General features: G+C 59.0%; 62 protein-coding genes (2 of these 62 running past the window's edge). 25 read left to right on the top strand and 37 right to left on the bottom strand.

Annotated elements, in window-relative coordinates; genetic code table 11:
* Together greA and FN806_RS06795 are read left to right on the top strand one after the other, a co-directional pair.
* A protein-coding gene (greA, locus tag FN806_RS06800; protein ID WP_142635396.1) for a transcription elongation factor GreA crosses the window boundary here: on the top strand, positions 1–60 show its final stretch. 411 nt of this gene lie to the left of the window's left edge; the window shows 60 of its 471 coding nt (coding positions 412–471); the start codon falls outside the window, past its left edge; the stop codon is at positions 58–60.
* 17 nt (positions 61–77) lie between these two features.
* On the top strand, positions 78–1,070 hold the full coding sequence (locus tag FN806_RS06795) for a hypothetical protein (protein WP_142635394.1): 993 nt from the start codon (positions 78–80) through the stop codon (positions 1,068–1,070).
* On the opposite strand, the gene FN806_RS06790 is transcribed toward FN806_RS06795, so the two are convergent.
* From FN806_RS06790 to FN806_RS06770, 5 genes are read right to left on the bottom strand one after another with little or no spacing between them, the layout of a single operon-like run.
* Positions 1,067–2,332, bottom strand: a complete 1,266-nt coding sequence (locus FN806_RS06790) for a molybdenum cofactor synthesis domain-containing protein (protein WP_142635392.1) — start codon at positions 2,330–2,332, stop codon at positions 1,067–1,069. The two genes, FN806_RS06795 and FN806_RS06790, sit on opposite strands and share 4 nt — an antisense overlap.
* A complete protein-coding gene (gene mobB / locus FN806_RS06785; protein ID WP_142635390.1) occupies positions 2,329–2,820 on the bottom strand; it encodes a molybdopterin-guanine dinucleotide biosynthesis protein B in 492 nt (163 codons plus the stop codon). The genes FN806_RS06790 and mobB overlap by 4 nt, the downstream gene beginning before the upstream one ends.
* Positions 2,817–3,461 carry a molybdenum cofactor guanylyltransferase MobA gene (mobA, locus tag FN806_RS06780; protein ID WP_142635388.1) on the bottom strand — a complete coding sequence of 215 codons (645 nt, stop codon included), beginning with the start codon at positions 3,459–3,461 and terminating at the stop codon, positions 2,817–2,819. Before mobA ends, mobB begins: the two co-directional genes overlap by 4 nt.
* The gene (locus tag FN806_RS06775) at positions 3,458–3,994 is read right to left on the bottom strand and encodes a hypothetical protein (protein ID WP_142635386.1); all 537 of its coding nucleotides are present in this window, start codon (positions 3,992–3,994) and stop codon (positions 3,458–3,460) included. Before FN806_RS06775 ends, mobA begins: the two co-directional genes overlap by 4 nt.
* On the bottom strand, positions 3,991–4,878 hold the full coding sequence (locus FN806_RS06770; RefSeq protein WP_142635949.1) for a formate dehydrogenase accessory sulfurtransferase FdhD: 888 nt from the start codon (positions 4,876–4,878) through the stop codon (positions 3,991–3,993). Before FN806_RS06770 ends, FN806_RS06775 begins: the two co-directional genes overlap by 4 nt.
* A 49-nt stretch (positions 4,879–4,927) precedes the next feature.
* Here FN806_RS06770 and FN806_RS06765 point away from each other — a divergent pair, with 49 nt between their 5' ends.
* Both FN806_RS06765 and FN806_RS06760 read left to right on the top strand, forming a co-directional pair.
* Entirely contained in the window at positions 4,928–5,638 is a 711-nt protein-coding gene (locus FN806_RS06765; RefSeq protein WP_142635384.1) for an AzlC family ABC transporter permease, read from the top strand.
* Entirely contained in the window at positions 5,635–5,967 is a 333-nt protein-coding gene (locus FN806_RS06760) for an AzlD domain-containing protein (protein WP_142635382.1), read from the top strand. Before FN806_RS06765 ends, FN806_RS06760 begins: the two co-directional genes overlap by 4 nt.
* Here FN806_RS06760 and FN806_RS06755 read toward each other — a convergent pair.
* From FN806_RS06755 to FN806_RS06725, 7 genes are all read right to left on the bottom strand, one after another.
* On the bottom strand, positions 5,956–6,588 hold the full coding sequence (locus FN806_RS06755; protein ID WP_142635380.1) for a hypothetical protein: 633 nt from the start codon (positions 6,586–6,588) through the stop codon (positions 5,956–5,958). The two genes, FN806_RS06760 and FN806_RS06755, sit on opposite strands and share 12 nt — an antisense overlap.
* A gap of 21 nt (positions 6,589–6,609) precedes the next feature.
* The gene (locus tag FN806_RS06750; RefSeq protein ID WP_142635378.1) at positions 6,610–6,744 is read right to left on the bottom strand and encodes an aa3-type cytochrome c oxidase subunit IV; all 135 of its coding nucleotides are present in this window, start codon (positions 6,742–6,744) and stop codon (positions 6,610–6,612) included.
* Between the two features lie 68 nt (positions 6,745–6,812).
* Positions 6,813–7,373 carry a hypothetical protein gene (locus tag FN806_RS06745; RefSeq protein WP_142635376.1) on the bottom strand — a complete coding sequence of 187 codons (561 nt, stop codon included), beginning with the start codon at positions 7,371–7,373 and terminating at the stop codon, positions 6,813–6,815.
* A complete protein-coding gene (locus FN806_RS06740; RefSeq protein ID WP_246097180.1) occupies positions 7,360–9,225 on the bottom strand; it encodes a glycerophosphodiester phosphodiesterase family protein in 1,866 nt (621 codons plus the stop codon). The genes FN806_RS06745 and FN806_RS06740 overlap by 14 nt, the downstream gene beginning before the upstream one ends.
* Positions 9,226–9,261: 36 nt before the next feature.
* Positions 9,262–9,711: a DUF6173 family protein gene (locus tag FN806_RS06735; protein ID WP_142635374.1), complete on the bottom strand. Its 450-nt coding sequence runs from the start codon at positions 9,709–9,711 to the stop codon at positions 9,262–9,264.
* 5 nt (positions 9,712–9,716) lie between these two features.
* Complete coding sequence (locus FN806_RS06730) at positions 9,717–10,763, bottom strand: MBL fold metallo-hydrolase (RefSeq protein WP_142635372.1); 1,047 nt, start codon at positions 10,761–10,763, stop codon at positions 9,717–9,719.
* Complete coding sequence (locus FN806_RS06725) at positions 10,763–12,469, bottom strand: acyl-CoA dehydrogenase (RefSeq protein ID WP_142635371.1); 1,707 nt, start codon at positions 12,467–12,469, stop codon at positions 10,763–10,765. Before FN806_RS06725 ends, FN806_RS06730 begins: the two co-directional genes overlap by 1 nt.
* A 138-nt stretch (positions 12,470–12,607) precedes the next feature.
* Between FN806_RS06725 and FN806_RS06720 the strand changes: the two genes are divergently transcribed.
* Positions 12,608–13,558 carry an L-threonylcarbamoyladenylate synthase gene (locus FN806_RS06720; protein WP_142635369.1) on the top strand — a complete coding sequence of 317 codons (951 nt, stop codon included), beginning with the start codon at positions 12,608–12,610 and terminating at the stop codon, positions 13,556–13,558.
* Here FN806_RS06720 and FN806_RS06715 read toward each other — a convergent pair whose 3' ends face one another.
* On the bottom strand, positions 13,559–14,113 hold the full coding sequence (locus tag FN806_RS06715; RefSeq protein WP_142635367.1) for a YqgE/AlgH family protein: 555 nt from the start codon (positions 14,111–14,113) through the stop codon (positions 13,559–13,561). It lies immediately after the preceding gene.
* Between the two features lie 145 nt (positions 14,114–14,258).
* Here FN806_RS06715 and FN806_RS06710 point away from each other — a divergent pair, with 145 nt between their 5' ends.
* Both FN806_RS06710 and FN806_RS06705 read left to right on the top strand, forming a co-directional pair.
* Positions 14,259–15,071 (top strand): protein-disulfide reductase DsbD domain-containing protein, encoded by an 813-nt coding sequence (locus FN806_RS06710; protein ID WP_142635366.1) that lies wholly within the window; start codon positions 14,259–14,261, stop codon positions 15,069–15,071.
* A gap of 7 nt (positions 15,072–15,078) precedes the next feature.
* The gene (locus FN806_RS06705) at positions 15,079–15,495 is read left to right on the top strand and encodes an NUDIX hydrolase (protein ID WP_342781995.1); all 417 of its coding nucleotides are present in this window, start codon (positions 15,079–15,081) and stop codon (positions 15,493–15,495) included.
* On the opposite strand, the gene FN806_RS06700 is transcribed toward FN806_RS06705, so the two are convergent.
* The 6 genes from FN806_RS06700 to FN806_RS06675 form a co-directional block, all read right to left on the bottom strand.
* Complete coding sequence (locus tag FN806_RS06700) at positions 15,492–18,890, bottom strand: efflux RND transporter permease subunit (protein ID WP_142635364.1); 3,399 nt, start codon at positions 18,888–18,890, stop codon at positions 15,492–15,494. The genes FN806_RS06705 and FN806_RS06700 overlap by 4 nt on opposite strands.
* A 5-nt stretch (positions 18,891–18,895) precedes the next feature.
* The gene (locus tag FN806_RS06695; protein WP_142635362.1) at positions 18,896–20,350 is read right to left on the bottom strand and encodes an efflux RND transporter periplasmic adaptor subunit; all 1,455 of its coding nucleotides are present in this window, start codon (positions 20,348–20,350) and stop codon (positions 18,896–18,898) included.
* Between the two features lie 104 nt (positions 20,351–20,454).
* The gene (gene moaB, locus FN806_RS06690) at positions 20,455–20,997 is read right to left on the bottom strand and encodes a molybdenum cofactor biosynthesis protein B (protein WP_142635360.1); all 543 of its coding nucleotides are present in this window, start codon (positions 20,995–20,997) and stop codon (positions 20,455–20,457) included.
* Between the two features lie 6 nt (positions 20,998–21,003).
* Positions 21,004–21,624 (bottom strand): LysE family translocator, encoded by a 621-nt coding sequence (locus FN806_RS06685; protein ID WP_142635358.1) that lies wholly within the window; start codon positions 21,622–21,624, stop codon positions 21,004–21,006.
* Positions 21,624–22,220 carry a metallophosphoesterase family protein gene (locus tag FN806_RS06680; protein WP_142635356.1) on the bottom strand — a complete coding sequence of 199 codons (597 nt, stop codon included), beginning with the start codon at positions 22,218–22,220 and terminating at the stop codon, positions 21,624–21,626. The genes FN806_RS06685 and FN806_RS06680 overlap by 1 nt, the downstream gene beginning before the upstream one ends.
* Complete coding sequence (locus FN806_RS06675; protein ID WP_142635941.1) at positions 22,220–22,984, bottom strand: uracil-DNA glycosylase; 765 nt, start codon at positions 22,982–22,984, stop codon at positions 22,220–22,222. Before FN806_RS06675 ends, FN806_RS06680 begins: the two co-directional genes overlap by 1 nt.
* Before the next feature lie 40 nt (positions 22,985–23,024).
* On the opposite strand from FN806_RS06675, the gene FN806_RS06670 reads away from it, so the two are divergent.
* The 10 genes from FN806_RS06670 to FN806_RS06625 all read left to right on the top strand — a co-directional run bounded on the left by FN806_RS06670 (position 23,025) and on the right by FN806_RS06625 (position 30,479).
* A complete protein-coding gene (locus FN806_RS06670) occupies positions 23,025–23,684 on the top strand; it encodes a scavenger receptor class F, member 2 (protein WP_246097178.1) in 660 nt (219 codons plus the stop codon).
* Between the two features lie 74 nt (positions 23,685–23,758).
* Positions 23,759–24,694, top strand: a complete 936-nt coding sequence (locus tag FN806_RS06665) for an aspartate carbamoyltransferase catalytic subunit (RefSeq protein WP_142635354.1) — start codon at positions 23,759–23,761, stop codon at positions 24,692–24,694.
* Positions 24,691–25,209, top strand: coding sequence for a hypothetical protein (locus tag FN806_RS06660; RefSeq protein ID WP_142635352.1), 519 nt, complete (start codon positions 24,691–24,693; stop codon positions 25,207–25,209). Before FN806_RS06665 ends, FN806_RS06660 begins: the two co-directional genes overlap by 4 nt.
* Positions 25,194–25,580, top strand: a complete 387-nt coding sequence (locus FN806_RS06655; protein ID WP_142635350.1) for a hypothetical protein — start codon at positions 25,194–25,196, stop codon at positions 25,578–25,580. Before FN806_RS06660 ends, FN806_RS06655 begins: the two co-directional genes overlap by 16 nt.
* Complete coding sequence (pyrC, locus tag FN806_RS06650) at positions 25,577–26,857, top strand: dihydroorotase (RefSeq protein ID WP_142635348.1); 1,281 nt, start codon at positions 25,577–25,579, stop codon at positions 26,855–26,857. The genes FN806_RS06655 and pyrC overlap by 4 nt, the downstream gene beginning before the upstream one ends.
* Positions 26,857–27,465 carry a glycerol-3-phosphate 1-O-acyltransferase PlsY gene (gene plsY / locus FN806_RS06645; RefSeq protein WP_142635346.1) on the top strand — a complete coding sequence of 203 codons (609 nt, stop codon included), beginning with the start codon at positions 26,857–26,859 and terminating at the stop codon, positions 27,463–27,465. Before pyrC ends, plsY begins: the two co-directional genes overlap by 1 nt.
* A gap of 81 nt (positions 27,466–27,546) precedes the next feature.
* Entirely contained in the window at positions 27,547–28,089 is a 543-nt protein-coding gene (locus FN806_RS06640; RefSeq protein ID WP_142635344.1) for a GbsR/MarR family transcriptional regulator, read from the top strand.
* Between the two features lie 65 nt (positions 28,090–28,154).
* Complete coding sequence (locus FN806_RS06635; protein WP_142635342.1) at positions 28,155–28,991, top strand: fatty acid desaturase; 837 nt, start codon at positions 28,155–28,157, stop codon at positions 28,989–28,991.
* Between the two features lie 216 nt (positions 28,992–29,207).
* Positions 29,208–29,684: a YHS domain-containing (seleno)protein gene (locus tag FN806_RS06630; protein ID WP_142635340.1), complete on the top strand. Its 477-nt coding sequence runs from the start codon at positions 29,208–29,210 to the stop codon at positions 29,682–29,684.
* A gap of 261 nt (positions 29,685–29,945) precedes the next feature.
* Complete coding sequence (locus tag FN806_RS06625; RefSeq protein ID WP_142635338.1) at positions 29,946–30,479, top strand: outer membrane protein; 534 nt, start codon at positions 29,946–29,948, stop codon at positions 30,477–30,479.
* Between the two features lie 44 nt (positions 30,480–30,523).
* On the opposite strand, the gene FN806_RS06620 is transcribed toward FN806_RS06625, so the two are convergent.
* On the bottom strand, positions 30,524–31,507 hold the full coding sequence (locus tag FN806_RS06620) for a quinone oxidoreductase family protein (protein WP_142635336.1): 984 nt from the start codon (positions 31,505–31,507) through the stop codon (positions 30,524–30,526).
* A 195-nt stretch (positions 31,508–31,702) separates the two neighbouring features.
* Between FN806_RS06620 and FN806_RS06615 the strand changes: the two genes are divergently transcribed.
* On the top strand, positions 31,703–32,560 hold the full coding sequence (locus FN806_RS06615; protein ID WP_142635334.1) for a DUF2189 domain-containing protein: 858 nt from the start codon (positions 31,703–31,705) through the stop codon (positions 32,558–32,560).
* A gap of 9 nt (positions 32,561–32,569) precedes the next feature.
* Here the strand turns inward: FN806_RS06615 and FN806_RS06610 are convergent, their stop codons facing one another.
* Together FN806_RS06610 and FN806_RS06605 are read right to left on the bottom strand one after the other, a co-directional pair.
* Complete coding sequence (locus FN806_RS06610; RefSeq protein ID WP_142635332.1) at positions 32,570–33,556, bottom strand: NAD(P)H-quinone oxidoreductase; 987 nt, start codon at positions 33,554–33,556, stop codon at positions 32,570–32,572.
* Positions 33,557–33,618: 62 nt separating this feature from the next.
* Entirely contained in the window at positions 33,619–34,311 is a 693-nt protein-coding gene (locus tag FN806_RS06605) for a COQ9 family protein (protein ID WP_142635330.1), read from the bottom strand.
* Positions 34,312–34,422: 111 nt separating this feature from the next.
* Here FN806_RS06605 and rpsU point away from each other — a divergent pair, with 111 nt between their 5' ends.
* Together rpsU and FN806_RS06595 are read left to right on the top strand one after the other, a co-directional pair.
* Positions 34,423–34,629 carry a 30S ribosomal protein S21 gene (gene rpsU, locus FN806_RS06600; protein WP_005614280.1) on the top strand — a complete coding sequence of 69 codons (207 nt, stop codon included), beginning with the start codon at positions 34,423–34,425 and terminating at the stop codon, positions 34,627–34,629.
* Positions 34,630–34,896: 267 nt separating this feature from the next.
* On the top strand, positions 34,897–36,024 hold the full coding sequence (locus tag FN806_RS06595; RefSeq protein WP_142635328.1) for a CAP domain-containing protein: 1,128 nt from the start codon (positions 34,897–34,899) through the stop codon (positions 36,022–36,024).
* Positions 36,025–36,082: 58 nt separating this feature from the next.
* Here FN806_RS06595 and ppk2 read toward each other — a convergent pair whose 3' ends face one another.
* Positions 36,083–37,000 carry a polyphosphate kinase 2 gene (gene ppk2 / locus FN806_RS06590; protein WP_142635326.1) on the bottom strand — a complete coding sequence of 306 codons (918 nt, stop codon included), beginning with the start codon at positions 36,998–37,000 and terminating at the stop codon, positions 36,083–36,085.
* Positions 37,001–37,276: 276 nt separating this feature from the next.
* On the opposite strand from ppk2, the gene FN806_RS06585 reads away from it, so the two are divergent.
* Entirely contained in the window at positions 37,277–38,116 is an 840-nt protein-coding gene (locus tag FN806_RS06585; RefSeq protein ID WP_142635324.1) for a CPBP family intramembrane glutamic endopeptidase, read from the top strand.
* A gap of 1 nt (position 38,117) precedes the next feature.
* On the opposite strand, the gene FN806_RS06580 is transcribed toward FN806_RS06585, so the two are convergent.
* Positions 38,118–38,576: an Lrp/AsnC family transcriptional regulator gene (locus FN806_RS06580; RefSeq protein WP_142635322.1), complete on the bottom strand. Its 459-nt coding sequence runs from the start codon at positions 38,574–38,576 to the stop codon at positions 38,118–38,120.
* A gap of 136 nt (positions 38,577–38,712) precedes the next feature.
* Here FN806_RS06580 and ald point away from each other — a divergent pair, with 136 nt between their 5' ends.
* Positions 38,713–39,831, top strand: coding sequence for an alanine dehydrogenase (gene ald, locus FN806_RS06575; RefSeq protein WP_142635320.1), 1,119 nt, complete (start codon positions 38,713–38,715; stop codon positions 39,829–39,831).
* 169 nt (positions 39,832–40,000) lie between these two features.
* Here the strand turns inward: ald and FN806_RS06570 are convergent, their stop codons facing one another.
* Both FN806_RS06570 and mscL read right to left on the bottom strand, forming a co-directional pair.
* Entirely contained in the window at positions 40,001–40,810 is an 810-nt protein-coding gene (locus FN806_RS06570; protein ID WP_246097177.1) for a mechanosensitive ion channel family protein, read from the bottom strand.
* Between the two features lie 98 nt (positions 40,811–40,908).
* A complete protein-coding gene (gene mscL, locus FN806_RS06565) occupies positions 40,909–41,337 on the bottom strand; it encodes a large conductance mechanosensitive channel protein MscL (RefSeq protein ID WP_142635318.1) in 429 nt (142 codons plus the stop codon).
* Positions 41,338–41,471: 134 nt separating this feature from the next.
* Between mscL and FN806_RS06560 the strand changes: the two genes are divergently transcribed.
* Positions 41,472–42,170: a glutathione S-transferase family protein gene (locus FN806_RS06560; protein ID WP_142635316.1), complete on the top strand. Its 699-nt coding sequence runs from the start codon at positions 41,472–41,474 to the stop codon at positions 42,168–42,170.
* A gap of 36 nt (positions 42,171–42,206) precedes the next feature.
* On the opposite strand, the gene FN806_RS06555 is transcribed toward FN806_RS06560, so the two are convergent.
* The 11 genes from FN806_RS06555 to FN806_RS06505 form a co-directional block, all read right to left on the bottom strand.
* On the bottom strand, positions 42,207–42,656 hold the full coding sequence (locus tag FN806_RS06555) for a YtoQ family protein (RefSeq protein ID WP_142635314.1): 450 nt from the start codon (positions 42,654–42,656) through the stop codon (positions 42,207–42,209).
* 62 nt (positions 42,657–42,718) lie between these two features.
* A complete protein-coding gene (locus FN806_RS06550) occupies positions 42,719–43,678 on the bottom strand; it encodes a hypothetical protein (protein ID WP_142635312.1) in 960 nt (319 codons plus the stop codon).
* Between the two features lie 263 nt (positions 43,679–43,941).
* Positions 43,942–46,338, bottom strand: a complete 2,397-nt coding sequence (gene pheT / locus FN806_RS06545; RefSeq protein WP_142635310.1) for a phenylalanine--tRNA ligase subunit beta — start codon at positions 46,336–46,338, stop codon at positions 43,942–43,944.
* Between the two features lie 85 nt (positions 46,339–46,423).
* Positions 46,424–46,831, bottom strand: coding sequence for a cupin domain-containing protein (locus FN806_RS06540; RefSeq protein WP_142635308.1), 408 nt, complete (start codon positions 46,829–46,831; stop codon positions 46,424–46,426).
* 66 nt (positions 46,832–46,897) lie between these two features.
* The gene (locus FN806_RS06535) at positions 46,898–47,689 is read right to left on the bottom strand and encodes a CE1 family esterase (protein ID WP_142635306.1); all 792 of its coding nucleotides are present in this window, start codon (positions 47,687–47,689) and stop codon (positions 46,898–46,900) included.
* Between the two features lie 261 nt (positions 47,690–47,950).
* Entirely contained in the window at positions 47,951–48,256 is a 306-nt protein-coding gene (locus FN806_RS06530) for a hypothetical protein (RefSeq protein ID WP_142635304.1), read from the bottom strand.
* Positions 48,257–49,330, bottom strand: coding sequence for a phenylalanine--tRNA ligase subunit alpha (gene pheS, locus FN806_RS06525; protein WP_142635302.1), 1,074 nt, complete (start codon positions 49,328–49,330; stop codon positions 48,257–48,259).
* A gap of 70 nt (positions 49,331–49,400) precedes the next feature.
* Positions 49,401–50,771, bottom strand: a complete 1,371-nt coding sequence (locus tag FN806_RS06520) for a glutamate--cysteine ligase (RefSeq protein ID WP_142635300.1) — start codon at positions 50,769–50,771, stop codon at positions 49,401–49,403.
* A 65-nt stretch (positions 50,772–50,836) separates the two neighbouring features.
* Complete coding sequence (locus tag FN806_RS06515; RefSeq protein ID WP_142635298.1) at positions 50,837–51,364, bottom strand: hypothetical protein; 528 nt, start codon at positions 51,362–51,364, stop codon at positions 50,837–50,839.
* Positions 51,361–52,209 carry a GNAT family N-acetyltransferase gene (locus FN806_RS06510; protein WP_142635296.1) on the bottom strand — a complete coding sequence of 283 codons (849 nt, stop codon included), beginning with the start codon at positions 52,207–52,209 and terminating at the stop codon, positions 51,361–51,363. The genes FN806_RS06515 and FN806_RS06510 overlap by 4 nt, the downstream gene beginning before the upstream one ends.
* Positions 52,206–52,931, bottom strand: coding sequence for a 16S rRNA (uracil(1498)-N(3))-methyltransferase (locus FN806_RS06505; RefSeq protein ID WP_142635294.1), 726 nt, complete (start codon positions 52,929–52,931; stop codon positions 52,206–52,208). The genes FN806_RS06510 and FN806_RS06505 overlap by 4 nt, the downstream gene beginning before the upstream one ends.
* Before the next feature lie 12 nt (positions 52,932–52,943).
* Between FN806_RS06505 and ubiA the strand changes: the two genes are divergently transcribed.
* Both ubiA and FN806_RS06495 read left to right on the top strand, forming a co-directional pair.
* Positions 52,944–53,906, top strand: a complete 963-nt coding sequence (gene ubiA / locus FN806_RS06500) for a 4-hydroxybenzoate octaprenyltransferase (protein ID WP_142635293.1) — start codon at positions 52,944–52,946, stop codon at positions 53,904–53,906.
* A 65-nt stretch (positions 53,907–53,971) separates the two neighbouring features.
* Positions 53,972–55,316: the 5' portion of an OmpA family protein gene (locus FN806_RS06495; RefSeq protein ID WP_142635292.1), read on the top strand. 554 nt of this gene lie beyond the right edge of the window; the window shows 1,345 of its 1,899 coding nt (coding positions 1–1,345); it begins with the start codon at positions 53,972–53,974; the stop codon falls past the right edge of the window.

Below are 55,316 nucleotides of genomic sequence, written 5' to 3'. Positions count from 1 at the left end.
GAAGTACGCACACCTGGCGGTGTACGTTCTTATGAAGTCCTGAGTATCACTTACGCCTGAGCCCCGGAGCGTTCCCAATGTCCGAGCCCACGCCAGAGCAGGAAGCCAATCGGCCAACCTCACTGGGCATATATGATAGGCCAACCAAGCCTTCGATAACCGAGATCGAAATTGCAGCCGTCGCCCTCAGCGTGATCTGGCTGATCGTCTCGGTTGTTTTTCTGGTGCTGCCCGACGAGGTCGACGGCGGAGGCTTTGTCGTGACCTTGCTGGCGGTCTTCATGCCGGTAGCGATGATCTGGGTCGCAGCAATGGCCATGCGCGCCAGCCGGATCATGCGCGAGGAAAGCGCACGACTACAAACCTCGATTGACGCCATCCGAAACGCATATATCGCTCAGCAACAGCGATCTTCCAGCACCTATGAGCCAGCCGTATCCAAAAAGCTGGATCAGATCGCGGAAACGGCCAAGAAAGCCGAAAGCGCGCTGGCCACGTTTTCAACCAAGCGCAGGGAACCCGCACAGCAACCGACAGCCGTGGGGAACGGCGATCAGACTTCGCTGGAACTGGGTACACAAGCTGGGGATATCGTGCCCCCGCTTGGCACCGACATCTTTATCCGTGCGCTGAATTTTCCGGAAACACAGGAAGATACCGAAGGCTTTGATGCCCTACGGCTGGCGCTCAAGGACCGCAAGACAGCCAAGCTTGTACAGGCCTCTCAGGACGTGCTGACCCTGCTCAGCCAAGAGGGCATCTATATGGATGACCTGCGCCCTGACATGGCCCGCCCCGAGATCTGGCGGCAATTTGCGCAGGGTGGGCGCGGACGGGCTGTCGCGGCCTTGGGCGGCATTCGCGACCGCTCCTCGCTGGCGCTGACTTCGGCCCGGATGAAGCAGGATCCCATTTTCCGGGACGCCGCCCATCACTTTCTACGCAGGTTCGATCACATGATCATCGAGTTTGAACCCCGTGCCAGCGATGCAGAGCTGACCGCTTTGGGTGATACAAGAACCGCGCGGGCCTTCATGTTGCTGGGGCGTGTGGCCGGAACCTTCGACTAGATTCCGAAACTTCCATAGGGGATGAATCGGACAAGATCACCCGGTTGGATGTGGCGCGCTCCGTCTTCGATCTCGACCAGCCCTTCGGCCCAGCTTAGCCCGCTGATCCGCCCGGACCCTTCCGAAGTGAAAACTTCGGCTTTTCCGTCTCGGATGCGGGCCCGCAGATATTCCCGCCGCCCGGGTTTCTTGCGCTTATCAAAGGCGGCTGGCAGATCGAACCCCTGCGGGTCCCGCCAGCCCTCGCCAGCCATCAGGCCCAGCGCCGGGCGGGCAAAGATTAGGGTGCAGACCAATGCCGCTACTGGATTGCCGGGCAGTCCGAAAACCGGCACTCCGTCCCAAATCCCCAAAGCCAGAGGTCGCCCCGGTTTCAGGGCAATACGCCATTCCTGCATCGCTCCGGCCTGCCGCAACAGCGCGGAGACATGGTCTTCGTCCCCTGCCGACGCGCCGCCGCTAGTCAGAACAACATCCGCCTCTTTCGCAGCTTCGTTCAGCCGCTCGCGCAGGGTTTCACGATCATCGGCAACGCGGCCCATATCCAGTGGCTGGAATCCCATCCGCTGGATCAGAGCCAGCAACATTGGGCGATTGGCATCGTAGATTTGCCCTGGCTCAGCAACCTCGCCGGCCTCGACTAGCTCATCCCCCGTTGACAGGACGGCTACCCGCAGAGCTTTGCGAACCAGCAGATCACCAGCACCCGTCGCGGAGAGAAGGGCCAGATCGGCAGGTGTCAACCGGCGTCCAGCGGGCAAAGCCAGATCACCTCCAACCACATCTTCGCCCGCATTGCGGGTATTGGCACCCTGTTTCAGGGGGCCGCGAAAGGCGATATGCCCGTCCTGAACTGTCACGTCCTCTTCCAGAATAACGGTGTCCACCCCATCGGGCAGGGCCGCACCAGTCAGAATCCGTATGGCGTGGCCGGGCGCAAGCTGACCATCAAAGGGAACACCAGCCGCAGCACGCCCGTCTTGCAGCGGCATCACATGCGGCCCATCCGGAACCGGACCGGCAAAGCCATAGCCATCTACCGCCGTATTTGCCTGCGGCGGGTTCGAACGTTGGGCATATACATCGGCGGCCAAAATCCGACCTGCGGCTTGTGCCAACGGAACGGTTTCAGCCCCCATCACGACCGAAAGGCGGTCGCGCAGCAGGGCCAACGCTTTGTCAACCGGCGTCCAGCTCACGCCCGCAGGCAAGGCAAAACAATCGTTGCGCAAGGGCGGTGGGGCAATGTCCGGTTTGCTCATAATCCTACCTCTTGCAGAATGAACCCTGCGATGGCTGCGGTGTCGTCCAGATCAAAAACCGGACGGTCGAAGTTCAGCTCTGTGTCACTGGCAACCGCGCGCACAGTTTCGTTCTCGGCCGCAATCAACGGATTTCCAGCGGCCACCCGATACGCCTCGACCTTGGGGTGGGCTTCGCGTTTGAACCCCTCGATCAGCACAAGATCAACCGGAGCCAAGCGTGCCAGCAGATCAGAGAGAGGCGGCTCGGGTGCGCCGCGCAGTTCCTGCATCATCGCAATGCGCTTGCCGGACGCCAACAGCACCTCGGACGCACCGGCTTCTCGATGGCGGAAACTGTCCGTGCCGGGCTGGTCGACATCGGCGGCGTGATGGGCATGTTTGACGGTCGAAACCGAAAAGCCACGCGCGGTGATCTCGGCCACCAAACGCTCCATCAGGCCGGTCTTGCCCGCGTTTTTCCAGCCGGTGACGCCATAGACCTTCATGCCTGCTCCAGCAGCTTTTGCGCACGCGCCAGATCGTCGGGCGTGTTGACATTGAAGAAGGGGTCAAACGGCTCAGCCGGAAACAACGCCTCACGCCCATCATGTTTATCGGTCCACAGCACAACCTTGCGCAGCCCGTCATTCAAGGCGTCCCGCAAATCATCTCGCAACGCGACAGGCCAGAGGCCAAATGTCGGATGCCGGTTGACCCGTTTGCCGCCGCCGGATTTCAGTGCTTCATCCCCGGTTCGAAGCGTAGTCGCCAGCACCAGCGGATGGGTTTGCCCTTGAGCAGCATCCATTAGGCGCGCCGCAAGATCGCGCGGAAAAAACGGCGTGTCGGCAGCGGCGGTGACGATACTGTCGGCCCCCTGTTCTGCTGCCCAATCGAGCCCCGCCAGCACACCCGCCAGAGGCCCGGCGAAACCTTCAATCGTGTCGGGAAGAACCGGCAGGTTGAGGTCGGCGAACCGTTCAGGATCACCATTGGCATTCAGCGCCAGACCGACCACCTGCGGGCCAAACCGGTCAATGACATGAGACAGCAGGCTCTGCCCACCGACTGTCAGCAAGCCTTTGTCGCCACCACCCATCCGAGTGGCAAGGCCTCCTGCGAGGATGATGCCGAGGGGGCGGGTCATTTGATCTCCTCAGGCGCGGGCCATTTCCTGAATTTCTGGGAGGGCAGGAAGAACAATGGACAGACGGCCAATCCGAATGCTGTAAACCAAATAATTGCAGGCCACCCCGTCAATTCGGCCGCCTTGTGACTCAGGCTATAGTGGGCTGGCAAAAACACTAAGACGGCTCCAACAGCAAAGATAAGACCAAAACAGCACCGATACGTGCGCACCGCCTTTCTGACCTCATCTGGTATCCCGGCAAACTCAGGCAGACCGTGCATCAAAACCCGCTGAAGCACGAGTGCTTGTTTTTGAGACAACTCCCCCCATGCCTGCCAACCAAGCCGAAAGGGGGCGGCGATGTTCCAAATGCTGATATATTCCTCTGGCGCCCACCCCAGACGGTTACGCAGGTTGACGTCCAATTGCGCCATACCCTCAATGATCGCGCGTTTCGACCGCTCAAGGAGCCAGAACACATAGACCATCAATGGCAGCAAGCCCAATGTCGCGACGAATAAAATAAATAAACCAAAGACTTCCAAAATCATTCCGCACTTTTCCGTCTATGCTTTTTATCTTCGACCGCCACTGTCGACGGGTCCACATCCCGCACCAGTCGATCCTCGCCCGCAAGGCACATGAACCGCTGCCCCCGCATACGACCGATCAGCGTCAGGCCAACCTCACGCGCGATTTCGACACCCCAAGCGGTGAACCCTGATCGTGACGCCAGAACCGGGATGCCCATCATTGCAGTCTTGATGACCATTTCCGAGGTCAGACGGCCTGTGGTGTAGAGGATCTTGTCCTCGGCGCCCACGTTTTCGGACAGCATCCAGCCGGCGATCTTGTCGACCGCGTTGTGGCGTCCCACATCCTCCATGTAGACCAACGGTCGGTTTTCCCGACACAGGACCGTGCCGTGAATTGCACCAGCCTCAAGATACAATGAAGGGGTTCGGTTGATCTTGGCCGCCAGATCATACAGCCACGATGTGCGCACCGAGCCCTGTGGCAGGCGCACATCCTCGAGCCCTTCCATCATGTCACCAAACACAGTGCCAACCGCGCAACCACTGGTCCGGGTCTTTTTCTTCAGCTTATCCTCATATGAGGTTTCGCGCGCGGTGCGCACCACCACGGTTTCCAGATCGTCATCGTAATCCACGCCGGTAATGTCATCATCGGCCAACAGCATCCCCTGATTGCGCAGGAACCCCAGCGCCAGATATTCAGGGTAATCGCCGATTGTCATTGCAGTCACGATTTCCTGAGCGTTAAGGAATATCGTCAGGGGGCGTTCCTCAACGACCGAGATCCGGCTGACCGCGCCATTCTGGTCGATGCCTTCAACCGCACGGGTCAGGCGAACCGCGCCGGGATCAGGGGCGATGATGTAGTCGGTGGCATCCGGTTTCGTGGCCAATTGCAACCCTTTCCCAAGATCGCTACTGCTGTTGGCGATACCATAGGAATTTGCCATGGCTTACACCACATCCAAGTCATACTTCTGGAAGGGTTTTCGCGATGGAGCGCCGTTTATCTTTGTGGCAATTCCGTTCGGCACCCTTTTCGGCGTATTTGCGACCGAGGCTGGGCTGGATATTATCCAGACAATCGCCTTTTCGGCGGCTGTCTTTGCCGGGGCGGCCCAGTTCACCGCCCTGCAGCTGTTGCAGGACAACACACCCAGCCTGATCGTTCTGGCATCGGCCCTGGCGGTTAACCTACGCGTGGCAATGTATTCGGCCTCACTGACACCTTATCTTGGGGCGGCCCCCCTGTGGCAACGGGCCTGCGCCGCCTATCTGACGGTCGACCAGTCCTATGCCTGCTCCATTGTACAGTTCGAAAAAGAGCCCGATATGACCGTGCCGCAGCGCATGGCCTATTTCTTTGGCTCGGTCACACCGATCACGCCGCTTTGGATTTTGGCAACTTATCTGGGCGCAGTTTTGGGCGCACAGATTCCAGAAAGCTGGGCGCTGGATTTTGCACTTCCGATCACATTCCTGGCAATGATCGGGCCGATGATGAGGACGCTTGCCCATGTCATCGCCGCCTTAGTCGCCATAACCGTCGCTCTGTTGACCGTAGGCGTGCCGTTCAACCTGGGCCTGCTGATCGCCGGGACCGCCGGGATGATCGCAGGGGCGCAGGCCGAATTGATGTTAGAGCGGAATAGGCCATGACACAGATTGATCCGGTGACCATGTGGAGCATTATCGTTGGCTTGGCGATTGGCAGCTTTGCCCTACGCTTTACCTTTATCGGCATCGTCGGAGACCGCCCGATGCCACCCTGGTTGTTACGCCACCTGCGCTATACCGCCGTTGCCATCGTCCCAGCCCTGATTGCGCCGCTGGTGGTCTGGCCAACCGCAACGGATGGTCAGCCCGACGTGCCGCGCATGGCCGCCGCAGCGGTTGCTTTGGCGGTTGGTGTCATCACAAAAAACGTGGTCATTGCCATCTTTGCCGGGGCGGGCACGCTCTATGGCTTGCTATACCTATTGGGTTGAAGCCGCTTCCAACTGGTTCAGGCGCGCATTGTTCGAGGCCAAACCGGCCTGCAGGTCAGCATCGTCATTCTCACGGTACTCGGTGGTCACGACGCCGGGGAATTCACCGAACTGATCGGACAGCTTGACCGGGTAGAAGGTCGTATTGATCTGCTCGAAACCCGGCACCTGCTGCAATAGCTGCGAGGTCGAGTTGGCGCAGAACGCTTCGGATACAGGGCCCATCTGCTTGGCCAGTTGCAGGGCAATTTCGGCCTGCTGTGGTGTCACCTGAATCGTCTGGATACGCGCATAATGCGTTTCGCGTGCGTGGCTGCTGCGATAAGCGCGTTCGACATTCGGCGTGATGCCATACAGAACATCGTTTCGGATCGGCACCACATCGGCGCGAAACGAGCCTGCGGGGTCAAAGATCACCCTTTCGCTGCCGCTTATCATCAGCGAGGTATGCGCCCCCGAACCGGTCCGGGTGCTGATCATGGTATAGAGCGTCAGTGTTGATGGCCCCGGATCACGATAGGAACGGGCCACAACTTCGGTCTGATCGGCCTGCGGACGCTGCGAACCGGCACAGCCAGCCACTGTTGCTGCCAGCAGGCAGGCAATCACAAATCTGATCACGGCGGTCAGCCTCGCCCGGGATTAAGCGGCGAAAACCGCCAGAAACAGGCAAAGGAAAGCAATCGCCACCACGCACCATGTGGTCGCTTTTACGAAACCGTTGAAGGTTTTGGTTTGAACGGTGATGTCCATTTCGCCGTGCTTATGTTCAGCCATGATTTTCAGAATCCTAATTCGCGTGTTTGATACGTTGGATAATCGAAAATCCCGGGCCTGTCACCACGTCATTCGGGCGCAGGTGACACGGAATCAAAGACCGAACACCCGCGATATCCGAACCCCCACCGCCAGGGCAGACCCGAACAGGGCGCCCCGCCCAATCGCACCGCGCCATACATGGCCTCGGCGGTTATGGCATGGGCGGATCGTATCTGATCCGAAGTCATGTCATAGCGTTCGGCGTAAATTTCGGCGTTCTCATCCCCGTGTTGCCGCACGCAGGCTCTCAGGCTGTCATCGGCTGACAGGCGCGCGTCATAACTGTCTTCGGGGCGCAGGCCTCCGCCCGCGTGGTGATAGGCCCGGTCATGGCTGACACAGCAACTCTCCCATGGGGGATGCGCCTCGAACAGGGCCTGAAAGCTGGGAAACGTGTCGGCCACAAAGCGCCAACTGGCTGACAACCCGCCCGAGCAGCCATCCGTTTCAAATGGCGTCAATTCCGCAGCGCCCCGCTGTGCGATCAGCGCGCGATGGGCGGGCATCTCAAGACTGCGCATAAAGTCCTGCGCCCCGACTGGCGCCGCGATCAGCGCCAGAGAAACGGCCAGATTACGGGCTTTCATCGCGCATCGCATCGGTATCAACGGCCATGCCGAGCACCGTTGCCAGCCACAGCATCAGACGTTCTGCCGGCCCCATTTCAGCGCGGATACGCAAGACTTCTTTGGCCATTGCCGGTCGGTCCGTGATCAGCCCATCCACCCCCATCGAGGCCATGGCCGACATTTGCAACGGGTCATTCACCGTCCAGACATAGATATCCTTGCCCGCGGCCTGCACCGAACGTACCAGCCCCGGCGTGGCCATGGCGGCGTTGACAGCCACAAAATCCCCTTCGAGACCCGACAGATCGCCAACAGCGGTTGCCGCCAAAACCCCCGCGCGCCAATCGGGACGCAGAGCCTTCATCTTTTGCACGGCAGGGTATTTCAGCGACATGGTAGCGATGTCATCCTGCATGCCGAATTCCTCGACCAAGGCCGCAACGCGGTTTTCCAGATCGACGTCATGACCGTAATATTTCAACTCGATGATCACCTTGGCCCTGTCTTTGGCCGCAGCCAGCACGTCGCGCAGCGTTGGCGTGCGTTCATCGGCATATTCCGGGTCATACCAACTGCCGATATCGATCTCGGCCACGTCTTCCATCGTGGCATCCCAGACCTTCAGGTTCACCCCGGCCAGCTTCATGAAATCGCTATCATGGGCGACGATTATCTCATCATCCGCCGTTTCCTGCACGTCGATTTCAACCCAGTCCGCCCCGTCCTCAATCGCCTTCAGAACCGAGGCCATGGTGTTTTCCGGCCGTAACGCAGCGGCACCACGGTGGCCGATCACCTCGGCCCTGTCAGGGGCCTGAACGCGTTCCAGCAGGGATTGACCGAACCAGAGCCCGACCAATACCGCCACCGCCGCAATGCCAACAGCACTCAGCAGACCAATGCGCAGATTGCCTGGTGCGGGATGTGGTGGTTCAGAAGTCCGGATCTCGAAAAAACCGTCCAGCAAAACCGCCAGTGCTCCCAGCGCGGTGGCTGCCAAAACCAGCCCGGCCAACGACCAGAGCCCGGCGACCAGAAGGCTGTAAACTAGCGCCAGCCGCAGATGCTCTGCCCCCTGCAGGGGCACCAACGCGAATAATGATCCCGCGCCCCAAGCGATCAGCGCGGCAAGAACTGCCCTCAGCCCCAGCCAGAACACCAGTGCGATCTTGAGCCGCCCGCGCTTGCCCTCCATCCGATCCGCGCTGACCTGGAAAGCATCAGCCGGTGGCAGGTTTTCGAACAGAACCAGATGCAGTCCCAGCGCCCATGCGGACAGCTTGCGGATCAGCACCCATGCCATGACCAGCACCACAACTCCGATCAGCGCAACGGCGATCCAGAAAGACGGCGGATGGAAGGTCAGGTAATAGTTGATGTCATACTCGGTCAGCGTCCACCAGGCGATCAGAGCAGCGATAGCGGCGAAAGGCAGGATCAACAGGATGATCCGCAGAACCAGGCGTGCAGCAAATCCAAACAGCGCAGGCAGCCGCGACAGGATCAACTTGATCGCCGCGCTCCCCGCGCGCCACGGATCGCTTTCACCCATCCTCAGCGACCCGGCCATGACCGAGAAGACAAAGATCTCGGCCAGCAGGAACAGGCTGAGCATTGCGATTGCGACCGCAAACCCCAGCGGAGACAGGATGAACGCGGCAATATCCTGATCCGTCAGGGCGGTCTGGCTGGAGAGCGAAACCGCTAGGTTCACCGCAATCGCCACGCCCGGCGCAATCAGCGCAATCAGCAACAGGCGCACGACGACATAGATCGGCACAAAGACCCGGCGGCGTGCCCACGCGCCCTTGTATGCTTTTGTAACGGCAGAGAAAGTGGCCACGTTGCGCCCCCCAAATGATTGATTCATTCAAGGCTGCGCAGACGAGAATTGCAAGTCAGGCTATCAGTTTTCTTCCAGATCAGCCGCCAGCCGGAATCCGATGCGATTGGCGGGCTTATCCTCGACCGATTTGGGCAGCGCTCGCAGCATTACATTCAACTGGCTGACATGCTGCACGAGTTGGGTTCGCGCCCCGGACCCATCTGCGCCGTAAAAAGTGATGATATCAGGGTCGAAATAGCCCATTCCTTCGATCCGCATTACCCCGGCATCACCGCCAGTAAATCCCATGGCGACCTCATGATCCGCATCCAGCGTATTCTCGAAATTCTGGATATACAGGATCAACCGTTCATAGGCCCATTGCGCCGAGCTTTTGGTGGCTACGGGCTTTTGCAACTGGCCGGGCAGGTCCTTGGCGCCGGATTTCGCATCCGGGTTGGCATGCACCTCGTAACATCGGGGCAATGCTGCTGATTCCGCCGCCTCGGCTGAGGTTTCGATCTTGTCCATGCCTTCTACCCTTTGCGCTGAAACTCCCACGCCCCGTCCGCGCGCCGCGTTCGGGTAACAGCACCAATGTGGTAGAGATGGTTCAGATGTGCAACTGCTTCGACCAGAGCAAGCCCATACTCTCCTTCACCGATCTGGCGTTTGAACAAGGGCACAAAGCACTCAGCAGCGGTTTTGGGCTGGTCCAGATAATTCTGCAGACGGTCCAGCGCGCTGTGGTGGTTGTCGATCAACTGCCTCATCCTGACCGGCAGGCCGGTAAAGGGCAGTTTGTGCCCGCCCAGCGCCATATGATCCGGGCGCGCCAGGTCTTGCAGGCGCTCGCAGGCTTCCATCCACTCCGCCACGGGATCCGCCATGGGCTCGGTAACATAGACGCCCAGATTGGGGCTGATCGAGCTGAGAACCTGGTCGCCCGTGATCACCAGATTATCGTCACGGCTCCAAAAAGTTGCATGTTCGGGAGCGTGGCCATTGCCCATATGAACATCCCAGTCGCGCCCACCCATACGAATGACGCTGCCCTGTTTAATCCGGGTAAAGCCCAGCGGCATCGGATAGACCGTGTCGCAGAAATTGAAGGGCCGTTCTGTCATCCTTTTGGCAAGGAAATCGGCATCCATCCCGGCGCTTCGGTAGTAATCCAGCGTTTCCTGCGGCCAGTTTTCCTGCACATCCAGCGTCAGCATCCGTGCAAACAGCCATGCAGTACGCGACGTGACCAGCTCGGCCCCGTGTTCAGATTGAAACCAACCAGCATTGCCAACGTGATCGGGATGGTGATGGGTCACCACCACGCGCGTCACGGGTTTGCCCCCCAGCGGTCCCGCCATCAGGTCCGCCCAAATACGGCGCGTCTTGTTCGAGGACATGCCAGTGTCGATCACCGTCCATCCGTCGCCATCATCCAGCGCATAGATATTGACGTGATCCAGCGCCATAGGCAGCGGCAACCGCATCCAAAGCACGCCTTCGGCAATTTCAACGGCCTCGCCCAGGGCCGGAGCCTCGGGCCAAGGATAGCGGATCGTCAAATGTGTATCACCGTCCATCAGGCAGCTACCATTTCCTCGGCGCTGAGAGCAAAGACGTCATCCGCACCGTTCTGCGCCTGAACCAAAAGCCCCGAAAACTCAGGCAACAGCGCATTGATATAAAAGCGTGCCAGCTTGAAACGGGTGCCGTTTGGCTCGGCCAGGGCCGCCTTGAGGTGATAGTGACCGCCCAAAACGCGGGCGAATGCCTTCAGATAGGGCACGGCGCCGGAAAATCGCGTGTTCATGTCGGACTGCGATATCAACCACTCGGTCGTTTCACGCAGGCTTTCCGTGGCCTCCCAGACAGGACCCGCCAGTTCCGGCATCGACCCACGCGCGCGTTCGGCGTGATCCTCGATTTCGTCCAGCAAACGGGACGCCGCTTCGCCGCCATCCATCATCTTGCGTGCGACAAGGTCCATGGCCTGAATGCCGTTGGTGCCCTCGTAAATCGCGGTCACACGGACGTCGCGATAGAACTGTGCCGCGCCGGTCTCCTCGATAAAGCCCATACCGCCATGGACCTGCACGCCTTCTTCCGACACCCGCATCCCGGTTTCCGTGCCGAAGGCTTTGTTGATCGGCGTCAACAAGGCCGCGCGCGCGACCCAGTCCGCGTCACCTGTTGCCGTGGCCATATCAATCGCGGCTGCGTTTGCAAGCATGATCGCGCGCGCAGCAAAAGTATCCGCACGCATGCTCATCAGCATCCGGCGTACATCGGCGTGATCGAGGATTGTGCCCGAAGGTGTCTTGCCTTGTTTCCGCTCAAGCGCATATTCCAGGGCCTGCTGATAGGCGCCTTCGGCGGCACCGATACCCTGTCCGCCGACGCCCAGTCGCGCGTTGTTCATCATGGTGAACATCGCAGCCATTCCGCCATGTTCCTTACCCACAAGCCAACCTTTGGCGCCATCATACTGCATCACGCAAGTTGGCGAACCATGCAGGCCCATCTTGTGCTCGAGCGAAACCACTTTCAGGTCATTTGCCACACCTGGATTGCCATTCTCGTCCGGCAGGTGCTTGGGGACCAGAAACAGCGATATTCCCTTGGTTCCGGGAACTGCATCGGGCAGGCGTGCCAACACCAGATGGCACACGTTTTCAGCAAAATCGTTGTCACCCCAGGAAATGAAGATCTTCTGACCAGACACCGAATAAGTGCCATCTCCATTCGATTCTGCCTTCGACGTCAGCGCACCCACATCCGATCCGGCCTGAGGCTCGGTCAGGTTCATCGTGCCCGACCATTCACCAGCGATCATTTTGGGCAGGTACAGGTTCTTCAGCTCATCACTTGCGTGGTGCTCCAGTGCTTCGATCTGGCCCTGCGTCATCAGCGGCGCCAGTTGCAGTGACAGGCAGGCCGCAGACATCATCTCGTTGACGGCAGTGGTCAAGGTCATCGGCAGCCCCATACCGCCATACTCGGGATCGGCGCTCATGCCGATCCAGCCCCCCTCGGCAATAGCGTTCCAACCGTCGCTAAATCCTGGCGAGGTACGCAACACGCCGTTTTCCAGACGCGCGGGCTCTAGGTCTCCGTTCCGCTGAAGCGGCGCCATGACCTCTTCGCAGAGTTTTCCAGCCTCGGTCAGGATCGCGCTTACGACGTCTTCGCTTGCTTCCGCGAACTTGTCGGTCGCTGCAATACGATCAAAATCAACCGCATGACGGAACAGAAATTCGTAATCTGCAACTGGTGCGCGATAGGGCATAATATTACCTCGGGGCTGTCTTGAACGGTCCGCGACGCCGGGGTTGGAAATCCGCTGACTCGCCGTTATTCATCTGGGTTTGAACGATTACGTACCCATCCTTATGCTACAAGCAATCAAAACGCGGCGTCACTCACAATGATCTCTAACGGTACACTCGAACTGTCAGCCGACCCGGCGGGAATTGCTCAGGCTGCGGATCTTTTGAGGCAGGGACAGCTGGTCGCTTTCCCGACTGAAACGGTCTATGGGCTGGGTGGGGATGCCCGCAACGGAGAGGCTGTCGCCAGCATCTATGCCGCCAAGGGCCGGCCCAGTTTCAACCCTCTGATTGCGCATGTCGCATCGGTAGAGTCCGCGCGCAGGTTTGTTGAATGGTCAGATCAGGCCGAGGCTTTGGCACAGGCGTTCTGGCCCGGCCCGCTGACTCTGGTTCTGCCGCTGCGGGAAGGGCACGGTGTATCGTCGCTTGTCACTGCCGGGCTGGATACATTGGCGGTTCGGGTGCCTGCGCATCCTTCTGCCCGGGCTATTCTCGAGATGTTCGACGGGCCGGTCGCTGCGCCCTCGGCCAACCCTTCGGGACAGATCAGCCCGACAACAGCCGCGCATGTCCGCGCCGGTCTGGACGGGCGCATCGCTGCCATTCTGGATGACGGTCCCTGCGGTGTCGGGCTGGAATCCACCATTGTCGGCCTCGCTGGAGAATCCGCTTTGCTACGCCCCGGAGGGGTGGCTTTGGACCAGATCGAGGCAGCTCTCGGCACGGCATTGCATCTACACCAATCGGGCGACACGCTAACAGCACCCGGACAGATGCTGTCGCATTACGCCCCGGACGTGGCGGTCCGGTTGAACGCGCAGACTACACATGGTGACGAGATTCTCTTGGGATTTGGACCGGTCGAATGCGACCTGAACCTGTCCGCTGATGGTAACCTGACCGAGGCAGCGGCCAATCTTTTTGCCGCTTTGCACAAGCTCAACAGCACCGGACGCCCGATTGCCGTGTCCCCTATTCCGGACCACGGATTGGGCGCCGCTATCAACGACCGGTTGCGCCGGGCTGCAGCACCGCGTGACAGTTGATCAGGCGCGCCCTGCACTGGCAGACAGAGTCAGAGGATCGACGCCCAGCGTTGCCAGCGCCGCCTCCCATTTCTGATCATCGGGGACATCGAACACCAGCTTCGAATCCGCCTCGGTTGTGAGCCATCCGTTCATCGCGATCTCATCCTCAAGCTGCCCGGGTCCCCAGCCTGAATACCCTAGCGTCAGCATAGAATTCAGCGGCCCTTGCCCCGAGGCCAGGTCTTCAAGCACGTCCAACGTTGCAGTCATGCTGAAATCGTCCGAAATCTGCAGGGAATGGAGGTTCGCGTCATAATCGGCGCTGTGCAGGACGAATCCGCGCGACATCTCGACCGGGCCGCCGAAATGCACCAGACGCTCACCCACGATCGGGATACGGCAAGCGATGTTCAACTGACCCAGCAGCGTCTTTATGCGTAAATCCGAAGGTTTGTTGATGATCAGACCCATCGCGCCATCGTCGCCATGGCTGCAAATATAGACAACCGAATGATCGAAACGCGGATCGCCCATCCCAGGCATCGCAATCAACAGTTTACCGGTCAGATCCATAAGACGACATCTCTTGCTGAGCTCCCATCAACAATGCCCCCGCAGTCCCGGTATTGGCAAGGGACGAGCGGCGATTTCGCTAGATTTCATTCGAGTGACCCGAACGTGACTTGGAATTCGCCTCGAGACCACGCATTTATAGGGTATGAACATTCACAAGACATTTCTGGCAGCCGCCCTTGCCGTGACCGTTGGCGCGATTGGACCGGTATCTGCACAAGTGGTCGGCTCGGTGGCCGAATTGGATATCCTGGACGGCGGGCGCACAGCAAATGGAGCCTATCTTGGGGCGCTGCGGGTGACCCTGCAGGACGGCTGGAAGACCTATTGGCGGGCGCCGGGCGATGCGGGTATTCCGCCACAGTTCGACTGGAAAAGATCAACCAATGTCGGCAGCGTGTCGATCACATGGCCCGCGCCGGATGTCTTTGACCAGAATGGCCTGCAGTCGATTGGATACGAAAATCAAATGGTCCTGCCGGTCGAGATTTCGCCGAAGAACCCGGCCAAACCCGTGCGGCTGAAAGGCACGGTGGATCTGGGGGTCTGCAAAGACGTCTGCATCCCGGAACGTTTGGGCTTCGATCATACCCTGAACGCCGAAGCAGAGCGCAACCCGACGATCGCGGCGGCACTGGCCAAGCGTCCCTATTCCGCCAAAGAAGCCCGGGTCGCCAACGCGCGGTGCCACCTGACCCCGACGTCTGACGGAATGCAGATCGAGGCGCGCGTCACCATGCCATCCGCAGGTGGCCGCGAGATCGCCGTGATCGAACCCGGCAACCCCGAGCTGTGGGCCTCGCAAACCGACGCCAAACGGCAGGGCGGTACTCTGGTCGCCACATCCGAGGTGATCAACGCCTCGGGCGGTCCGTTTGCGCTGGATCGCTCAAAGATCCGGATCACTGTTCTGGGTGCCAATCACGCGGTGGACATTCTGGGGTGCAGCGCTGGCTGACCCCATGATGCAAACTCCGAAAATCGGTGCGCTTGCGGTCGTCATTCATGACGGGCACGTCCTTCTGGTTCAGCGCAGCAAGCAACCGGATAAGGGGCTATGGGGCTTTCCCGGCGGCCATGTGGAATGGGGCGAAACCGTCCTGCAGGCAGCACAGCGGGAACTGCGCGAAGAAACCTCGGTGATTGCCGAGCCGTTGCGGTATCTGGACAATCTGGACCTGTTGCGCCGCGACGCTCATGGCGCGGTTCTGTCTCATTACCTGTTGGTTGGCGTGGCCTGCCAGTATCAGACCGGGCAACCGGTTGCGGGGGATGACGCAATGGATGCACGCTGGTTCCCACTGGACTTGATCCGACAAGGAGCACTGCCCATGAGCGACCGAGTCTCAAACCTGTTGGAAACCGCCCTGCGTCAGGGCTAGGCGGTGCGTCCTTTGAGACGGGCGTACAACAGGCCCGACAAAACAATGCTCACCACCAGAATCACCGTGGCGCCGGCAGTAAAAGCTCCTAACCCCATCCGCAGGATTGAGGGGCCCTCTGGCCCGGCATAAAGCCCCGAAACAAGGCCCGGTGGAAACCCGGTCACCGCAGGCCAGATCATCGTCAACGCAAACCAGAGCATCAAGGCAAACCCGGTGACAACAAGCGCCCCCTGCACCACACGATCCGGCGCCCGAATTGCGCGACGCATGGCCGTCATTGGCCGCGACAGATCGTTCAGGATCCCCAGCAGGGCAGGAACGAGCAGCAATACCAGCACCATCCCAAACGCCAACCCATAGACCAGCGTGATCACGGTCGGTTTGAGGAACTGTGCCTGCTGCGATCCTTCGTACAACAGTGGGGTCAGGCCCAGAACCGTGGTCAGCGTCGTCAGCATCACTGGCCGCAATCTGTCCGATGTCCCCTCGATGATGGACGGCACCAGCCCACGAGTCTGCTGATACTCGTCAATCGTCGTCACCAGAACAATCGAGTCGTTGATGATGATTCCGGTCATCCCCAGCAGACCAACAACCGTGAACATGCTGAGCGGAACCTCCCAGATATAATGACCCCAAATGGCTCCGACCAAACCAAACGGAATGATCGCCATCACCACCAATGGTCGGGTCCAACTGGCAAAGACCCAGGCCAGCACCAGATAGATGCCTGTCAGGCACAGGATCAGACCGGTACGGGCTTCGGACAGAAACTCTTCTTCCTGCTCGCTCAGACCTGCCATGGTCCACTCGACCTGACGTGTGGCTGCGATATTGGGCAGAATTTCCTCGCTCATCGCACGGGCGATCTCGGCCGCGCGTGTTGGATCATCCTCGGAGATATCGCCATAGACCGAAATCACCCGCAGCCCGTTTTCACGCCGCACGGTCGAGAATCCGGATTTGCGCTGAACCGAAACGATATCGGCCAACGGGACATAGACCCCATCTGGCGTGCGCATCAGTGTGCGTTCCAGGAAATCGGCGGTCAGTTCTCCTTCAGGCAATTCAACCCGGATCTCGGCACTGCGCGGGCCATCCGGGAAGGTCGCGGCCTCGATCCCGTTCAGACGGTCCCGCAGCACCCGGCCCAATGTTTCGATCCGAAAGCCCAGCGCCTGTCCCTGCGCGGTCAGATCCAAAATGTATTCTTCCTTGTCATAGGCCAGATTGTCTTCCAGCGCTGAAACCTCAGGGTATTTCGAAAGCGCGACCTGCAAGTCCTCGGAAGCCGTTTTAAGCGTGTTCACATCGGCGCCGTAGAGCTGCACGTCAATCGCATCTCCTCCCGGACCAGACCGCCAGCCCCTGAAGCTGAGCAGCTCAAGTTTGGGATGGCTTGGCGCCATTTCCTGCAACTCTCCGACAAACTCGAAGCTCGAATAGGGGCGCAGGTCGGCATCTATCAACTCGATCGAAATCCCGCCCAGCAAATCCGTGTCCTTGCCATCCGCTGCCGAAAGTGCACGGCCCGCGGATCCCCCGATCTCGGCCAGCACGTAATCAATGGGGTTGCGCCCGTGCCGCTCTTCATAGCGTTGGCCAAGCGCCTCTACTGAGGCCTGTAGTTGGTGCATCATGGCCAACGTATCCGCGCGGCCTGCGCCCTCGGCCATGATAAAATTGCCTGTAACCGATCCACGCTCGGGCGCATTGAAGAACCGCCAGTTCACGTCCCCGCGGATGAACAGGGAAATCTGGCTGGCCAGAATGACGATCATCGCCGACACCACCACATAGCGTGCCCAGATTACCCAGGCGATCAGCGGTCGGAACAGCGTATCGCGCACCCAGCGAAACCCCTTGTTCACCACACGGTTCGGCAGGTCATACCAATGTTCCTTGGCAGAGTGCGCAATCGCGTGGGCCATATGGTTGGGCAGGATCAGAAAGCATTCGATCAGCGAGGCGATCAATACCGCTATCACCGTGAAGGGGATATCGCGGATTAACTCTCCGAAACGTCCACCAATCGCAGTCAGGCCAAAAAAGGCAATAACCGTGGTCAGCGTCGCAGCAAAGACCGGCATCGCCATGCGACGTGCGGCGCGTTCGGCGGCCACCATTGGTTGCTCTCCCAGCCGTCGCGCGCGAAAATCGGCATGTTCACCCACAACGATGGCGTCATCCACGACGATACCCAGAGTGATAATCAAGCCGAACAACGACACCATGTTGATCGACAGGCCGCCAATATACATGAACGCAATCGCCGCCGACATTGCCACCGGGATACCCGCGGCAACCCAAAAGGCAATCCGCGCATTCAGAAACAGAAACAGAAGGCAGACCACAAGACCCAGCCCAACCAGCCCGTTATCGACCAGAATATCCAGCCGGTCGGTGATCGCTTGCGCCCGTGTCCGGATCAGCTCGGCCTTTACGCCCTCGGGCAGGCTGGCTTGCATCTGCGAGACGACATCTTCGACCGTGTGTTGAATTTCTATCGCGTCGCCCAGATTTGACCGATCCACACGAACGGACATTGCCGGATTCTTGCCAACAAAATAGCTACGATTTCTGGTGACACCTTCAATCTGGATCTGCGCCACGTCACCGATCAACAGCTTTGAGCCATCCGCGAAATTGCGCAGCGTAATCCCTTCGATCTCTTCCGGGCTGCGCTTTTCGGTGCCGGTGCGAATGCGCGCATTGGCCCCCGTCACATCCCCCGCCGGATTGGCGTTGACCTCGGCAGCGATGGCTAAGGCGATCTCGGATAGGGTGATGTCGTTGGCGATCAGCTGTGCTGTGGGCACCTCGACTACAACGCGCGGCGCGGCGAGGCCCCGGATCGTGGTGCGGGTCACGCCAACAGCGAACAAACGGTTGATCAGCTCATCGGTGAACTTGGCCAGCTGTTCAGGATCGACAGGGCCAGTGACGACAACATCCGTGACGCGATCGCGCCAGGCACCGCGTCGGATGGTCGGCTCATCAGCGTCGTTTGGCAGGTTGGTGACACTGTCGACCGCTGTTCTGACCTCTTCGACCGCGCGAGACATATCCCAGTTCGGCTCGAACTCCATCCGGATCTGGGCTGTGCCCTCGCGCGAAGTCGAAGAGGTGCTGGACACGCCTTCAACGGCCAGAAGGGCCGGCTCCAACAACTGAACGATGCCATTATCAACATCTTCAGGGCCAGCTCCATCCCAGCTAACGCTGACATCCACCCGTTCAAGGATCACATCGGGAAAGAACTGCGCCCGCATATTCGGGATGGCCGCCGCGCCCAGCACCAGCATAACTAGCAGCAGCAGGTTGGCGACCGTCCTGTGGCGCGTGAAATAGCTGAGTATCCCCCCAGCCGCGCCGGGAATTTCGCGCATCATCGCGCCTAACCTCCGGCTCGGTTTTCGATGCTGCGCACCAACGACGCGGGAACCTTGGCTTCGCCCAGTTGGCCCAGCACGCGGGCTTTGACATCTTGAGGCAATGCATCACTGGCTTCGACCTGCGCCACCAGCTGGGCACGCTGTTCCTCGGACAGCTCGACCATATCCGTCTGGCCCCCTGCGTTGGCCTCATCCCGCAGCGGCCTGACCCGGACACCGGCCCCAAGCAGAGGCGTTCGACCAACGACAACCTCGCGACTTTCCAACCCCCGCCCGCGCAGCAGCACCTCATCCCCCTGACGGCGGATCAACTGCACTGGTAGAACCTCAAGCCGGTCATCCTTGCCCAGAATCAGAACCGTCCCTGCTGAATCCAGAACCGAAGACGGCAGGCGCACCACGTTCTCAAGCGGCTGTTCCTGAACCGAGACTGTCACGAAATCACCGGGTTTGAATCCCGAAGTATCCTCGAGCAAGGCATAAAGCAGGCGACCGGTTTGCCCTTCTCCCGCCGAGCCGCTATCGCGGCTTATGCGGCCCTGTGCCGCAAGATCGGCTCCTGTAACCTCTAGCGATACAGTGACCGGGGAATTGATCAGATCCCCTTCAGCATCCAGCAGGCGCACGAATTGCGCGGTCGAGACGCGAAAGGCCACCTCAAGTGATTTGGGATCAACCAATTCGGCCAGTTTTTCGTTGGCTGACACCAGGCGACCCTCAACCAAAGTCACGTCGGTCAATGTTCCCCCAAACCGAGCGCGGATGGTCATGTCTTCTAAATCACGTTCGGCAGCCGCAAGCGCGATACGGGCACGTGCCAGCAAAGTCGTTGCCTGATCGACGCGCGATTCCGCCTGTGCCAGCGCGATCCTCCGGGCCAAAACAGATTGCTGTGCCGATGCCTCGGCCAGTTCCGCCTCTTCCACGGATGCCGCCGCGCCCACCCCCCGGCTTTTCAAGTCTTTTTGACGCTGCAGGGCACGGCCCCGCAATTCGGCCTGCGCCTCGGCCGAGTTCAGCTCATCCTGCGCCAGTAGCAGCGACCGTTCGGCATCGCGTTCCTCAAACTGAGCATCCAGCAGGTCCGACTTGGCGCGATCCAGCGCCGATTGTGCATCCGCCGGATCAAGCTCGACCAGAACCTCTCCTGCAGTGACGGCACCGCCATCTTCGAAATCTTCGGACAAGGTAATCACACGGCCACCAAGCGCTGCACGCAGTTCCAGGCGGCGTCGGCTTTGCACCTCACCAAATGCTTCAAGATAAGGCGTTACGGTTTCCACTTCGGCATGCCGGACAGTAACCGCAAAAATGCGCTCCCGCGCCTGCGGAGCGGCATCCTCGCGCGTCAGAACATCCTGCACTGCACCCGCGATCATCTGAACCGCCACAAACAAGAGTGCCAACGTCAAGGACGTCAGGAAAACTCCGGCAAGGCTCTGCCTCAGAAAGCGCATTTACTATCACCCCGTTCGCATCAGGCTAGCATTTCAAAAGGTAGCTTTGCCCCGAAAAATGCCAAGCCACAAAGCGGTAATACACATTTGAACGTGTAACCAGCTTACTTCCGTCGCAGATGTTCGTCCAATCTGGGCATAATTTCCACGAAATTGCAGGGCCGGTGACGATAATCGAACTGTTTTAGCAATATTCCATCCCAGGCATCCTTGCAGGCACCGGGGCTGCCGGGCAATGCAAACAGATAGGTGCCCCCGGCGACGCCACCTGTGGCGCGCGACTGGACGGCAGAGGTGCCGATCTTTTGCATCGACAGGATTGTAAAAACCGTGCCGAACGCGTCGATTTCCTTCTCGTAGACATCCCGATGCGCCTCGACTGTAACGTCGCGCCCTGTCAGGCCGGTACCCCCGGTCGAGATGACGGCATCTATTTCAGGATCTGCGATCCACACGCGCAGCTGTTCTGCAATCTGGCCGCGCTCATCCGGAAGGATCTTGCGGTCCGCGACCAAATGGCCCGCCGCCTGAATCCGATCCACCAAAGTCTGTCCCGATCGGTCCTCGGGCAGCGTCCGCGTATCCGAGACAGTGAGGACGGCGATCCGAACTGGAATGAATTTTTTGCTTTCGTCGATGCGTGACATATGACGTCAGGCCCTTTCCATAATCGCAAGCCGAATGGCGAGCGCCGTAAAAATCCCTCCGGTCACCCAGCCCATGAAACGCGAGGCACGCGGGTTCGAGACCAAGACTCGGCCCGCGCCACCGGCAAACATGCCGACCATCCCGTTCACCACAAAGCCGCCCACCGCGATGATAAGGCCAAGGGTCAGGAACTGCGGCAAGATTGGCCCCAAGGCCGGGTCCACAAATTGCGGGATGAAGGCCAGCACGAACAGGATGACCTTTGGATTGGTGAGATTGACCAGCAGCCCATCACGAAACGCAAGTTTCCCGCTATGTGCCAGTGCCTCGGCCGGCACAGCACCGTTTTGGATCGAACGCCAGGCCAGATACAGCAGATAGGCCACCCCCAACCAACGGATCACATCAAACAGCCAGGGCAGCGTGGATACCGCCGCGCCAAACCCAAGCCCAGCCAGCAGGACATGCACCATCGACCCTGCAGAAATACCGGCGCTGGCCGCAAGCGCGGGCCGTGCGCCTTTGCGCAGGCCCTGCCCAAAGCAGAACATCATATCAGCTCCGGGTGTGAGGTTCAGAGCGAGCGCAGCCGGTATAAACGCCAGAAGGGTCACAGTTTCGATCATCAATGCAGCTCAAACCAATTTGGTCTGGGCCCCAGATTGGCCACCTGGGTGCGCCCGATTGCCCCGCGATACCCCCAGCTGTCATGGATATGGCCATGCAGAGAAAGCTGCGGCTGCACCCGCTCGATCGCGTCGCGCACCGCGACCGAACCGACGGCGCCGCCCATCGACGTGACATCGCCATGCCCTTTGGGCGGAGAATGCGTAATCAGAATATCGGCAGCGTCGCACCGATCCAGCAACTCGGCGGCCTCGGCCTCGGTCAGATCGCAGGACCAACCGCCAAAAGGCGTCACCGGCACACCATATCCCAGACCAAACAGGCGCATCCCGTCCACAGTCATCCCGGTGCCGTGCAGCACGTGGACACCTTCGGGCACAGCCGCTGTCAGCTCTTGGACGCTTTCGGCATTGCCGGGGGTTAGGACCAGAGGGGCCGAAATGCCTGCAAGCATCTCCATCGCCTGATCCAGCCCTTGCCGCATATTGCAGAAATCACCAGCACCGATCACCAGATCCGCCTCGGCGCTGGCGGCAACCAATTCTACCGCCCGACTGCGCGCCATATGCAGGTCGGAAAAGGCCAGGATGCGCATCACTTGCCCTCCAGCCGGGCCTTCAACTCCAACAGATCTGCCCAGGCCTGCCGTTTCATTGGCGGTTGCCGCAGCAAGTAAGCAGGGTGAAACATCGGGATGACCGGCAGCCCCCAAGCCTGATCCCACTGGCCGCGCAACCGAGTTATACCGCGTTTGCCCAGCACCGCCTGACAGCTGATATTGCCCATCACGACCAGAACCTCGGGCTTGGCCAATGCGACGTGGCGCTCCAGAAACGGCTTCATCATGCCGATCTCTTCGGGCTTGGGATCCCGGTTCTGCGGGGGCCGCCAGGGCAGAACATTGGTGATATAGACGTTTTCGGCACGGTTCAGCTCAATCGCGGACAACATCCTGTCCAGCAACTGCCCGGCCCGGCCAACAAAGGGCTTGCCCTCGCGATCTTCATCCCGGCCCGGAGCCTCGCCTATAATCATCACCCGAGCACCCGGCGTCCCGTCGGCAAACACCAACTGGCGCGCGCCACGTTTCAACTCGCAATGATCAAACGCATCCATCGCAGCGCGCAACTGGTCCAGCGATCCAGCAGTCTTGGCGACTGAATCGGCAATCGCCAACGCATCGACCGGCTTGGGCTTTTCCGGCGCCGCTTGCGCCACGGCGGCTTTTTTGGATTTGGGCGCGGTGTCGGGCAACGCATAGCGGTCCACCGGGGCATCCCCGATCGCTTCCGTCGCGCCCAGTTCAATCTGCCAATCCAGCAGAGCCCGCGCTGTGTGATAATCCAAAGCCGATTCCATAGACCTCAATCTAACCTCCTTTTGACCGAGGGAAAGCGAATTGGCCTTGATTGCGCGCTCGGTCGCACCGACCATTGGGGCAATCATGCTGATCCTGTTTCGAATCCTCTCAATTTGGGCGCTGTTGGCCATGGCCAGCGGGCCTGTTTCGGCGCAGCTGTTTGACCGTAACGACCAGTGCCGCGCGGGTCAGTTCGCCTGTGGCAGCCGCTGTTGTTCCGGCGGGCAGAGATGCAGCTTTGACAACCACTGCATCCCGCTGGGCGGAACCTATTGCGGCGGCGGCCGCAGCTGCGGCCCGTTCGAGCGCTGCGTGGCAGGCGGTCTACGCTGCGCACCCAAAGGAGCCAACGCATGCACCACGCGTCTGGACTGCCCCGGCGACAGCTTTTGCAACGCGCGCGGGGAATGCCAGCGAAACACCCCCGAATTCGACCCGGATTCAGCCACCAGCGGCAGCCCCATCACCTGTGACGACGGCTTGACCTGTGCGGCCGGATCATCCTGCCTGCCAGGCGGAGGATGCGCACAGCCTGGTTGGTTCTTGTGCGAGAAAACCGGATCGCAATGTCGCCCTGGATTCAAATGCTCGGACCATCAGGGATGTGTCCCGGTTAAGGCCGTCGACTGCGGCTATGGCAAATGGTGCAAACCCGGCGAGCAGTGTTTGCCTGAAGGCGGATGCGAGAAACTGCCCTAACGCCTTGATCCCAAGGTTGCCTTGCGCGGCGCGGCTTTCTATAAGCGGGCCGATTGTCAGACAGGAGTCCGCCCATGCGTTTCGCCCATCGTCACCTTCTTGGCATCGAGCACCTGTCCCAATCCGATATTACTGCCATTCTTGATCTGGCCGAGACCTATGTCGAGATGAACCGGCAACCGAACAAGCACTCGGATGTGCTGGCCGGGCTGACGCAAATCAACATGTTCTTTGAGAACTCGACCCGTACTCAGGCCAGTTTCGAACTGGCAGGCAAGCGGCTGGGTGCGGATGTGATGAATATGGCAATGCAGGCCAGCTCGATCAAAAAGGGTGAGACGCTGATCGACACGGCGATGACGCTGAACGCAATGCATCCCGACCTTCTGGTGGTGCGGCACCCGCATTCCGGCGCGGTTGATCTGTTGGCGCAGAAGGTGAATTGCGCCGTACTGAACGCAGGCGACGGGCGGCATGAGCACCCGACACAGGCGCTGCTGGATGCGTTGACCATTCGCCGCGCCAAGGGTCGCCTGCACCGGTTGAACATCGCGATCTGCGGCGACGTCGCCCATTCCCGCGTGGCGCGGTCGAACTTGATCCTGCTCGGCAAGATGGAAAACCGCATTCGCCTGATCGGCCCACCAACGCTGGTCCCCAGCCAATTTGCCGAGTTTGGAGCCGAGATCTATGACGATATGAACGAAGGCCTTCAAGACGTCGATGTCGTGATGATGCTGCGCCTTCAGAGAGAGCGGATGGATGGCGGGTTCATCCCCTCGGAACGTGAATACTATCATCGCTACGGGCTGGATGCCGCCAAACTGGCGCAGGCCAAACCCGATGCCATTGTAATGCATCCCGGCCCAATGAACCGCGGGGTCGAGATTGACGGAACGCTAGCCGATGATATCAACCGCTCGGTCATTCAGGAGCAGGTTGAGATGGGTGTCGCCGTCCGCATGGCTGCGATGGAACTGCTGGCCCGCAATCTGCGCGAGGCCGCATGAGCGATCTGGTCGTCGCATCCCATGAACACGGCGTTATCCGCCTGTTCGCACTCGACATGCGCCCGGAAGAGGCCAAGTTTCTGCGCGAACCCGGAGCCGCCGATCAGATTCTAGGGGTAGCGGGGCTGGATCCCGAACAGGTTGACGTCTTTCCCGTCTCGGACCTCGAAGACCTTGGCCTCTATGGCTATCTGACCGAGGGCTGCGACGTGTCCGCAGATCAGCTGGACCACACAGCGCTGGATGCGATTGACGGCTGGGTTCTGGTGGTCCACAGCGCCGCATTTCGCGGTCGTGCAGCCGCTTTGCGCCCCGACCGCAGGCTGCGCCTGATCGGCCTCTACACCGAAGAAGCAACAAGCTGGGCAGGTGGCCGGATTGAGACGGAAAGCGCGAAACCGTATTCGGCGCCGCAATCCGCACCGCAAAATGACAGACCGCGTCGCATGGGCTCTGCGGTTCTGGTGCTGCTGATCCTTCTGGTTATCGGAGGTGCCCTATGGCTGATCCTGTGACTTTCCCACCCGACAAAGGGGCCTATATCCGCACCAACACGTGGATGGCAGCCGCGGCTATGGCAGGGGCCATGATCATCCTTTGGCTGATCGGTAATCCCTATGTGTGGACCGGCGCGCCAGCGGGCCTTGCTGCAATCGGCATTCGTGCGTGGTATCTGGCCTCAGAAGAGCTGACGGCCGCGTGGGAAATGACAGACACTACTCTGACCGGCCCTGGCCCGCGCAAAGTGGCGCTGAACCAGATCGAGGCTGTCAAAACCATGGGTAGCTTTGTTCAAATCGTCACAAAAGGCGGGGACAAGCACCTGATCAAGTATCAGGCAGATCCCGCTGCTACCAAAACCGCTATTGAAAGGGCCATGGCATGAGCAATCTGATCTTCACCAACGCCCGCCTGATCGACCCCGAAACTGGCGCGGACGCACCGGGATGGGTGCATGTGGCTGATGGCCGTATCGTGGCCAAGGGCGAAGGTGCGGCCCCGTCGATTGACGCGCAGGTCATCGACTGCGGCGGGCATTGCCTGGCACCGGGCATAGTCGATCTCGGCGTCAAGGTTTGCGAGCCGGGCGAGCGGCACAAGGAAAGCTATAAATCCGCAGGCCTGGCGGCGGCGGCAGGGGGTGTGACCACGATCGTGACGCGCCCCGATACCTTACCCGCCGTGGACACGCCGGAAACGCTGGAATTTGCGACCCGGCGCGCACAGGCGGATGCCCCGGTCAACGTGCTGCCCATGGCGGCCCTGACCAAAGGGCGCGAAGGGCGCGAGATGACCGAGATCGGATTTCTGCTGGATGCCGGTGCCGTCGCCTTTACCGACTGTGATCATGTCATTGCAGATACCAAAGTGTTCACCCGCGCGCTGACCTATGCGAAATCCTGCGGTGCGCTGGTGATCGCCCACCCTCAGGAACCGGGGCTGAGCGCTGGCGCCGCCGCCACCAGCGGCAAATTCGCCGCCTTGCGCGGATTGCCCGCCGTTTCCCCAATGGCCGAGCGTATGGGGCTGGACCGCGACATTGCGTTGCTGGAAATGACCGGTGCGGCCTATCACGCCGATCAGATTACCACCGCCCGCGCCCTGCCCGCGCTGGAACGGGCCAAGCGGAACGGGCTGGACATCACTGCTGGCACCTCGATCCACCATCTGACGCTGAATGAGCTGGACGTGGCCGACTATCGCACCTTCTTCAAGGTCAAACCTCCGCTGCGGTCGGAAGATGACCGGCAGGCTGTCATCGAAGCGGTGCGGGCAGGTCTGATCGACACGATCAGTTCCATGCACACGCCACAGGACGAAGAAAGCAAACGCCTCCCGTTTGAAGAGGCGGCCTCGGGCGCGGTGGCGCTGGAGACTTTGCTGCCTGCGGCTTTGCGCCTGTACCATTCTGATCAACTGGACTTGCCGACTCTGTTCCGCGCGATGGCTCTGAACCCAGCTAAACGACTGGGTCTGGACAGTGGTCGCTTGTCTGAGGGCGCGCCGGCCGACCTGGTTCTGTTCGATCCGGATGTGCCCTTTGTGCTGGACCGGTTCACGCTTAGATCCAAATCGCAGAATACGCCATTTGACGGCCAGAGGATGCAAGGTAAGGTCACCGCAACCTATGTGGCAGGCCAAGAAGTTTACCGGAGACCCTGATGCCCCTGATCGACAGTACGATGACCCAGCTGATCCTCTGGGCCGCGATTGGATACCTGATGGGGTCGATCCCCTTTGGCATGATCATCGCCAAGGTGATGGGACTGGGAAATCTGCGCGATATCGGGTCGGGCAATATTGGGGCGACCAATGTACTTCGCACCGGCAACAAGGCCGCCGCCGCGCTGACTCTGATCTTTGACGCCGGTAAAGGAGCCGCTGCCGTCTTGCTCGCCCGTGCCATGGCCGGGGAAGACGCCGTACAGGTCGCCGCATTGGCCGCGTTTCTGGGCCACTGTTTTCCAGTCTGGTTGGGCTTCAAAGGTGGCAAGGGTGTCGCGACCTTTCTGGGCCTCTGGCTAGCGCTTGACTGGGGCGTGGGCATTGCCTGCTGCATAACTTGGCTGGTGGCCGCTGCCATCTGGCGGATTTCGTCGCTTGGGGCCCTTGCAGCAGCGTCCCTGTCTACAACCTGGGTCATGGTTTTGAGTGACGGGTCGACGTTTATTCTGGGAATCGTCCTGACATTGCTTGTGTACTGGCGCCATGCCGCCAATATCTCGCGCATCAAAGCTGGCACCGAACCCAGGATCGGGTCCAAGACCTGATATCCGCATGAGTTAATTGGTTCTTGATCGAATCATTTCTATCTGTAATTTCTGTTATTACAGAAATTACTGGATACAATCATGCACCTTACTGAATCCATGCGCGACTTTATCCTCCATTGGGGGGAAATGGGTACCAAGTGGGGTGTGAACCGCTCGGTCGCGCAAATCCACGCGCTATTGCACATCTCGCCCGAACCGATGACTGCAGATGAGATCTGTGAAACGCTCGGGCTGGCCCGCTCGAACGTCTCGACCGGGCTGAAGGAACTGCAAGGCTGGAAGCTGATCAAAGCCAGCCGAAGCCTGGGTGACCGGCGCGATCACTTTCATTCGATCCGGGACATGTTTGACCTGACCAAAGCTGTGGTCGAAGGCCGCCGCGAACGTGAATATGCGCCCACCTTGGCCGCGCTGCGTATCGTTGCCCAAGAGGCTCAGAATGACGGCACCTCGCCCAAAGTGCGCCAGCGGATTGATGAGACGTTAGAGACCATGCAAATGTTCGACGACTGGTATGTCGATGTGAACCGTCTACCTCGCCGCGTTCAACTGGCAATCGTCAAACTTGGTGGACGCATCGCCCGGCTGCTGCCAAAGGGACAAGGAGACAAGTCGCCCTAAAAATTTTATCCTCAAATTTCTTTCAATACAGAAATCTCAGAATATGATGTAATAAGGAGCATGACATGATCCAGCCCAAACGCCCGCCCGAACGCGCCCCGAAAGGCATCCAATGGGCCGACCTGGTTCCCCTGAACCGCTGGGACAAGATCAAGGAACTGATGCTGCCGCTGCCTTGGCTGCTGCTTTCTCTGACGCTCTACAGTACTGCCCTCTGGCCACTTGGTGCTATGGCCAGCTTTCTGTTCTTTCTGTGCGCCCTGCGCCTGAACCACGAAGCGATCCATGGCAATCTCGGGCTGTCGCGGCGGCAGGATTCCTTGGTGATGCATGTGCTCAGCGCGCTTATGTTGGGTTCTAATCACGCTTTCTGCCAATGCCACCTGCTGCATCACAAACACGCCATGGGTCCGGGCGATTGCGAGGGGAATTGCGGGCACATGACCCTGGCGCAGGTCTTGGTATACGGACCCCGGTTTCCCTTCGACATCAACCGTGCGGCCTGGCGGGTCGCCAACGCCAAGGCCCGTCGCCGCATCCTGATCGACTGGGGGCTGGTGCTTGCCGTGATCGCCGCTGCTGTGCTGAGCGGATCGCAAACCCTGCTGCTGCACGTGGCTGCGATGAGCACAGCCCAATGCCTTGCCGCCCTGTTTGCGGTCTGGATAACCCATCAGGGCACGCATGACAGTGGCGTTGCCGCGCGCAGTCAGCGCGGGGTGCTGGCGCGGCTGGCCTATCTGATGTTCTACCACCGCGAACACCATCTGTTCCCGAAGGTTCCTGTCAGCCGGTTGCCCGTTCTCGCGGATCGGCTGGAACGTTCGGTTGCAGGATATGCCGCAAGTCGCAAGCCGGTCATCGGCTGGCTGGAACCCCGCCGGTTCCGGGTAGAACCCTAATCCTTACTGATACGCGCACCCAAGGATCCTGAGCGGAAATGCACAGGATCCGTTTGCCAGCACACAATCACCTTTAGTTGTTTTGAACGTGATCAATACGCTGCCCACTTCGGGGTCGTGGCGGCCAATTACCGACCGCACGGAACAAAACAATCAGGGTTGCCCAGACTCAATTACGGAATCCCCCGGCAGCTCGATTCACGAAAGGTGAAAACAATGAACAAGATCAAATCCCTTATCGGCGGCGTCGCGCTGTCTGTTGCCATCGCAAGCTCAACTCTGGCTGCAGGCGTCGAACTGAACGCAAGTTCGACCGGTCTGGCGCTACAGGGCTATGACCCGGTCGCTTACTTCACCGCTGGCGAAGCCACCAAGGGCGATTACCGCATCACTGCGCTGCACAACGAAGCCTTGTACCGCTTTGCCTCGGAAGAAAACAAAGTCGCGTTTGAAGAAAACCCCGATGCCTACCTGCCCGCATATGGTGGCTATTGCGCATTCGGCACCGCGATGGGCTTCAAGTTTGACGGCGACCCGAACTACTGGAGAATCGTCGACAACAAGCTGTACCTGAATCTGTCCGCAGATATTCAGGAACGCTGGGAAGGCGACATCCCCGGCTTTAACGAGCGCGCCGACACCAACTGGAAAGATATCGCCGACAAGAGCCCTTCGGAATTGCAGGCGCAATAATCCGCCCAAGAAAAACACCGGATCGGCGGCAGTTCACCCTGCCGCCGATTGTCATTTGAAACCGCCATTTTTCGCCCTAATTGTTCAAACAGGAACGAGCCCCATTAACGCGGGCCAGTGCCCCAAGGCAGTGGCACAGAAATCAGGTACGGAAACAGCCAAAAAACAGCGATCCGGTCGTCAGACCGGGCCCTGGCAATACCACGTACAAATGAGCAGCACAGGTTTGCTGAAGACCAATTCGAAAGAAAGGTTAACAGAATGACAGGAAGATTTTTTATTGCGGCCTTTATCGCCTCTATTGCGACCGGAGGCGCCTCGGCGCAATCCTCGGGCAACTGGACGGGCTTTTACGGCGGCCTTCAGGTCGGCTATGCCGATATCGACACCAATGTTTCGGGCGTCGACGGTGATGGCGCGATTGGTGGTATCGTGTTGGGATATGATTATGATCTGGGGGATTGGGTTGTCGGTGGCGGCTTTGACTATGACTGGACCAGCATTGAACTGACCCCCGGCGTCGAGGTCGAAGACGTTTGGCGCCTGAAAGCACGCGCCGGATACAAAGTGACTCCGGTGGGGCTGCTATATGGTATCGGGGGCTATGCCGAGGCGAGTACGGACAATCTTGGCAGTGACGATGGTTGGTTCATCGGCGCTGGGTATGAACAGATTGTCGCCCCCAATGTCAGCGTTGGAGGCGAAATCCTGTATCACGAATTCAACGATTTCGATTCGACCGGAATTGATGTGGACGCGACCACAATCCAGGCCCGCGCCACCTACCGGTTCTAAGAAAACAGTGACGGAACCCGGCACAAACGCCGGGTTCCTTTCATTTACAGTTCAAGAACTGTGCTGCCTGTGGTTTGGCGCGCCTCAAGTGCGCGATGGGCCTCGGCCACCTGATCCAGCGGGAACCTCTGATCAATGTGGATTTTGACCTCGCCGCCTTCGACCTTGTTGAACAGGCGCCGCGCCATGGCCTGACAGACCGCGTGGTCCGAAATATGTGTGAAGAGCGTTGGCCGCGTTATCTTGAGCGATCCTTTCTTGGCCAGAATACCGATATCAATCAGAGGCACCGGGCCCGAGGCATTGCCGAACGAGATCATCATGCCAAGCGGTTTCAGGCTGTCGAGCGATCCGTCAAACGTGTCCGACCCGATGGAATCCATCACCGCGTCTACGCCTTTGCCTTTGGTGATCTGCGCGACACGCTCAGCAAAGTTCTCGGTCCGGTAATTGATGCAATGCGAGGCACCGTTGAACTGCGCCAGACTGCATTTTTCATCGGTTCCGGCAGTACCGATCAACGTGATCCCCTCGGATTTGGCCCATTGGCAGGCAATCAAGCCAACACCCCCGGCAGCTGCATGAAACAGCACGGTATCCCCGCGTTTCAGCGGTGTGGTTCGATGAAACAGATATTCGACTGTCATCCCCTTGAGCATCATCGCCGCCGCCGCATCAAAAGAAATTCCATCCGGAAGCGGGCACACCTGTGCGGCGGGCATGACCCGTGCCTCGCAATAGGCACCGGGCGGAGAGGCAGCATAGGCCGCGCGCTGCCCGGGTTCCAGATGCGTTACACCTTCCCCGACGGCATCGATCACGCCAGCGGCCTCCATGCCCAAAGCCTGAGGCAGATCCAGCGGATACAGCCCAGTGCGCTGATATACATCAATGAAATTCAGCCCGCAGGCATGATGACGAATACGAACCTCACCGGGGCCGGGTTCACCAAGTGGGCGATCTTCGATCTTCAGAACCTCGGGGCCGCCGTGTTCATGGATGACGACGGTTCGTGCCGTTTTCTGCATGTTGTCCTCCTCTAGCCTCAGGCCAAGCTAACATGCCTGTGACGCAGGGCAATCGACACGATTACGCGAGGCGCAACCCAAACGCGAAAATTTGTGCTATACTATGCCCAAGGCGTTGCTGGCTGGTCCGGCCAAAAGCAACAAGTCGCCGGATTGACCCCGCTGCGCAACATCGCAATGCAGGAGGGGACGGCAATGGACAAAACGATTGGCAATCCGATCACCTGGGCGGCACGGAACATAGGTGCAACCGGGGATCACCTAGCTGAAAACATCAGCCATATCGGCAGCGCGGATACACGGCACCTGCCAGTGGTTCGTACGCTGACGATGGATGATCTTTGGGCCTGCCTGAGGGCAGGATACAGCGATTTTCTGGATACAAGGGCCGATGCGATATTCGTGGTGCTCATCTATCCGATCGCAGGTTTTCTGATGTTCGGAATTGGGCTGAACACAAACATGGTTCCACTGCTGGCACCGCTGGTTGGTGGTTTTGCGCTTGTGGGTCCGGTAGCCGCCCTTGGCCTGTACGAAATCAGCCGCAAACGAGAACAAGGTGGCGAGGCTGGATGGCTGGATGCGTTTGGCGTGTTCCGGTCCCCTTCCCTGGGTGCAATTCTGGCTTTGGCGTTTTACATGGTCATGCTGTTTCTGGTCTGGCTGATGGTCGCGCAGAGCATCTATGTTCAGACACTCGGCCCTGACCTGCCCGCGTCGCTGGGTGCCTTTCTAACCCAAGTGTTCACCACCGCCGCTGGATGGACCATGATCTTGTTCGGGCATGCTGTTGGGTTTCTGTTTGCCCTCGTCGCCCTGGCAATCAGCGTCGTCAGCTTTCCGCTGCTGCTGGACCGCAAAGTGGGCGTTCCGGTCGCCGTGGTGACATCCGTACGGGTGTTGCGTCGCAATCCGGGCGTCATCCTGAGCTGGGGATTCATCGTTGCCGCGCTGCTGGTCATCGGAGCGATCCCGATGTTGCTGGGCCTGATCGTCGTGATGCCGGTACTGGGCCACGCCACCTGGCATCTCTATCGGCGTGCTGTGGCCTGAAACATAGCTTTATCCCGCAACTTTCAGAACAATCTTGCCAATATGGCCAGAGCTTTCCATCCGGGCATGGGCCGCCGCCGCATCAGCCAGATCAAACTCACTATCCATGACAGGGGCAACTTTTCCCGCCTCGAGCAAAGGCCAGACCGCTTCGTGCAGATCCGAAGCGATTTTTGCCTTGGCCAGATCGCTTTGCGGGCGCAGAGTACTGCCAGTCAAGGTCAGGCGTTTGACCATCATAAGCGCAAAATTCAGTTCGACCACGGGCCCCTGAAGGAAGGCTATCTGCACCAGCCGTCCATCCTCGGCCAGCGCCTTGACGTTGCGTGGGATATAGTCGCCGCCCACCATGTCCAGTATCAGGTTCGCCCCGCCCTCGGCCCGCATCGCGGCTACGAAATCCGCGTCACGGTAGTTGATCGCCTGTTCGGCACCCAGCTTTTCACAGGCCTCACATTTTTCAGCCGAGCCTGCAGTGGCAAAGACCCGAGCGCCAAAGGCATTCGCCAGCTGAATCGCCGTGGTGCCAATACCGCTGGAACCGCCATGAACCAGAAACCGCTCACCAGCCTTCAGGCAGCCGCGCATAAAGACATTGGACCAGACCGTGAAAAAGGTCTCGGGCAGGCAGGCGGCCTCTTTCAGGCCCATCCCCGCAGGCACCGGCAAACAATGCGCCGCAGGTGTGGCCACATATTCGGCATAGCCGCCGCCCGGCAGCAAAGCACAGACCTGATCGCCAACGGATAGGTCTTCCGCCCCCGCCCCGACGGCCACGACCTCACCCGCGGCCTCAAGACCCGGCAGATCACTGGCACCCGGAGGTGGATTATAGGCACCGGCGCGCTGCAGAGCGTCCGGGCGGTTCACCCCCGCATAGGCGACTTTGAGGATCACTTGACCGGCCAAAGCTTGGGGCATCGGGCGTTCTGTCAGTTGCAGAACATCCGGACCGCCGGGTTCGGTGATTTCAACGGCGCGCATCATCTGAGTCATGGGTAGATCTCCTTTGGCCAATGCCTAGCAGGCTGAAACGTCAAGGCCCAGTAGCAAGAGGACTACTTGCGCGGTGTCAGGAATCCGGGAAGCGTGCCGTGGGTTTTAGCCGGAGCTTTAACCTGCCCGGCCAACCAATTCGGAACAGCAAGAAACGGTCTGAACAGAGGATTGTCCCTCACCTGCCTCTTAAGCTTTTCGAACTGCATGACATTGTCGATACGACGGTCCAGAAACTCCCACGTTTTCTGATTCCCGGGCGAATCGTCCCCCAACCAGAACAACAGGGTCGAGGAATAGACCCCCGACAATGTCGCCCGCTTGGTGTACCAGTTCACGTCGTCCGACGTGTCTCCCAACGTGTCCCAGATCAGATCACAGGTTTGCCATACTGCCCTTGCGCCATCAGCCGCGTGGCTTGGCAGCGAAAACATGGTCATACCCCGGCGCACGAGTTCCTTATCCGGCACGGCCTGCAGCCGGAAGCGGACGGCAGCAGCGATCCGGTCACGGAATTTGATATCGCCCAAATCCTCAGTTTTAAGGCGATCTGCCATCACTGCGTCCCCGCGCGCATGAAATGTCAACGCCAGGTCAACGGCACCACGCGGACAAATCGCACGCACCAGAACGTCATCCATTCCACATTCTTCAATCGCCGCGCGAAAGCTGGTTTCCGACCAGCCATCGAAAGGAACATGTGTCAGCATCGCATCCAAAAGCTGCTGCTTGGCGTCTTCATAGGTGGTGGTCATGGCGGTTCTCCGGTTATCAGGACCAGTACTAGACAAGATAGAGGTGCTTTGCTATACGGCCAATTCCTGCAATTTCCTTGCAACTCTATCTAGAAAGGTGGTGACAACCACATGCAGGTTAGTGTTCGCGACAATAACGTCGATCAGGCGCTTCGTGCCCTGAAGAAAAAGCTGCAGCGCGAAGGCGTGTTCCGCGAGATGAAGCTTAAGCAACATTTCGAGAAACCGTCCGAGAAAAAAGCGCGCGAGAAAGCTGAAGCGATCCGCCGTGCCCGTAAACTGGCACGTAAGAAAGCACAGCGCGAAGGTTTGCTCTAAGCACCTTCCTCGTCCAGTTTTGGATGACACTATTTGACGACCCCCGAGGCATCGCCCGGGGGTTTGTCGTTTTCAGGGTGACGTTGCGCGCTTTTTCGCGACTGGCTGACGCAACCCAGCGTCAATGCGCGATAAATCGCGAACTCAGATTCAACTTCCGGTGGCGATCTGCCCACCAACCGCGAGCGGCACGATTGTGTCTTCTCGTCGCCAAGTTCTCGCCACTAATGTCCCGCCAAAATAACGCAATCTATTGGAGGCAGAATCATGTCAACGGCCAGCGATCTAGAGCGGCAGATGCTCGCATTGATCAATGCAGAGCGGGCAAAGGCGGGCTTACAACCGGTCAAGCTTGAGCTTCGGCTGAACGCAGCGGCGGAAGATCACAGCGAGTGGATGCTGAACGTCGATAAGTTCAGCCATACCGGCGCCGGGGGTTCGCGACCATCGGACAGAATGGAAGATGCGGGCTTCGAATTCTCCGGAAGCTGGCGTGCGACTGAAAACATCGCATGGCAGAGTGTCCGCGGAGCGCCGGGGCTGTCGGATGATGTTCAGGATCTGCACAACAGCCTGATGAACAGTTCCGGCCATCGCGCGAATATTCTGGACGCCAACGTGACCGTTATCGGAATTGGGATTGAGGTCGGAAACTATGACGGCTGGAACGCCATCATGGTGACCCAGAACTTTGCACGGACCTCTGCGCCTTTGCAGCTTGATACCAGCAGTTCGGGTGGTTCCGGTGGTTCCACACCTCCACCGCCCTCGGGGCAGTTGGACGTCAGGGCTGGCAAGATCGGCACTGCTGCGGATGACTGGTTCGTTTTGAAATCCGGACAGGCTGGCCTTTTGGATGGGCGCGGCGGTGATGATATCCTGGTTGGCGGCGGCGGCCGAGATAAGCTGCTTGGCCGCTCCGGCGACGACACCCTGAACGGCGAAGGCGGAAATGACACTCTGGTTGGCGGTGCTGATAATGACGACCTGAATGGGGGTGATGGCAAAGACCTTCTGAAAGGCGGCTATGGCATTGACCAGCTGGACGGCGGCGCCGGAAACGATGTGCTTAAAGGCGGGCAGGACAACGACATTCTTATCGGTGGCGCTGGCAACGATAAGTTGCTTGGTGGCAATGGAGCAGATGTCATGACCGGTGGCACCGGAGTGGATCAATTCTACTTCACCAAGGGCGCGGATACTGTGACGGATTTCACCGACGAGGATATCGTCAACCTCCGGCAGGCCAAGTCTATCGTTGGGTATAACGATCTGATGAAGAACCACATTTCGCAATCCGGAAATGACGTCATCATCGATGCCGGTAACGGCCACACCCTGACACTAGAAGATACCTTGTTATCGGACCTGGCCAGAGACGACTTTGTGTTCTGAAGGCCGGACAAGCGAAAACTAAAGCCACGCCCCCGGAATCCGGGGGCGTTTTTCGTGATCAGTAAATCTTGGGCACGTACAGCTCGTCCGGCAAAACACGCCGTTCGTATTCCGGATTATATTTGCGATCCGGGAGATCAACTTTTTCCTGCGGTACATCCGTATAGGGGATCTTGGTCAGAAGGTGCTCAATACAGTTCAGGCGCTCACGCTTTTTGTCGTTGCCTTCGACGATGTACCAGGGCGCCTCTCGGATGTTGGTACGGAACAGCATGTCCTCTTTGGCTTTGGTATAGGCCTCCCAGCGGATACGGGATTCCAGATCCATGGGGGACAGTTTCCACTGTTTCATAGGATCGTGAATCCGCATAAGGAATCGCAGCTGCTGTTCCTCATCCGTGATCGAGAACCAGTATTTCAGCAAGATGATCCCGGATCGAACCAACATCCGTTCGAATTCGGGAACGTCCTGAAAGAACTGATCAACCTGATCATTGCTGGCAAACCCCATCACCCTTTCGACCCCGGCACGGTTATACCAGGACCGATCGAACAGAACGATCTCACCGGCGGCGGGCAGATGCGGGACGTAACGCTGGAAATACCACTGGCTCTGCTCACGACGACTGGGCGCCGGCAGAGCAACCACCCGGGCAACACGCGGATTCAGGCGCTGCGTAATCCGCTTAATCACCCCACCCTTGCCAGCACTGTCCCGGCCTTCAAACAGGATACAGACCTTGGCACCGGTATGTTGCACCCAGTCCTGCACCTTGATCAGTTCAGCCTGAAGTCGCAGCAAGTTACGGAAATAGACTTTGCGATCCAGCATGTCGGGATGCTGATCCTTGTAGATCTTCCGCACTTCCACCGACAGCATGGGCTCGCTGAATTCGATCTCAAAATCTTCGTCCAGCGCGTCTTCCAACTCGGCTTCGAGCCAGTCTTTTGGTGCATGGTTAAATTCGTCGGTCAAGGTCTGCTCCTTATCAATTAACGGGTCAGGACCCTATCAGGCGCGTGTAACCGCCTGATGTCATCACAGAGGTAGATGAAAGCCTTTTTCTAAGCTTATCTGCCGGGGTCAGCAAGATCACTGCCCCAGGAATTCGGAAACTTGGCATTTCCGCTCGGCTGGATCATTCAATCGCCAGAGCCACCCCTACTTCAGCTTGTATGAAGCCTGTTAACATGACTTGCCAGCCCGAGTGTTCTGAGGGCATCAAAGCACAGGTCATTTCAGAGAGGGGCCGTGGCGCATTTCATATCTGTTCTGCCGGTTGTTTGGCCCTGGTTTATCCTGATCGCCGCGCAGATATGCGCTGTTTCAGGGAAATGGTCTTTGGGGTTCGTTCTGCTGACCTGTTTTGGCCTGATTGCTCTGACCTTGGGTCTGGTCACGCCCTTTGCCGCAGCTATTGCGTCAGCTGGTCTTGCCGGAGCGTTGATGCTACGCGGTTTGAACGGTGCGTTTTCCTTTGTTGGACATATCGCCTTGATCCTGTGGTGCCTGGCCATGGGCGCACATCTGGTTCCGGGCTTTCATAACCTTCTGGTACTGGACCAGGCTCATTCCGGTCCGGGCAGCACCGATTTCACGATGTACCTGAACCTGGACAAGCCTCTGATCCTGTTCGCCGTCCTTCTGGCCTGGCCACGCATGAATGATGGGGTAGCGTATATACGCAAATCGCCGCTGGCGGTCGGGCTGGTCGCATTGCCGGCCCTGTTTCTACTTGGCCTCTCAGTTGGTGCCATCCGGCCAGAGTTCACCCTTCCCCATTGGTGGATGATCTTTGCACTTTCCAACCTGTTTCTGACCTGCCTCACGGAAGAGGCCTTTTTCCGTGGCTATCTGCAATCAGCACTTTCCAAACGCCTGGGGGCTGCTGCGGGGATTGCTGCGGCCAGCCTGCTTTTCGGGCTTGCACATTTTGCAGGTGGACCTGCATTGGTTTTCTTTGCAGCCCTTCTTGGCGCGGCATGTGGCCTGGGATATTACGCGACAGGACGTCTTTGGGTTCCGGTTCTGATGCATTTCGCCTTTAACGCGGCGCATCTGGTGATTTTCACCTATCCCGGCCCAGCCTAGGTTAAACCGGCAACGCCGTCGTCTTGAACACAGTCCGAAGCGCGAATGAACTTTGCATCTGCGCCACGCCTGGAAGTCGAGACAGATATTGGCGATGGATGCGGGCGAAATCCTCGGTGTTTTCGGCAACGACCTTCAGGATGTAATCCGCAGTTCCTGCCATCAGGTGGCATTCCAAAACATCCGGGATCCGCGCAACAGCTTTTTCGAAGGCCTCCAGTACTTCCTCGGCCTGGCCCTGCAAGGTGATCTCGACAAACACCGTTGTTGGCACATTCATCTTGCGCGCGTCCAACAAGGCAACGTAGTTGCGGATATAGCCATCGGCCTCAAGCCTCTGTACCCGCCTATGGCAGGCCGAAGGCGACAAATTCACCTGCTCGGACAATTCAGCATTCGACATACGACCATTCCGCTGCAAGGCAGCCAAAATCTTTCTATCTGTCGTATCAAGGCTCATCCACGCAATTCCTTTGCGGGTTTTACCCATTGTAGCGAAGATTTTCCCGAAGAAAAGCCGGAATGCGGGCAGAGTTTCACAGAAATTGCACCCGAAACCGCCCATTATTTAGGCAGTTTAGGAACGGAGAGACCTAATGAAAATCGGTTGCCCCAAAGAAATCAAGCCGCAGGAATTCCGTGTCGGCATGACGCCCAACGCCGCACAAGAGGCGGTGTCTCGTGGCCATGACGTGATAATCGAAAACGGAGCTGGCATTGGCGCCGGGTTTGACAACGATGATTACGTCGCCGCAGGTGCCCGCATCGTGGACAGTGCAGAAGAAGTTTTTGCCACCGCAGAGATGATTGTCAAAGTCAAAGAACCCCAGGCGGGCGAACGCAAGATGCTGCGTGAAGGGCAGCTTTTGTTCACCTACCTGCATCTGGCCCCGGATCCGGATCAGACCCATGACCTGCTGGAATCGGGCTGTACGGCTATCGCCTATGAGACAGTGACCGATGCAAATGGAGGTCTGCCCCTGCTTGCACCCATGTCCGAGGTTGCGGGCCGTCTGGCACCACAGGTCGGATCCTGGACGCTGCAAAAGGCGAATGGCGGCCGCGGAGTGCTGATGGGTGGCGTCCCCGGCGTTGGTCCAGCAAAAGTTGTGGTTATCGGTGGGGGCGTCGTCGGTACCCATGCCGCCAAGATCGCTGCAGGTATGGGCGCGGATGTGACGGTACTGGACCGGTCTCTGCCCCGGCTGCGTTATCTGGACGACGTGTTCGGCGGTCAGTTCAAGAACCAGTATTCAACTGCAGGTGCGACCGCGGAGCTGATCCAGACAGCCGACATGGTGATTGGCGCTGTGCTGATTCCGGGTGCTGCAGCGCCGAAACTGGTGACACGCGCGCAGCTGTCCACCATGAAACCCGGCGCGGTTCTGGTGGATGTTGCCATCGACCAGGGCGGCTGTTTTGAAACCTCAAAGGCCACAACCCATGCGGACCCGATCTATGAAGTTGACGGCGTCATGCATTACTGCGTGGCCAACATGCCCGGCGCGGTTGCAAGAACGTCAACAATAGCACTGGGCAACGCCACAATGCCGTTCATGCTAGCACTGGCGGATAAAGGATGGAAACAGGCCTGTCAGGATGATCCGCACCTGCTGGCTGGCTTGAACGTTCACGCCGGCCAACTCACCTATTATGCGGTTGGCAAAGCGCTTGGGATTGACGTGGTATCCCCCAACGTCGTCGTCAAATCCTGACGGAAGCCTCCAACCCCTGAAGCGTTGGGCATAGCGCCGCCTCTTCGAAGCGGCGTGACCTGTTCACAGCGTTGAACGGGGCACCAAAAACAACGACGCCGCGCGATTAGCGCGGCGCCGGGCCCAACCGGAGGAGGGTATTTCAATGCCCGAGCGACGGGCGGGAGCATCATCCCTGTTTCTGGATCTCGACCGAATGCGGGTATGGTATCGAAACGCCTTTTGCATCAAACGCTTCTTTGACTGCTTTGGTCATTTCAAATTTGACATCCCAATAATCGACAGCGGCACACCACAAGCGCACCGTCAGATCGACCGAGCTGTCCCCCAGATTTGTGACCCGCACCCAGGGCTCGGGATCGCCGTGGATGCGCCCGTCAGCCATTGCGAGGTCCAGAATGATTTTCATCGCCTCATCCGCGCTATCGCCATAGTCGATACCAAACACCAAATCTACACGACGCGTCTCGTGTGCCGAGTAGTTGGTGATAACTGACCCCCAAGCCTGGCCATTGGGTACAATGATCTGCACATTGTCGGGGGTCACGAGTTCGGTCGTGAACAGATTCAGATCTTTGACAGTTCCGGCTGTTCCGCCGATGTCGACATATTGGCCAAGCTTATACGGCCGGAAGACAACCAACATCACGCCTGCTGCCAGATCACTAAGTGTACCCTGCAGCGCCAGGCCAATGGCCAGCGAAGCAGCGCCCAAAATGGCAACGATACTGGTTGCTTCGATCCCGAAGATGCCCAGAACAGCCACAATTACCATGGCCAGAATGGCCCATTTGATCATGCTGGCGGCAAAATTGCCCAGCGTCGGATCAATATGGGGCGTTTTGTTGATACGGCGGCGAACAACCCCAGCGATCATTCCTGCCGCAATCCAGCCCAATATCAGAACAATCAGAGCCTTGCCCGCACTCATCAAGATTGGCACATAGCCGTTTGCCATATCCATGGCTTGATTTGCCATTTCCATCGTCTGCTCCAATTCGGGTTTCCTTCTGCTTTCAGATCGTTAATTGACTCCCACCTATCTGGTGGGCTCCTCTTCTGCCGTAACTGCAGGAGTCACTTTTTCAGTGCGTCGCGGATTTCCATCAGGATGTCCAGCTCGCTTGGCCCGGCTGGCGCTTCTTCTTCCGCCGGTGCTTCCTCTTCTGCCGCCTCTTTGACCCGGTTCACCATTTTGACCAGCATGAAAACCACCCAGGCGATGATCAGAAAGTTGATGATCGCCATGATGAACGCACCATATGCAAAAACAGAAGCACCGGTTTCCCGCGCCGCTTCCAGGCTCGCCCCTTCGGCGACATCACCGGCCAGAACGGAGTAGTTGTTGGTGAAATCAACCCCACCCGTAAACAGGCCAATCAATGGATTGATCAGATCGCCAACAAGCGACGTAACAATTGCGGTAAATGCGGCTCCAATGATGATACCCACCGCCATATCCATGACATTGCCTTTGGCAATGAATGTCTTGAACTCCTGGAACATAACTTCCCTCTTTCCCTGTTGTCATTTTTATGCGCCTAAACGCACGGCAACTGTGCGCTAATTGCACTATAAAATGTATGTTTTTATGGGAAATCGTGACTATTTTTCCCCAATCGGCTTATTCAGGAGACCCCATGACACATTTTGCGTCTTATTCCATTACAGACAAATGGCCTGCCAAAGACCCTTCGGTCATTCAGCTCTATTCTTATCCGACGCCTAATGGCGTCAAAGCCTCGATCATGCTTGAGGAAACCGGCCTGCCCTACGAGGCGCATCTGGTCACGCTTGCGGATGCGGATGTCAAAAGCTCCGAGTTCCTGTCGCTGAACCCCAACAACAAAATCCCTGCAATCATTGACCCGAACGGTCCTGATGGACATCCCCTGGGCCTGTTCGAAAGCGGTGCGATCCTGTTGTATCTGGCCGAGAAGTCAGGGAAATTCATGGGCCAGACACAAAGCGACAGACATCGCATTACCCAATGGCTCATGTTCCAGATGGGTGGAATTGGTCCCATGCTTGGGCAACTTGGCTTTTTCCACAAATTCGCCGGGAAAGAGATCGAAGATCCGCGCCCACGTGAGCGTTATCTCAACGAGGCAAAGCGGCTGTTAAATGTCGTGAACAATCAACTTGATGGCCAGGAATGGATCGCCGGGGATTACTCGATCGCCGACATTGCAATCGTCCCCTGGCTGCGCGGGTTGGATTTTTATGGTGCCCGAGACATTGTTGGCTGGGATGAGTACGCAAATCTCCAACCTTATCTTGATCGGTTTCTTGCGCGTCCCGCCGTTCAGCGCGGGCTGCAGATTCCTTCCCCAGGTTAACACGTGTGGCGTGAGGTAATACCTCACCCCATCCATTTAACTTGGAAGCTTACCCGTCAGAACATACCGCAGCACATCCACCACCTGCGAGGGATGTTCAGCAACAGCCAGGGCGGCTGCATCAACCTCTTTCAACGCGTGCTGATGATCTGGCCCGTGCACTACGATGATCGACTTGCCCAAAGCCGCCGCATATCCCGCGTCAAAGGCTGCGTTCCATTGCTTGTATTGATCGCCAAAGCGGACGACCACGACATCCGCGTCTGAAATGCCCTTGCGGGTTCGGATCGCATTGACCATCGCACCCTTGTGGTCATGCCAATACTTGTTTGGCTCGGACCCCAAAATTGCAACGCCGCAATCGTCGCTGGCTTCGTGAATCGTGACAGGGCTGTTGAACGAAATGTCCAACCCTTTCGCCCCGTCAATGATCTGCTCGCGCCAGTCGGTGTGTATCTCTCCGGACAGGTAGACGTTCAGGCCCATTGATTTCTCCTTTGATTTTATTGGCGACCCTAAAGACAAAATGGACCTGACCCAAGGGGGGCTCAGAAAGCTAGCCTCCAAAACACCGGCTGCCCGTTGGGAACTGCCCTACGGGCCGCGCTGCGCTGCTTGCTTCCCAGAAACCCCGGCATCTCGGATGTTGGCTCGAACCCGAAACTGCGGGGCAAACGGGTATAGATCGACCGAGGCGGCAACCGCCCCCAGGTGATCCCTTTCAGCTGCGCGCCCGGTTCTGGCTGGTGCATCCATACTTCGCGAATGGCGAATTCGTCGCGCAGCAGCACCAACACTGCCAACATCATGACCTCGGCCCATATTTTCGCGTATTTCTGCTGCATCGCCTGCTCGTATTCACGCGTCAAACGCAACTCACGCGAACGGGGTGCCCGGCATTGCAGTCGACGCCGGGCATGGCCGACAAAGCGCAACCAGTCGGACTGAATTTCTTCAATCAGACAATAGCCACTTGTTAAATCTATATCCAAGCGGCACCAGGCCAGAGTCGGACGGCCATGCGTGCGTACCGGGTGCCAACAGCTTTGGAAAGCACCCACCGCCGCGCGCTGTTCGAATTTCCACAACAGCTCGGCATGCTCGGTCGGGAAGCCCAACTGCACCACAAGGTTATGCGCCTTGCGCGTGGTTTGTTCACCCGACCAGCGCTCAAAGCTCAGGCAGAAATCCAGCCATTCGGACTGATAGACCGCTTCTAAACCATGGAACGCCGCAGGGCTTAGCCCCTCCAGACGCACGGCGCGATCCGCATGGGCCACGGCCAGCACATCGTGCCGCCGCAAAACCCCGCCGCACCGCGCGATCATGGGTTTCAGCAAAGGACGCGCCAGCAAACGGGACAGCCCCGATTGCTTTAGATCCGAAACCGACATTTCGGCCTCCATCGACTGGCACAGCAACCAGGGGCTTTGCCGGTCGGTATAATAGTAGAATGGCATCTCTTCCGGCAGAATCTGCCGGATCATCGAGATGTCTTGGCGTTTCATGACAACTCTCCAACGGGAAACAGGCCCGCCGGTCAGTTGGCGGGCAATCAGGGTTTGGGCATTGCTTTTGCGAGGCTGGGATCTGGCATCTGGCAGACTCCGAATTGTGGTTGCATCAGGGGGCTGGACTTACGACCAGAGGCTGATTCCACTCAACCCCTGGATTTCCAGGGCGCCCAGGCGTTGCAGCACCGCAACACCGACATCCTAGAAACGAGAAAAGCGCACCGGTTGGCGCGCTTTGCATTTGGATTACGATGGCGTTAGCCGCGCAGAACGCCGCCTGTTGCCTTGGACACCTTGGCGATGATCTTTTCAGCCACCGCTTCGATATCTTTTTCCTTCAGGGTCACATCTGTTGGCTGCAGCCGAACAGTGATGGCCAGAGATTTCTTGCCCTCACCCAGGCTGCCGCCAATGAATTCATCAAAGACGCGCACATCCTCGATCAGCGCCTTGTCGGCCCCGGCAGCGGCATTCACCAGCGTCAGTGCCTCGACGCCTTCATCGACGACAAAAGCAAAGTCACGCTCGACCGCCTGCAGATCGCGCAGCTCCAGCGCCGCGCGGGTCGCCCCGGATTTACGCGGAAGAGGCACCTCATCCGGCCAGATAGTGAAAGCCACCGCCGGGCCCTTGATGTCCATCGCCTGCAACACACGCGGATGCAACTCGCCGAAAACGCCCAGTACCTTTTTCGGACCCAGACAAATTTTGCCGTGCCGGCCCGGATGCCACCAGGCATCGCCCTCGCGTAGGATCTGAACCTTGGCGGGTGCGCCGATGGCGGCCAAAACGGCCTCGGCATCTGCCTTGGCGTCGAACACATCCGCCGGGCGTGTGGCGCTATGCACATCCTTGGGGCCGTCGCGACCGACTAGCAGGCCGGTAATCTGGATTTTCTGATCGCCTGGCTCGCCGTCGTGAAAAACTGGGCCAACTTCAAACAGCGCCACATCCGCATAGCCGCGCGCCTGATTGCGGGCCGCCGCTTGCAACAGCCCCGGCAGCAGATCGGGGCGCATATGGCTCATCTCGGACGAAATCGGGTTTTCCAGTTGCGTCGCTTCACCGCCACCGCCAAACAGCGCCGCGGAAGTCTGATCAATGAATGTATAGCTGACGCATTCGTTATAACCCAATGCGGCACAGGTGCGGCGCGCCATCGACTGGCGGCGCTGAGTGGGAGTCATAACCGGTTTCGGAATGCCATCAGTGACCCTCGGCAGCGGCTTGCCCTGAAGCTTGGTCAGGGAGGCAATTCGTGCGACCTCTTCCACCAGATCAGCCTCGCCCATGACATCGGGGCGCCAGCTGGGGACATGGGCCATCTCGCCTTCAAGGCGGAAACCCAGACGGGTCAGGGTCTGGCGCTGCTCGCTTTCGGGAATGACCATCCCGACCAGCGATTGCACCCGGGCCGAGTCCAACTTGTAGGATCGCGCATGGTTCGGCGCTTTGCCCGCCTCAACCACTTTAGAGACCTCGCCACCGCAGATATCCAGGATCATCTGCGTCGCTTGTTCCAGCCCTTCCAGCGTATATTCCGGATCAACACCCCGTTCGAACCGGTAGCGCGCATCCGAGTTGATTTTCAACGCCCGGCCTGTCAGTGCAATTTGCACATGATCCCAAAACGCGCTTTCGAGGAAGACGTTCACGGTACCCTCGGTACAGCCGGTTTCTTCGCCGCCCATGATCCCTGCAATGGATTCCGGGCCGTTGTCGTCCGAAATCACCATCATGCCCGGTTGCAGCGTGTATTCCTTTTCGTCCAGCGCCACCAGCTTTTCGCCGCCTTTGGCCCTATGTACGCGCAGGTTGCCCTGAACCTTGTCCGCATCAAAGACATGCAGCGGACGGTTTTGGTCGAAGGTCATATAGTTGGTGATATCCACCAAGGCCGAGATCGGACGCAGGCCGATCGCCTTCAACTGATCCTGCAGCCACTGCGGGCTGGGGCCGTTCTTGACACCCTTGATCAGACGCCCGGTGAAATGCGGTGCTCCGTCCAGCGTGTCATCATCAATCGTCACCTTGATCGGGCTGACGAAATCGCCCGGCACCGGCACATAGTCGCGCTCTTTCAGCGTGCCGACCCCGCGTGCCGCCAGATCGCGCGCGATCCCGGCGACGCCCAGCGCATCGGGGCGGTTCGGGGTGATCGCAATCTCGATCATCGGATCGACCTTTGCGGGATCATTCTCGGCCAGCCAGTCAACGAACTGATCGCCGACCTCACCCGAGGGCAGCTCGATGATGCCGTCATGCTCTTCCGACAGCTCCAGCTCGCGCTCCGAGGCCATCATGCCAAAGCTTTCGACACCGCGGATCTTGCCGACGCTGATGGTGATGTCCAGGCCCGGAATATACATGCCCGGTTTGCAGACCACGACAGTGATACCTTCGCGCGCATTGGGCGCGCCGCAGATGATCTGCAGATCACCCTCATCCGTCGCAACCGTACAGACCCGCAGCTTGTCGGCATCAGGGTGCTGTTCGGCATGGGTCACTTTTCCCAGCGTAAAGCCCGCCAATCGGTCCGCCGGATTGACGATCTCTTCGACTTCGAGCCCCAGATCGGTCAGCGTTTCGGCGATCTCATCGACCGACGCGTCAGTGTCCAGGTGATCCTTGAGCCAGGAAAGGGTGAATTTCATCGGTCGTATTCCGCATAATCTTGGGTCAGCCCGCGTGTAACGGATATTCAGACAAGGGGAAAGAGGCCGTGTGCCACATGATCACCTACTGTTCGGCAACTGTGTTGGCGACGCTATCCGATCCGGCAAACACCGCCAAAATCCGCGCGATGCTTTCGCCAGTATTCGCCCCCACATGCGGGGATCGGAACGCTTCGACAAAGGCATCACCGGCTTTGTAGGTCTTTGTCCCCGCCGCGCCGTAATCGACAGTGATTTCCCCTTCCAGCACATAGGCCACCAGCGGAGCATTATGTCGGTGACTACCGGTCACTTGACCCGGCTGCATGGTAATGATGGCCATGGTGATCTGCGGCGTGCCGTCCGGGTATTCCAGCGCCTCTCCGATCACGGATTTGTCCGTTTGCAGCAACACATCAACAGGCGGATAGGCATCACGCGCCAGGGCAGAGGTTGCGGTCAGGATCGCGGCGGTCACCAGCAGGGGTTTCATCGGGCAAGGCTCCTTGGTCAGATGGCCTGCGCAGATGACCCCGGATGTAGGGGGCTGTCAAACGGGTCAGGGATAGACCGGCGCTCGTCCGGCCAGCTCATCCAACTGCCAGCCGATCCAGCCATGAGGGATGAAATGCCCGCCCGGATGCGTGTCCAACGTAACCTGCCCCTGCGCGCAATCGGTCCATTCCAGACGGCTGAGGGTCAGGAAAGGCTTCACGCTCCAATCGCCACGCGGGGTTGCACCGTTGCAATCGAACTTCGCCTTCCACAACGCCACCGGATAGGTCGTGTCCCCGCCCGGACCCAAGGGAAAATCCATCACCGTGTCGTCCAACCCATGCACATGGCGCACCTGGCGCGGGGCTTGCGAGCAATCCTCGGTCTGGCGAATGCTACCAGCCACCGCCAGCAGGGCCGCAATATCATCGCCGGATTGACAGACAAAGCGCCACGCCATCGCACCGCCATAGGAATAGCCCGAGACATAGATGCGATCCGGGTCGATCGGATAGCGCGTCGCCACATCCTCTAGCACCCGATCGGCAAAGGGGACGTCATCAGTGTCGGACGTCCAGAAATCCCAGCTTTTGCCGCGCCCGTTCGGGGCCACCAGCAGCACGCCGCGCAGTTTGGTGGCCCCTGCGATCCTTTCGTGGTTGACCACCACATCCCCCTGCCGCGCCCAGCCGTGGAAATGCAGCAATACCGGCAGAGGGCTTTCGCCATCCCAGCCGTCGGGTTCAAGCACATGATAGGAACGGTCGCCCAGCGGGCAGGCTGTGTCGCCGTGGCAGCCATTTGCTACAGCTTGGAGCGGGAGAAGGAAAAACAGGCAGGTCAGAATCCGAAACATAACTCGGAGCCTACCCCGCCCGCGCACGAAGTCACGTCACAACCCCGTGGGAGGCTGAAACAAGCCGCGCTATCGCCAGACCGTGGGGTGGCGATCCTTGGGCTGTGGAGGGCAGTTTATGCTGGCCAAATCCGTGCGCTGTTCGAGCGCTGCACTGACGGAGACAAATCGCCAGCCCGTGCGGGCGGTCTGGCGATAGCGCGGCATAAAGATGCCTCACTTCAGTATACGTGGCTATAATCTCTCGTGCCTAAAAATAAGCTACTTCGACTTCTCTTTCGCATATTTATCAATGAACTTCTTAGCGATTTCCTGCTGATCTGTCGCTTCTTTCCTTTGGTTCATTCGATTGGAATGAACAGTCATTGCCGCCCATGCACCGGGAAGCAAAGCGATCCCAACAAAGGGTAAAATCCAGCGAACAGCGTTTTCAAACATGTGCACCGTTGCAATCTGAAAAACAATTACTGAGACCGTAATTCCAACCAACCACACCAAAGGAGCTTTGGCTACGCGGCGGTGCCACCAATCGATGTACCGAGCCAGATATACGCCCAGCGGATACAACTACCGGCTCAAACCACCATGCAGGTTCGGCATATCCAGCGCTGCAAACCCGTAGTGCCGCAACCACCGCAGATCGCTGTCAAAGAACGCCCTCAGATCCGGAATGCCGTATTTCAACATCGCCAGACGGTCGATGCCGATACCAAAGGCAAAGCCCTGATAGACCTCGGGATCAATGCCACCGGCGGCGATCACCTTGGGGTGGACCATGCCCGAGCCCAGAATCTCCATCCAGTCGTCGCCCTCGCCGATCTTCAGCTGGCCGTTATCCCAGGAACAACGGATATCGACTTCGGCCGAGGGCTCAGTGAAGGGGAAGTGCGAGGCGCGGAAGCGCAGTTCGACATCGTCGACCTCGAAGAACGCCTTCACGAACTCTTCCAGAACCCATTTCAGGTTCGCCATCGAGATGTCCTTGTCGATGGCAAGACCTTCGACCTGATGGAACATCGGCGTGTGGGTCTGATCATAATCAGCGCGATAAACGCCGCCCGGACAAATGATGCGGATCGGCGCACCCTGCAGCTCCATTGAGCGGATCTGGACCGGCGAAGTATGGGTGCGCAGCACGTGCGGCGGGCGCTCGTCGCCCTCGGCACGGTGCATATAGAACGTGTCCATCTCGGCCCGCGCGGGGTGGTGGCCGGGGATGTTTAGCGCGTCGAAATTGTGCCAATCGGTCTCAATCCGCGGCCCTTCGGCCACCGAGAAACCCAGTTCGGCAAAGATCGCGGTCAGCTCCTCGGTCGCCTGGCTGACCGGGTGGATCGAGCCTTGGCGGCGCGCGCGCGTCGGCAGGGTAACGTCCAGCCATTCGGTGCGCAGACGTTCGTCCAGCGCGGCATCGGCAAGACCGGCTTTCTTGGCGGCCAGGGCCGAGTTGATCTCATCCTTCAGGGCGTTCAGCGCGGGGCCTGCGACCTGACGTTCCTCGGGGGTCATCTTGCCCAGCTCGCGCATCTTCAGCGCGACCTCGCCCTTTTTGCCCACGGCGGCGACGCGGATCGCCTCAAGCGTGTTCTCATCGCCCGCCTCGGCGATCTGCCCCAGATATTTTGCCTTAAGATCGTCCATGACGCCCTCTGAATTTGGTCGCCAACCTGCTATCGGCCCCGCCCCGCGAATGCAAGCGGGACGCGGTGGGTCAATAGCTGTATTCGGGATAAATTCGGGTCAGATCGCCGTTCCAGTCGCCATTGTAGTGTTCCAGCAACTCATCCGCCGGAACCTTGCCGGTATCGAGACTCTCCTTCAGCGCGTTCAGGAAATGCGTCTCATCGGGAACCAGGCCACCTGCGCCGGGATAGGCCCGGGCCTTGAGACCACTTTCCGAGATCGCAACCACTTCGCGGGCAAGATCATGCATGTTGATGTCGCCAACCTGCGCCTGCAGGCCATTGACGGCCGCCTGAACGCGCAGTTCCTCGCGCGTTTCGGCATCCCAGCCCTTGACCAGATCCCAGGCCGCATCCAGCGCGCCCTGATCATAGGTCAGGCCAACCCAGAAGGCAGGCAGCGCACACAGACGCCGCCACGGGCCACCATCCGCGCCGCGCATCTCCATGAATTTCTTGATCCGCGCCTCGGGGAAGGCGGTGGTCAGGTGATCGGCCCAATCAGACAGGGTAGGTGTTTCACCCGGCAGCGCGGGCAGTTTGCCCTGCAGGAAATCGCGGAAGGACATGCCCAGCGCGTTGATATACTGGCCATCGCGATAGACAAAGTACATCGGCACATCCAACGCGTATTGCACGTAGCGCTCGAACCCAAAGCCCTCTTCGAACACGAAGGGCAGCATGCCGGTGCGCGCATCGTCCAGGTGCCGCCAGATATGGCTGCGCCAGCTTTTCTGGCCGTTGGGCTTGCCCTCAAAGAAGGGCGAATTGGCAAACAGCGCGGTGGCCACCGGCTGCAAAGCCAGCGCGACGCGCAGTTTCTGCACCATGTCGGCCTCGGACCCAAAGTCGATATTGACCTGAACCGTGCAAGTGCGCCGCATCATGGCACGACCCATCGAGCCGACTTTCTCCATGTAATCGTTCATCAGCCGATAACGGCCTTTGGGCATCAGAGGCATCTGCTCATGGGTCCAGATCGGGGCCGCGCCCAGACCGATAAAGCCCACGCCGATTTCATCAGCGATATCCTTAACCTCGCGCAGGTGGGTGTTCACCTCGTCGCAGGTCTCGTGGATCGTCTCCAACGGCGCGCCAGACAGCTCTAGTGCACCGCCCGGTTCAAGGCTGACATTGGCGCCGTCTTTTTCCAGACCGATCAGGTGGCCCGCTTCGCGCACCTCGGCCCAGCCGTGCCGGTCGCGCAGCCCTTCAAGCACCGCCACAATCGACCGCGTGCCTTCGAATGGCAGCGGTTTCAGTGAGTCTTTACAATAGCCGAACTTTTCATGTTCGGTTCCGATGCGCCAATCGGCTTTGGGCTTGCAGCCCGATTCCAGATATTCGGCAAGTTGCTCGTGGCGTTCGATCGGTCCGCCGCCGGACTGGGGGATGGACATGAACCGTGCTCCGATCCTGATGTGTCTGTCTTGTTGGTCAGTCGTGGTCGCAAACGACGGCGGTGTCAATGCAACCGCATATGCGCAGGGCGCATCGGCTGACGCTCCCAAATTACTACGGGATGGACGGCCCCACCGTTCAATTCCGACAACATATGTTCTGTTTTCAACCCCGGCAGCGCCGAGAACACGTCAAACAGCGCTTCGGCCCCTTCGGCATTCACAGGAATGTGAAGTGTCGGCTGGCCAGGCTGTTCCAACACCCAATGCGCCGGATTCGAGGATGGGTCCAACGCCAACCGTTCGATTTCCCGCGTCGCGACCATGCCACCGTCCAGCGGGCCAAAATAGGATATCTGGCCTTCGTCGATGGTCACAACTCCGGGGCCACCGACGCCGGTGCGAAACCTGGCGCGCTGAACCCCGATAACGGCCAGTGCAAGCGACACCGCCACCAAAACCCAGCCCAACCAGCCCAGCAACCCACCCGGGCCGCTGATCCAGCTGAGGCCAACCAACAGAATGACACCGGCAACCAGCACTTCGCGCCAGCGCCACAGGGCCAGTTTCGCTTCGGGTCGGATGAAACTCATGCGGTATCCTCTGGGTTTATGAACAGGATGAGCGAGTACTGCCCCGCGGATTGAAAACCGATACCGATATAAGCACGCGCAGCGGAATCGGAAGCCGCAAACAAAACCGCGCGTTTCGCACCCGTACGGCGCGCCTCCTCCAGATGCAGCGCGACGGCCAGACGCGCATATCCACGGCCGCGCATTTCACGAGGTGTAAAGACCCCACCAATCTGCACGACTTCTTGCAAGCGCGCGTTAAAACCAGTCATGGCGACAGGCTGATCGTCGACCAGCAACACACGATGAGAATCACGTGCGGTATAGGCGTCGCAATCCAAGCCAGCCTGTTTTTGCGCTCGTGACGAATTGAATTCCATTGCTTCGATCAGGTAGTCAGACCGCCACCTTTCGACGACTTCACGATCAAACGCACCCAAAGGCACCAATTCTGCGCTTGTAGCATCCGGAATAGTAAGCTGTTCCAAATCCAGCGTGAAACCCGGTTCATCGCTGTTCAGCGTTGCCGGCCGATCCTCCCACCCCGCAAGACGCATGATCCGGCGGGCCTGTGTTGCCTCAGCCGCCATTCCAAACAAGGCACGCCCCCGGATCAGATCAATCGCAGCGGCCAGTTCTTCATCTGTGCAATCGGGACATTGCGGTAAAACCATGCCCTCATTCGTGATGGAGAACGCCGCACGGGGATCGTCGCCCAACACCCAGATATTAACGGCACGTCGGTCCGTGCCCCGCAATCCAAAATCACGCAGATTGGCCAAGGGGAACATCGACGTCTGAATGTGGCGCATTAGAAACTGGTCGATCTTCGGTACATCCACCTCCTGCGCGAGACGCCAAATCATGACCAGTCCCCCAACGCCTGCTGCCACATGGTCAGAGCCGCAACGGCTGCAGTATCCGCGCGCAGGATACGCGGGCCAAGACTGACGACATGGGCATAGGGTAAGGCGGTCAGCCGGGCACGTTCACGTTGGGAAAAGCCGCCCTCGGGTCCGATAAGGATCGCCCATGGCAACCCCTTTTCATGCGCCGCCAGGCGCAGGGCCGAGCCGACCTCGGCCTCGTTACAAAACATCAGTTGACGCCCCTCGGGCCAGCCATCCAGAACTCGGTCCAGCCGCTGCAGATCGGCGACCTCGGGCACGAAGGTACCGCCGCATTGCTCGGCGGCCTCGACCGCATGGGCTTGCAAGCGGTCCTGGCGGATACGTTCGGAATTGGTGAATTCTGTCTGCACCGGCATGATCCGCGCCGCACCCATTTCCGCCGCCTTTTCAACGATGAAATCGGTGCGTGCCTTTTTGATCGGGGCGAACAGGAACCACAGGTCAGGTGGCCGTTGCAGCGGTTTGGTCTGTTCGACACAGGTCAGTACACCGCCACGCTTTCCCGCTTCGGCCACTTCGGCCTGCCATTCTCCGTCCTGTCCGTTAAACAAGGCAACCTGCCCCCCCACAGTCAGGCGCATGACACCGAACAGGTAATGTGCCTGCTCGCGCGTCAATTCTACCGATTGCCCCGGACCCAAAGGGTGCTCTACATACAGTCTGATCTTTGCACTCATGAGACCTTACATATGCAAGGCAATGCGCCAACACCAGACGGTCAGGTCGCTGATGCGGTCAGCGGCAACTGGGTCGACACCTATGCGCCGGAATTCTCGCGCCCTTACCTGCGGCTGAGCCGGGCTGATCGGCCTATCGGCACATGGCTGCTGCTGATCCCCTGCTGGTGGGGACTGACGCTGGCCATCCTCAGCGACGGCACCCCGCGGTGGGAGGACCTCTGGATCGCCATCGGTTGTGCCATCGGTGCCTTTTTGATGCGCGGCGCGGGCTGCACTTGGAATGACATTTCGGACCGCGACTTTGATGCAAAAGTGGAACGGACCCGGTCGCGCCCGATCCCTTCTGGGCAGGTCAGTGTTCGGCAGGCCGCTATCTGGATGGTGCTGCAATGCCTGCTGGCATTGTTAGTTCTGCTGAGCTTCAACCAGGCCGCCATCGCCATGGGCGTGCTGTCCCTGTTGCCCGTCGCTGTCTACCCCTTCGCCAAAAGGTTCACCTGGTGGCCACAGGTATTTCTGGGACTGGCTTTCAACTGGGGCATCCTGCTGACCTGGGCCGCGCATACCGGAACGGTGGGCGGCCCGGCTATCACTCTGTACCTGGCCGGCATCGCCTGGACGCTGTTCTACGACACGATCTATGCGCATCAGGACGCCGAGGATGACGAGTTGATCGGTATCAAATCCACCGCCCGCCTGTTCGGGACAAATACTGCGCATTGGTTAAAGTATTTCCTGGTCGCCACTGTATCCCTAATGGCGCTGGCCATTATAGACGCCATGACGCGGCAGGCCCCAATTACAGCCATGTTCGTTGCACTTGCCGGACCTTGGGCGATGGGATGGCATATGACGTGGCAACTGCGTGGGCTGGACACTGAAGACAACGCCAAATTGCTGCAGCTTTTCCGGGCCAACCGGGATACCGGCCTTATTCCGCTGATCTTCCTTTGCATTGCTGGGTTGCTCTGATTGCACCTCGGCGCGGGCCTCTGTAAGAGTCCTGCTCAATAACTTCAGGAGTCGTCTGCCCGCACATGCGCCTGCCCTATTTCCTAGCTGCCTCCCTGATATTCCTCGTTTCGGCCAGCCTATCGCTTGTGGCCGCAGGATATGCGGTAACCAAAGTTGAAGAAGCGTCGGAACTCGCCGTGCGGCGTGCGCTTGACCTAAAAGGGCATGACTGGGCCGAAGTCGAATCCGATGGCCTGCGCGTTGTCCTGACCGGCATAGCCATTGACGAAGCAACGCGGTTCAATGCGCTGACCGCAGCCGGGACCGAGGTTGATACCTCACGCGTTATTGACGACATGCAGGTCGCCCCCACCCGGCAACTGGCAGCACCGCGCTTTTCCGCTGAAATTTTGCGAAACGACAGCGGTATTTCGATTATTGGTCTGATACCCGCAAGCCAAGACCGCAGCGAGCTGATCGAAAGGTTGCGCCGGATGGACGGCGACACCGTTTCGGACCTGATGGAAACGGCGGATTACCCTATACCCGAAGGCTGGGACGACGCGTTGAACTATGCGCTCGAAGCGTTGACCCGCCTGCCGCGTGCCAAAATATCGGCCAGCCCCGGTTTGGTGAAAATCACCGCCATTGCAGACAGCCTGCGGGAAAAAGAACGACTGGAACAGAGCCTGACCCGCGCAGCACCTCCCAGTTTGCGAATCGGGTTGTCGATCTCGGCTCCGCGCCCCGTAATCACCCCCTTTACACTGCGCTACCTGATTGATGCCAACGGCGGCCAGTTCGATGCCTGCTCGGCCCAGAATGAAAAAGCGCGGGATGCCATCGTCGCTGCTGCCAAAGAAGCAGGCCTTGCTGGTCCGTTTAACTGTACAATCGGTTTGGGCGTGCCCTCACCCCGTTGGCCCGAAGCGGCAACGCTCAGCATTCGTGCCCTGTCCAAGATTGGTCAGGGTTCGGTCACGATTTCGGATGCGGATATCACGCTAGTGGCGGCGCAGGGAACAGAGGCTGGGGTCTTTGACCGTGTGGTGGGCGAGCTGGAAAATGCGCTGCCCGAGGTTTTCGCCCTGCACGCCGTCCTGCCCGAACCCGAAACCGCCGAATCCACCGGCCCCCCCGAGTTCTCGACCACGCGCAGCCCCGAAGGGCTGGTCCAAATGCGCGGTCGTCTGAGCAATGAGACATCGCGCGACATGGCCGACAGTTTTGCCCGCGCGGCATTTGGATCGGAACAGGTTTATACCGCCACCCGCATCGCCTCCGACTTACCCGCAGACTGGCCGGTGCGTGTTCTGGCGGGGCTGGAAGCGTTGTCTCTGCTGCATAACGGCGCTCTGACTGTTACCCCTGACGACGTTTCTCTCAGCGGGGTCAGCTACGACCCGGACGCCAAAGCCCGTATCGCCG

The organism is Ruegeria faecimaris, assembly GCF_900182615.1.
In the GTDB taxonomy this organism is placed as follows: Bacteria; Pseudomonadota; Alphaproteobacteria; order Rhodobacterales; family Rhodobacteraceae; genus Ruegeria; species Ruegeria faecimaris.
This window is presented reverse-complemented; position numbering and strand designations above follow the sequence as displayed.

Excerpts from the sequence above, each read along its gene's own strand:
- FN806_RS06795 (WP_142635394.1), top strand. The coding sequence starts at position 78 with ATGTCCGAGCCCACGCCAGAGCAGGAAGCCAATCGGCCAACCTCACTG.
- FN806_RS06790 (WP_142635392.1), bottom strand. The coding sequence starts at position 2,332 with ATGAGCAAACCGGACATTGCCCCACCGCCCTTGCGCAACGATTGTTTT.
- mobB (WP_142635390.1), bottom strand. The coding sequence starts at position 2,820 with ATGAAGGTCTATGGCGTCACCGGCTGGAAAAACGCGGGCAAGACCGGC.
- mobA (WP_142635388.1), bottom strand. The coding sequence starts at position 3,461 with ATGACCCGCCCCCTCGGCATCATCCTCGCAGGAGGCCTTGCCACTCGG.
- FN806_RS06775 (WP_142635386.1), bottom strand. The coding sequence starts at position 3,994 with ATGATTTTGGAAGTCTTTGGTTTATTTATTTTATTCGTCGCGACATTG.
- FN806_RS06765 (WP_142635384.1), top strand. The coding sequence starts at position 4,928 with ATGGCTTACACCACATCCAAGTCATACTTCTGGAAGGGTTTTCGCGAT.
- FN806_RS06760 (WP_142635382.1), top strand. The coding sequence starts at position 5,635 with ATGACACAGATTGATCCGGTGACCATGTGGAGCATTATCGTTGGCTTG.
- FN806_RS06750 (WP_142635378.1), bottom strand. The coding sequence starts at position 6,744 with ATGGCTGAACATAAGCACGGCGAAATGGACATCACCGTTCAAACCAAA.
- FN806_RS06745 (WP_142635376.1), bottom strand. The coding sequence starts at position 7,373 with ATGAAAGCCCGTAATCTGGCCGTTTCTCTGGCGCTGATCGCGGCGCCA.
- FN806_RS06740 (WP_246097180.1), bottom strand. The coding sequence starts at position 9,225 with ATGAATCAATCATTTGGGGGGCGCAACGTGGCCACTTTCTCTGCCGTT.
- FN806_RS06735 (WP_142635374.1), bottom strand. The coding sequence starts at position 9,711 with ATGGACAAGATCGAAACCTCAGCCGAGGCGGCGGAATCAGCAGCATTG.
- FN806_RS06730 (WP_142635372.1), bottom strand. The coding sequence starts at position 10,763 with ATGGACGGTGATACACATTTGACGATCCGCTATCCTTGGCCCGAGGCT.
- FN806_RS06725 (WP_142635371.1), bottom strand. The coding sequence starts at position 12,469 with ATGCCCTATCGCGCACCAGTTGCAGATTACGAATTTCTGTTCCGTCAT.
- FN806_RS06720 (WP_142635369.1), top strand. The coding sequence starts at position 12,608 with ATGATCTCTAACGGTACACTCGAACTGTCAGCCGACCCGGCGGGAATT.
- FN806_RS06715 (WP_142635367.1), bottom strand. The coding sequence starts at position 14,113 with ATGGATCTGACCGGTAAACTGTTGATTGCGATGCCTGGGATGGGCGAT.
- FN806_RS06710 (WP_142635366.1), top strand. The coding sequence starts at position 14,259 with ATGAACATTCACAAGACATTTCTGGCAGCCGCCCTTGCCGTGACCGTT.
- FN806_RS06705 (WP_342781995.1), top strand. The coding sequence starts at position 15,079 with ATGCAAACTCCGAAAATCGGTGCGCTTGCGGTCGTCATTCATGACGGG.
- FN806_RS06700 (WP_142635364.1), bottom strand. The coding sequence starts at position 18,890 with ATGATGCGCGAAATTCCCGGCGCGGCTGGGGGGATACTCAGCTATTTC.
- FN806_RS06695 (WP_142635362.1), bottom strand. The coding sequence starts at position 20,350 with ATGCGCTTTCTGAGGCAGAGCCTTGCCGGAGTTTTCCTGACGTCCTTG.
- moaB (WP_142635360.1), bottom strand. The coding sequence starts at position 20,997 with ATGTCACGCATCGACGAAAGCAAAAAATTCATTCCAGTTCGGATCGCC.
- FN806_RS06685 (WP_142635358.1), bottom strand. The coding sequence starts at position 21,624 with ATGATCGAAACTGTGACCCTTCTGGCGTTTATACCGGCTGCGCTCGCT.
- FN806_RS06680 (WP_142635356.1), bottom strand. The coding sequence starts at position 22,220 with ATGCGCATCCTGGCCTTTTCCGACCTGCATATGGCGCGCAGTCGGGCG.
- FN806_RS06675 (WP_142635941.1), bottom strand. The coding sequence starts at position 22,984 with ATGGAATCGGCTTTGGATTATCACACAGCGCGGGCTCTGCTGGATTGG.
- FN806_RS06665 (WP_142635354.1), top strand. The coding sequence starts at position 23,759 with ATGCGTTTCGCCCATCGTCACCTTCTTGGCATCGAGCACCTGTCCCAA.
- FN806_RS06660 (WP_142635352.1), top strand. The coding sequence starts at position 24,691 with ATGAGCGATCTGGTCGTCGCATCCCATGAACACGGCGTTATCCGCCTG.
- FN806_RS06655 (WP_142635350.1), top strand. The coding sequence starts at position 25,194 with ATGGCTGATCCTGTGACTTTCCCACCCGACAAAGGGGCCTATATCCGC.
- pyrC (WP_142635348.1), top strand. The coding sequence starts at position 25,577 with ATGAGCAATCTGATCTTCACCAACGCCCGCCTGATCGACCCCGAAACT.
- plsY (WP_142635346.1), top strand. The coding sequence starts at position 26,857 with ATGCCCCTGATCGACAGTACGATGACCCAGCTGATCCTCTGGGCCGCG.
- FN806_RS06640 (WP_142635344.1), top strand. The coding sequence starts at position 27,547 with ATGCACCTTACTGAATCCATGCGCGACTTTATCCTCCATTGGGGGGAA.
- FN806_RS06635 (WP_142635342.1), top strand. The coding sequence starts at position 28,155 with ATGATCCAGCCCAAACGCCCGCCCGAACGCGCCCCGAAAGGCATCCAA.
- FN806_RS06630 (WP_142635340.1), top strand. The coding sequence starts at position 29,208 with ATGAACAAGATCAAATCCCTTATCGGCGGCGTCGCGCTGTCTGTTGCC.
- FN806_RS06625 (WP_142635338.1), top strand. The coding sequence starts at position 29,946 with ATGACAGGAAGATTTTTTATTGCGGCCTTTATCGCCTCTATTGCGACC.
- FN806_RS06620 (WP_142635336.1), bottom strand. The coding sequence starts at position 31,507 with ATGCAGAAAACGGCACGAACCGTCGTCATCCATGAACACGGCGGCCCC.
- FN806_RS06615 (WP_142635334.1), top strand. The coding sequence starts at position 31,703 with ATGGACAAAACGATTGGCAATCCGATCACCTGGGCGGCACGGAACATA.
- FN806_RS06610 (WP_142635332.1), bottom strand. The coding sequence starts at position 33,556 with ATGACTCAGATGATGCGCGCCGTTGAAATCACCGAACCCGGCGGTCCG.
- FN806_RS06605 (WP_142635330.1), bottom strand. The coding sequence starts at position 34,311 with ATGACCACCACCTATGAAGACGCCAAGCAGCAGCTTTTGGATGCGATG.
- rpsU (WP_005614280.1), top strand. The coding sequence starts at position 34,423 with ATGCAGGTTAGTGTTCGCGACAATAACGTCGATCAGGCGCTTCGTGCC.
- FN806_RS06595 (WP_142635328.1), top strand. The coding sequence starts at position 34,897 with ATGTCAACGGCCAGCGATCTAGAGCGGCAGATGCTCGCATTGATCAAT.
- FN806_RS06580 (WP_142635322.1), bottom strand. The coding sequence starts at position 38,576 with ATGAGCCTTGATACGACAGATAGAAAGATTTTGGCTGCCTTGCAGCGG.
- ald (WP_142635320.1), top strand. The coding sequence starts at position 38,713 with ATGAAAATCGGTTGCCCCAAAGAAATCAAGCCGCAGGAATTCCGTGTC.
- FN806_RS06570 (WP_246097177.1), bottom strand. The coding sequence starts at position 40,810 with ATGGCAAATCAAGCCATGGATATGGCAAACGGCTATGTGCCAATCTTG.
- mscL (WP_142635318.1), bottom strand. The coding sequence starts at position 41,337 with ATGTTCCAGGAGTTCAAGACATTCATTGCCAAAGGCAATGTCATGGAT.
- FN806_RS06560 (WP_142635316.1), top strand. The coding sequence starts at position 41,472 with ATGACACATTTTGCGTCTTATTCCATTACAGACAAATGGCCTGCCAAA.
- FN806_RS06555 (WP_142635314.1), bottom strand. The coding sequence starts at position 42,656 with ATGGGCCTGAACGTCTACCTGTCCGGAGAGATACACACCGACTGGCGC.
- FN806_RS06550 (WP_142635312.1), bottom strand. The coding sequence starts at position 43,678 with ATGAAACGCCAAGACATCTCGATGATCCGGCAGATTCTGCCGGAAGAG.
- pheT (WP_142635310.1), bottom strand. The coding sequence starts at position 46,338 with ATGAAATTCACCCTTTCCTGGCTCAAGGATCACCTGGACACTGACGCG.
- FN806_RS06540 (WP_142635308.1), bottom strand. The coding sequence starts at position 46,831 with ATGAAACCCCTGCTGGTGACCGCCGCGATCCTGACCGCAACCTCTGCC.
- FN806_RS06535 (WP_142635306.1), bottom strand. The coding sequence starts at position 47,689 with ATGTTTCGGATTCTGACCTGCCTGTTTTTCCTTCTCCCGCTCCAAGCT.
- pheS (WP_142635302.1), bottom strand. The coding sequence starts at position 49,330 with ATGGACGATCTTAAGGCAAAATATCTGGGGCAGATCGCCGAGGCGGGC.
- FN806_RS06520 (WP_142635300.1), bottom strand. The coding sequence starts at position 50,771 with ATGTCCATCCCCCAGTCCGGCGGCGGACCGATCGAACGCCACGAGCAA.
- FN806_RS06515 (WP_142635298.1), bottom strand. The coding sequence starts at position 51,364 with ATGAGTTTCATCCGACCCGAAGCGAAACTGGCCCTGTGGCGCTGGCGC.
- FN806_RS06510 (WP_142635296.1), bottom strand. The coding sequence starts at position 52,209 with ATGATTTGGCGTCTCGCGCAGGAGGTGGATGTACCGAAGATCGACCAG.
- FN806_RS06505 (WP_142635294.1), bottom strand. The coding sequence starts at position 52,931 with ATGAGTGCAAAGATCAGACTGTATGTAGAGCACCCTTTGGGTCCGGGG.
- ubiA (WP_142635293.1), top strand. The coding sequence starts at position 52,944 with ATGCAAGGCAATGCGCCAACACCAGACGGTCAGGTCGCTGATGCGGTC.